The sequence below is a fragment of the Rhodanobacter sp. sgz306013 genome, from assembly GCF_057031145.1.
Genome location: NZ_JBXCIJ010000004.1, coordinates 670784 through 728454 on the forward strand (window position 1 = coordinate 670784; position 57671 = coordinate 728454).

The following is a 57671-nucleotide window of genomic DNA, read 5'->3' on the forward strand; positions in this document are numbered from 1 at the left end:
AGCGACACCATGCCGCCGTGCTCGACCGCCTCGGCATCGAGGTGCAACGCCTGCGCGGCGACGCGGTGGAGGCGATGGAGCCGGCGCTGAAGCCTGGCGTGGCCGGCGGCCTGTTCCATCCCGGCGACGCGCGGCTGCGGCCGGATCGCTACGTAGCCGAGCTGGCGCGGCGCGTGCAGCAGCTGGGCGGCGTGATCGAGAGCGGCGCGCGCGTGGAAGGCTTCGACACCGACGGCCGGCGCATCGCCCGGGTGCGCACCTCGCTTGGAGCCCGGACAGGCGGGCGCGTGCTGCTGGCACTGGGTGCGTGGTCGCCGCTGCAGGCACGCATGCTGGGCCTGCGCCTGCCGATGCAGCCGGGCAAGGGTTATTCGATCACCTACACGCGTCCCGCCCGCGCCCCGCGCCATGCGCTGGTGCTGCGCGAGGCGCAGGTCTGCGTCACCACCTGGGCCAGCGGCTTCCGGCTGGGCAGCACGATGGAGTTTTCCGGATATGCCGAAGGCCTCAACCGTGCGCGCCTCGATGCGCTGCGTCGCGGCGCAGCCGCCGGACTGTACGAACCGGAGGGACCGCGGCAGCTGGAGGAATGGTGGGGCTGGCGGCCGATGAGCGTGGACGAGGTGCCGATCATCGGTCCCAGCACGCGCTGGTCCAACCTGCACCTGGCCACCGCGCACGGCATGCTGGGGGTGAGCATGTCGGCGGCCACCGGCGAACTGGTCGCCGCGCAGCTCGCGGGCGCCGCGCCGGCCCTGGATCCGGCGCCCTATGCACCGGCCCGATTCGGTCTTTGACGGGGGCGTCGACGTCCGTCCGCACCAGCCGCGGGGCACGTGGCGGGAGGCGTCGCACGGCAGGTTTGTTACGCGCATCGTCACCAAGCTGAAGCGCGGATATCCGCGATGATCCGTTTCGGAAAATGCGCGTCTGGTTCAGTCTCGGTACGCCGATGGTGCTGCTATTGTGGAGTCGTCGCGCCACCCGTGATGCCGGGTTCCGGCCGGGTTCGCGATACAACAATTACATCGAGGCGCACCATCATGATCCGTAAGCTTGCCATTGCTTCTCTGCTTGTTGCGGGTGTAGCCATTTCCGGGTCCGTGTTGGCCCAGCAGGCTGCTCCCGCCGCCGCTCCGGCGGCCCCCCAGCAGGCTGCCCCGGCCGCGGCTCCGCAGACCGCGGCACCTGCCGCCGAGCACGCCATGACCCCCGAGCACAAGGCTGCCAGCCACCATAAGTCCAGCAAGCATCACAAGAGCCACAAGAAGGCCAAGAAGTCCAAGGCTGCTTCGGCCTCCAGCGCAGGCTGATCGCCGGGCTTCCGGGGATCACGAGAAACCCGCCGGCGTGCCGGCGGGTTTTTTCATGCGCTTATTGAAAAGTGCGGCCAGGGTTGGCCGCCCGTTTGATTCCCGCGATCAAGGATGATCGCCAAGGCCAATCGCCGCCACGCACTTCAGCTCGATCGCGATCGGCGTGGGCAGCGCGGCGATGCCCAGCGTGGTGCGGCAGGCGTCCACGCCGGCGAAGTGCTCGGCGTACAGCTTGTTGTAGGCGGCGAAGTCGCGCGCCATGTCGGTGAGGAAGACGGTGACGTCGACCAGGTCTTCCCAGCGCGCGCCGCCCGCTTCCAGCACCGCGCGCACGTTGGCGAACACCTGCCGGCACTGCGCCTCGATGTCGTAGGACCGCAGCCGGCCGTCGGCGTCGTACACGTTGCCAGGAATGGCGTTTGTGCCCGGCTGTCGCGGGCCGACGCCGGATAGGAACAGCAGGTTGCCCACGCGACGCGCGTGCGGATAGGCGCCCACCGGCGCCGGCGCCGCTTCGGTGCGCACGCTGCCGTTCATGCAGGCGCCTTCCAGCGCACGGCCAGGCCGGCGAGCGCCGCCTCGTAGGCGTCCGGCAGTTGTTCGTTGTTGCGCACGTCCAGGCCGAGGTCATGGATGTGGCCGTTGTCCAGGCCGTAGATCCAGGCATGCACGGCGAGCGGCTGGCCGCGTTCCCAGGCCTCGCGCACCACCGTGGTGTGGCACACGTTCACCGCCTGCTCGATCGCGTTGAGTTCGCACAGGCGCGCATGGCGCACCGCGAACTCGATGGCGGGGTCAAGCTTTTCGGGGTGCTTCATCGCCACGTCGCCGATATGGCGCAGCCAATTGTCGATCAGGCCCAGCCGCGACTGGTTCAGCACCGCGCCCACGCCGCCGCAGCCGTAGTGGCCCACCACCAGGATGTGCTTCACCTTGAGCACGTCCACAGAGAACTGGATGGTGCTCAGCGCGTTGAGGTCGGTGTGCACCACCACGTTGGCCACATTGCGGTGGACGAAGATCTCGCCGGGCGGCAGGTCGACGATCTGGGTGGCCGGCACGCGCGAATCGGAGCAGCCGATCCACAGGTATTTCGGCGACTGCTGGCTTGCGAGCTTCTCGAAGAAGTCCGGCTCCTTGGCAGTCGTTTCGGCGGCCCAGCGCCGGTTGTTGGCCAGCAGGTCTTTGATCGAGTTCATCGGTATCCTTCAGTAGCGTATGCAGATGTTTTTCGGCTCGGTGAAGAAGCGCAGCGCCTCCGCGCCGCCTTCGCGACCGAGGCCCGAGTGTTTTGTCCCGCCGAACGGGGTGCGCAGGTCGCGCAGCATCCAGCAGTTGACCCACACGATGCCGAAATCCAGCAGCGCGGCGAGCCGGTGGGCGCGCGACAGGTCGCGCGTCCACAGCGATGCGGCGAGGCCGTAGCCGGTGCCGTTGGCGATGGCCAGCGCCTCGGCCTCGTCCTCGAACGGGATCAGCGTCACCACCGGGCCGAAGATTTCCTGCTGGTTGGTGACTGCCTCGTTCGGCAAGCCTTCGATTACGGTGGGCGCCACGAACCAGCCGTGTTCGCAGCGACCCGGCAGGGCGACCGCTTCGCCGCCGCAGAGCACCTGACCGCCTTCGGCACGCGCCTGGGCGAGGCAGGCCAGCACCTTGTCGCGATGCGCCTTGGAGACCAGGGCGCCGAGATCGCTGGCATCGTCGTTCGGGTCGCCCACGCGCAGCGCCCGCACGCGCGCGAGGTAGCGCTCGCGGAAGGCTGCGTAGATGGGACGCTGCACCAGCAGGCGCGAACCGCACAGACAGATCTCACCCTGGTTGGCGAAGCCCGAGTGCACCAGGGTGTCGAGGTTCTCGTCGGAGAGGTCGGCGTCGGCGAACACGATCGCCGGGTTCTTGCCGCCCATCTCCAGCGACACCTTCTTGAATTGCGCGGCGGCGGCTGCGGCGATGCGCGCGCCGGTGGAGGTGCTGCCGGTGAAGGACACCGCCTTTACCGCGGGATGCTCGACGATGGCCTGGCCCACCGCGGGCCCGAGGCCGTGCACGATGTTCAGTACGCCGGGCGGCAGGCCGGCCTCGATCGCCAGTTCGCCGAGCAGGGCGGCGGTGCAGGGCGTGACTTCCGAGGGCTTGGCCACCACCGCGTTGCCTGCGGCCAGGGCGGGCGCGATCTTCCAGGTGAACAGGTACAGCGGCAGGTTCCACGGGCTGATGCAGCCCGCCACGCCCAGCGGTTGGCGCAAGGTGTAGTTGATCGCGCCAGCCTCCATCGCGTGCGACTCGCTGCTCCACGCCATCGCGGCGGCGGCGAAGAAGCGCAGGTTGCTTGAAGCGCGCGGGATGTCCACGCGGCGCGCCAGCGCCACCGGCTTGCCGCTGTCGCGCGATTCCAGCGCGGCGAATTCGTCGAGCCGGGCTTCGACCAGGTCGGCGAGGCGCTGCAGCAGGCGCGCGCGCTGCTCGACCGGCGTGGCGGCCCAGTCCGGCGCGGCGCGTTGCGCTGCATCGACAGCGGCGGCGACGTCGGCGGCATCCGAGGCGGGGCATTCGGCGAAGATTTCGCCGGTAGCGGGTTCGAACACGTCGAGCCATCGATCGGCAGCTGGCGGCGCGAGGCGGCCATCGATCAGGTTGGCGAGGCGCATGATGGGCATCCGTGCAAGCTTACGCCGTGAGCAAGGCCATTGCACCGGACGCGAAAGTATGTGGCAGGGCCGGAATCCGCTGATCGCGACAGCGGCAAGCTCGCCATGCACGGGTTGTCCCGTCCCGAATCCCGCCGCTCAAAGCGACCGCATCCGGCCGCCGTCCACCGGCAGGCTCACGCCGGTGATGTAGGCGGCGGCGGGCGAGACGAGAAAGGCCACTGCGGCGGCGATTTCCGCCGGCTCCGCAAAGCGGCGCATGGGCACCTCGGCCTCCATCGCCTGCCGCACTTCGGCCGGCGTCCTGCCGCTCTTCTGCGCGCGCGCGGCGACGATCTGCTCAATGCGCGGCGTGCGGGTGGAACCAGGCAGCACGTTGTTGACGGTGATGCCCAGTGGGGCGAGTTCGCCGGCAAGCGTCTTGGCCCAGCTGGCCACCGCGCCGCGCGTGGTGTTGGAGACGCCGATGCCGGGGATGGGCTCGCGCACCGAGGTGGAGATCACGTTGACGATGCGGCCCCAGCCGGCCGCGCGCATGCCTGGCACCACGGCCTGCGCCAGCGTGTGGCAGGCCAGCAGGTGCTGGCGCCAGGCGGCGAGGAAATCCTCGGCTGCGGCGTCGAGCACGCTGCCGGGCGGCGGGCCGCCGCTGTTGTTGACCAGGATGTGCACCGGCGACGCCGCGACCAGCGCCCCGGCCCTCGCACCCAGCGCAGCAGTGTCGCCCATGTCGACGGCGAGGCAGTCGTGGCGTTGCCCTGCGCGGGTGCAGGGCAGCTCCTGCACCAGCGCCTCCAGCGCGTCGGCGCGGCGCGCCAGCACGGTGACGCTGGCGCCCAGCGCGGCCAGTTCGATCGCGCTGGCGCGGCCGATGCCTTGCGAGGCACCGCAGACCAGGGCGTGGCGGCCGTCGAGTTGCAGTTGCATGGGCATGCTCCGGGTCGAATGGGGGCAGCTCAGCCCCAGCGCAGGCGCATCGCCAGCGCGGCCAGCCAGCACAGCCAGCCCAGCCACTGGCTGTAGCGCCAGACGCCGCGCCAGCGGTTGATGCCGCGATCCTCCAGCAGGGGCAGGGCGGGCGAACGCAACACGTATTGCATGCGTACCCAGGTACGCAGCACGCCGAGCTTGCCGCCGGCGGATTCCGTCACTACCTGCCAGTGTTGCGGGTGACGCTGGCGCATCAGCGCGGCCACCCGGAACGGCGCCACGTAGGAGAGCACGAACAGCACGACGCCGGCGGCCAGCAGGCCCAGGTAGATCGCCAGCACGTCAGCTTCCCTTGGCCTTCGCCTTGGTCGCGCCGCCGGCGGCGCTGGTGCTGTCGCTGGTGCTGCCCCACGGCAATGGGATCGCCGTGCGCAAGGTGTTCAGCACACCGTCGCCCTCCTGCGGCTTCTTGCAGATCGCGTTGTCCACCGCCTTGGCGTAGGTGTTGTCCATCATGCCTACCCAGATCGTGCCGTCCGGCCCGTGCGGCACGCTGAAGCTGCCGCTGGAGTTCATGTCCAGCGTGGCCTTGCTGTTGAATGCCGCCGGCGACTGTTCCCAGTAGGTCTTGCCCGTCTGTTGCGCAGCCGAACTGTAGACCAGCAGATAGCGCGCCTGCGGATTGTCGACGGTGTAGCTGCCGAACGCGCCGGAGGCCGCGTCGCTCCAGCCCATGTGTTCGCACAGCGCGATGTCGGTGCTGGAGCCGATCGGCTGGAAGCCGCTGTCCAGCATCACCACGGTGGGCGCGAACAGGTAGCTGGACTTCAGCCAGCGGCCGTTCAATTCGGACTTGAAAGCCACCCGGTAGGGCAGCTTGGCCGCCGCGGGCAGGCGGAAGGCGAGAAAATAGCTGTGCGTGCCGGCGAGGTTGGCCACGCTGCTGCCGCTGCCCAGGGTGAACGGCTGCGGCTGCCACGGCAGCAGGTTCTGGTAGGAGAAGTCGGCGAAGCTGGTGCAGCAGGGCGTGGCGTCCAGCAGGCGCTGCTGTGCCTGCTTCAGCGGGTCGTCGGTGTTTTCCGGCGCGCGCAGGTTCGGCGGCACCAGGCTCGTCGGCACCAGGTCCTTCACGGTGTGGCAGCCGGCCAGCAGCAAGCCGGCGGCGAGGGCGAGCAACAGGGCGGGGAGCCGGTGGGTCATGGCTTGGGGGTACTCAGAATTCGGCCGTCCCCGCCGCACGCGGATAGGGGATGGCATCGCGGATGTTGGAGAGGCCGCAGACGTAGACCAGCAGGCGCTCGAAACCGAGGCCGAAGCCTGCGTGCGGCACGGTGCCGTAACGGCGAAGGTCACGGTACCAGCCATACGTGGCAGGATCGAGTCCGAATTTGGCCATCCGGGCGTCCAAATGATCCAGGCGCTCCTCGCGCTGGCTGCCGCCGATGATCTCGCCGATGCCCGGCGCCAGCACGTCCATCGCCGCCACGGTCTTTTCGTCGTCGTTGAGGCGCATGTAGAACGCCTTGATCGCCTCGGGGTAGTTCATTACGACCACGGGGCGGCCGATATGTTTCTCGGCGAGATAGCGCTCGTGCTCGGTCTGCAGGTCGATGCCCCAGGCCACCGGGTATTCGAACTTCTGCCCGGATTTCCGCAGGATGTCCACCGCCTCGGTGTAGTCGATGCGCTCGAACGGCTGGGCGATGAAGGCCTCCAGCCGGCTGACGGCTTCCGGCAACACCCGTTCGGCGAAGAACGCCATGTCGTCGGGGCGCTCCTCCAGCACCGCCTTGAAGATCGCCTTGAGGAACGCCTCGGCGCAGTCGGCATCGGCGGCAAGGTCGGCGAAGGCGATCTCCGGCTCCACCATCCAGAACTCGGCGAGGTGGCGCGGGGTGTTGGAGTTCTCGGCGCGGAAGGTGGGGCCGAAGGTATAAACCTTACTCATCGCCAGGCAGTAGGCCTCCACGTTGAGCTGGCCGGACACGGTGAGGAAGGCCTCGCGGCCGAAGAAGTCCTTGCGGAAATCGATCCTGCCGTCCTCAGTGCGCGGCAGGTTGGCCAGGTCCAGCGTGGACAGGCGGAACATGTCGCCGGCGCCCTCGGCGTCCGAGGTGGTGATGATCGGCGTGTTGATCCAGAAGAAGCCCTGTTCGGTGAGGTGGCGGTGGATCGCCGTCATCATGGTGTGGCGTACGCGGGTCACCGCGCCGAACAGGTTGGTGCGCGGGCGCAGGTGGGCCACCTCGCGCAGGAACTCCATCGAATGCTGCTTGGGCTGGATCGGGTAGGTTTCCGGGTCGTCGACGAATCCGGTGACCTCGACCGCATCGGCCTGGATCTCGAATGCCTGGCCCTTGCCCTGCGAGGGGACAAGCGTGCCCGACACGATCACGCCGGCGCCGGCGGTGAGGTGCCTCACCTCGGCCTCGTAGTTGGCCAGGGTGGCCGGCACCACGGCCTGGATCGGGTCGAAGCAGGAGCCGTCGCTGACGGCCACGAAGGAGAGCCCCGCCTTGGAATCGCGGCGCGTGCGCACCCAGCCGCGCACGGTCACCGGGCTGCCTGCGGCCAGCTTGCCGGAAAGTGCCTGCTTCACACTGCATGCCGTGGGGCGGACCGCCGTCATCGATTGAAACTCCCGTGGGTGCACCGCATCTTGGTGCATGGATCGCTGGAACGCGCGGCCTGCGGCCCGCGTGGACAAACCGGCATGATAATGTAGGCCTTGCCCGCGTCGCGACCTTTCCGGCGTGCGCCATTTCCGCTTTTTTCCTGAATGCCCCGCTAGCCATGACCATCACCATCACCCCCGCCGCCAGCGAACGCATGCGTCAGTTCCTCGCGCAGACGCCCGGCGCCGCCGGCGTGCGCTTCGGCGTGAAGCGCACCGGCTGTTCCGGCTTCGGCTACGTGGTGGACCTGGCCCAGTCAGTGGGTGAGGGTGACCGGTTGGTCAGCATCGACGGCGTGCCGCTCGTGGTGGACGACAAGAGCCTGCCGCTGGTGGACGGCACGGTGATTGACTTCCGGCGCCAGGGGCTCAACGCCAGCTTCGTGTTCCACAACCCCAACGCCACCGGCGAGTGCGGTTGCGGCGAGAGCTTCACGGTGGGCTGAGCGGGCCGGGACTTGCGCGCGTCCCTTGGCACGAGGTCAAACGGCGGCCATCCCCGGCCGCACTCCCCAGAAAATTCAGTCGCTTGCGGTCGATCCCGCGTTCCACGTACAATTCCGCTTCTGTCCACCCCGGAAGGGGCGCGACGGACACTTGCCTCACCGCACCTGCGGGAGGCTGCGAGGCCATTCCGGCCGCATCCACAAGGAGTCGAACCACGATGTCCCTGCGACATTACGAAGTCGTGTTTCTGGTCCACCCTGACCAGAGCGAGCAGGTCCCGGCGATGATCGAGCGCTACAAGGCGCTGATCGAGGCCGACGGCGGCAAGATCCACCGTCTGGAAGACTGGGGCCGCCGCCAGCTGGCCTATCCGATCGTCAACCTGGCCAAGGCGCACTACGTGCTGTTGAACATCGAAGTCGGCCAGAACGCGCTGAGCGAGCTGGAGTCGGGCTTCCGCTTCAACGACGCCGTGCTGCGCCACCTGGTCATCAAGCGCGACGCCGCCGACACCGAGCCGTCCTTCATCCTGAAGAGCAAGGAAAAGGATGATGCCCGTTCGTCGCGCCGCCGTGACGACGACGGCGACAGTCGCGACAACGACAGCGACAGCGAAGACTGAGAGGAATCACGACCATGTCCAAGTTTTTCCGCCGCCGCAAGTTCTGTCGCTTCACCGCGGAGAAGGTGAAGGAGATCGACTACAAGGATCTCAACACCCTGCGCCAGTACGTCACCGAGAACGGCAAGATCGTGCCGAGCCGCATCACCGGCACCAAGGCGCGCTACCAGCGCCAGCTGGCGACCGCGATCAAGCGCGCGCGCTTCCTCTCGCTGCTGCCGTACACCGACAACCACGACGTCTGATGCCCCGGCGCCCTCCTTCGACGGGAGGGCGCCGGAAGCACGACCTTCGGACAACCGTCCACGGCTGCGCCGGCCATCCCGGCGCTAACGAAAAGGAATACCCATGGAACTCATCCTTCTGCAGAAAGTGCGCAACCTCGGCGACCTTGGGGACAAGGTCAGCGTGAAGCCGGGCTACGGCCGCAACTTCCTGATCCCGCAGGGCAAGGCCGTGCGCGTGAACGCCGCCAACCTGGCCGCGTTCGAGCAGCGCCGTGCCGAGTACGAGGCACGTGCCACGAACGCGCTGAGCGAGGCCGAGGCCCGCAAGGCGAAGCTGGCCGATGTGTCGGTGACGATCGAGGCGCACGCCAGCCCCGAGGGCAAGCTGTACGGCTCGGTGGGTCCCCGCGACATCGCCGAGGCGCTGCATGCGATCGGCCACGAGGTCCACAAGGGCGAGGTCATCCTGGGCGAAGGCCCGCTGCGCAATACCGGCGAGTTCGAGGTGGCCATCCACCTGCACGCCGACGTGCAGACCAGCGTCAAGGTGATCGTGGTCGGCGAGAAGAAGTAACGCCGCCACTGCAGTCCTGCGAACGGGCGCCCTCGGGCGCCCGTTTGTTTTGGCCGGGTGGAAACGACGGCGGGGGAACAACCGGTTATCCCCAACTTTCCCCAGCTTTTCCACAGCTTTCCATCTCGACCCATGAGACGCTGCCGCGCATCATGTGGGTCTTGTCCGCCACCGTGCGTCGGCGCCTGCCGCGACCGCGGCCGGTTCGTCTTCCCCGAGGTAGCCCGATGTCCTTCGTGCCCGATCGCAAGCCTTCGTCGCCGGCTATCGAGGCGCTGCGCGTGCCGCCGCATTCCATCGACGCCGAGCAGGCTGTGCTGGGTGGCCTGATGCTGGCGCCGGACGCGCTGGACAAGGTGGCCGACCGCCTCGGCGAGGAGGATTTCTACCGCCGCGACCACCGCCTGATCTGGCGCGCGATCAACGAGCTGGCGAACAAGGGCATGCCTTGCGACGCGGTGACCCTGGGCGACTGGTTCGAGGCGAACGGCCTGGCCGAGATGGTGGGCGGCGCCAGCTACCTCATCGAACTTGCCAACGGCACGCCGAGTGCGGCGAACATAGCTGCGTATGCGGAGATCGTGCGCGAGAAGTCGGTGTTGCGCCAGTTGATCGACGCCGGCACCTCGATCACCGAGGACGGCTACCGCCCGGAGGGGAAGAGCGTGCACGAGGTGCTGGAAAGCGCCGAGCAGCGCGTGTTCCACATTGCAGAGTCCGGCGCGCGCGGCAAGAAGGATTCCGTCTCGATGCGCGAGGCGGTGAAGGACGCTTTCCGCCTGCTCACCGAACGCTACGAGAACCGCGGCCAGCTCACCGGCATCACCAGCGGCTTCAGCGATCTCGACAACCTCACTTCCGGCCTGCAGCCCTCCGACCTCATCATCGTGGCCGCGCGCCCCTCGATGGGCAAGACCGCGTTCGCGCTGAACATCGCCGAGAGCGCCGCGTTGCGGGCGAAGAAGGCGGTGGCGGTGTTCTCGATGGAAATGTCCGCCTCGCAGCTGGCGTTCCGCCTGATCTCCTCGGTGGGCCGGATCCACCAGCAGCACCTGCGCAACGGCGACCTGGCCGAGGAGGACTGGCCGCGCGTCTCCAACGCCATCGCGATCCTGTCCGAGGCGAAGATCTTCATCGACGACACGCCCGGCCTGTCGCCGGTGGAACTGCGCTCGCGGGCGCGCCGCCTGCACCGCGAACACGGTGGCCTGGGCCTGATCGTGATCGATTACCTGCAGCTGATGCAGGTGCCCGGAAACAAGGAGAACCGCGCCACCGAGATTTCAGAAATCTCGCGTTCACTGAAAGGGCTCGCCAAGGAACTCAACGTGCCGGTGATCGCCCTCTCGCAGTTGAACCGCTCGCTGGAACAGCGCGCCGACAAGCGGCCGATGATGTCCGACCTGCGCGAATCCGGCGCCATCGAGCAGGACGCCGACGTGATCATGTTCATCTACCGCGACGAGTACTACAACAAGGAATCGGCGGACAAGGGGCTGGCCGAGATCATCATCGGCAAGCAGCGCAACGGTCCCACCGACACGGTCAAGCTGACCTTCCTCGGCCACTACACCAAGTTCGAGAACTACGCCGCCGACTCGTTCGTGGGCGGCTTCGAGTGATCGCCCGGGACGCATGAGCCGCACCACCGTCGCCACCATCCATCTCGGCGCGCTGCGGCACAACCTCGCCCGCATCCAGGCGATGGCCGCGCCGGCGAGGGTGATGGCCGTGGTCAAGGCCGATGCCTACGGCCACGGCCTCGAGCGCGTGGCGCGCGCGCTGGACGCGGATGCCGAATGCTTTGCGGTGGCCGCGCTGGGCGACGGCCTGCGCCTGCGTGCGGCGGGGTATCGCCAGCGCATCGTGGTGCTGTCCGGCCCCGACCAGGCCGGCGACATCGCCGAGATGCAGCGGCTGGGACTGGAAGCGGCGGTGCATCACGAGTCGCAGCTGGCGTGGCTGTCCGAGGCCAGCGCCGCGCGCGGCCGCCTGCGCACATGGCTGAAGATAGACAGCGGCATGCACCGGCTGGGCTTCGCGCCCGAGCGAGTGGCCGCGGTGCACGCGCGGCTCGCCGCGCTGCCCGGCGTCGATCCGGAGATCGGCCTGCTCACGCACTTCGCCGAATCGGAGGTGTTCGAGGGCGATGTCACGCGGGCGCAGATCGCGCGCTTCAACCAAGCGACCCGCGGCCTGGACGGGCCGCGCTCGCTGTCCAACTCGGCCGCCGTGCTGGGCTGGCCGGAGGCCCGCGCCGACTGGGTGCGCACCGGCGGGCTGCTGTACGGACTTTCCGTGGTGGAGGGCAGGGGCGGTGGCGACTTCGGTTTCCGTCCCGCGATGACGCTCGCCACCCGGCTGATCGCGATCCACCGCATCGGCAAGGGTGAGCGCATCGGCTACAACGGCACCTGGACCTGCCCCGAGGACATGCCGGTGGGCGTGGCCGCGATCGGCTACGGCGATGGCTACCCGCGCAGCGCGGTAAGCGGCACGCCGGTGCTGGTGGGCGACCGGCGCGTGTCGCTGGTCGGCCGCGTGTCGATGGACCTGGTGACGCTGGATCTGCGCGAGGCGCCCCAGGCAAAGGTGGGCGACCGCGTCACCCTGTGGGGCGAGGGCCTGCCGGTGGAAGCCGTGGCGGCCAGTGCCGGCACGATCAGCTACGACCTCACCTGCGGCATGACACGGCGCGTGCTGTTCGTGGAGGACGAAGGCTGACGCTCCGCGGCGGCGACGCCGTCTCGTCCATTGCGATGGACGCCGGGTAGTCTTGGCTGCATCGTCTTTGCGCTCGCCCCATGAGCGTGGAGATCGGGAAGCGGTCATCCATCGCCGCACTGGTCATCAGCTTTTTGCGCTCGTCCCTGGGTGCGAAGATCAAGAAGCGGCTATCCATGGCCGCACTGTCCGTCACTTTTTGTGCTCGTCCGTGAGCGCAAAGATCAAGAAGCGGCCATCCATGGCCGCACTGTCCAATCGGGAGCTTTCGCATGGCCAAGGCCAAGACCGCCTACGTGTGCACCGACTGTGGCGCCGAGCATCCGAAGTGGCAGGGTTCCTGCGTGGAGTGCGGCGCATGGAACACGCTGTCCGAAATCGTGCTGCAGCCGGCGGTGAAGTCGGCGGGTGCGGCGCGCGGCGGCTACGCGGGCAAGGTGGCGGGCGCGCCGAAGGTGACCCCGCTCACCGAGGTGATGGCGACCGCCGAAGTGCGTTCGCAGACCGGCATCGGTGAGTTGGACCGCGTGCTGGGCGGCGGCCTGGTCGAAGGCTCGGTGGTGCTGGTGGGCGGCGACCCCGGCATCGGCAAGTCCACCCTGCTGCTGCAGATGCTGGGTACGCTGGGCGCCGAACTGCCCAGCGTCTACGTCACCGGCGAGGAATCGCTGGCCCAGGTGGCGGCGCGTGCACAGCGCCTCGGCCTGCCGCTGGCGCCGCTGCAGGCGCTGGCCGAGACCTGTATCGAGCGCATCCTGGAACAGGCCGTGGCGGCGCGGCCGCGCGTGCTGGTGATCGATTCGATCCAGACGATCTGGACCGAGCTGCTCACCGCGGCGCCGGGTTCGGTGTCGCAGGTGCGCGAATCGGCGGCCAAGCTCACCCGTTACGCCAAGGAAACCGGCACCAGCGTGTTCCTGGTCGGCCACGTCACCAAGGAGGGCGGCATCGCCGGTCCGCGCGTGCTGGAGCACATGGTGGACGCGGTGCTGTATTTCGAGGGCGAATCCGGCTCGCGCTTCCGCGTGCTGCGCGCGTTCAAGAACCGCTTCGGCGCGGTCAACGAGCTCGGCGTGTTCGCGATGGGCGACAAGGGCCTGCGCGAAGTGCCCAATCCCTCGGCGATCTTCCTCTCCGCGCATGCCGGCCCCACCCCGGGCAGCGCGGTGATGGTGACCCGCGAGGGCACCCGGCCGCTGCTGGTCGAGGTGCAGGCACTGGTGGACCAGTCCAGCCTGGGCAATCCGCGCCGCGTGGCGCTGGGCCTGGAGCAGAACCGCCTCGCGATGCTGCTGGCCGTGCTGCACCGGCATGGCGGCGTGGCCGCCTACGACCAGGACGTGTTCATCAACGTGGTGGGCGGCATCCGCGTTCAGGAGACCGCGGTGGATCTGCCGGCGCTGCTGGCGGTGCTGTCCTCGCTGCGCGACCGCCCGCTGCCGGAAAAAACCGTGGCCTTCGGCGAAGTGGGCCTGTCCGGCGAGATCCGCCCGGTGCCGAACGGCGAGGAACGCCTGAAGGAAGCCGCGCACCACGGCTTCCGCCGTGCCATCGTGCCCAAGGCGAACGCGCCGAAGTCCGGCCGCGTGGGCGAGCTGGAAGTGGTGGGGGTGGAACGGCTGGCGCAGGCGATCGACGCCTGCCGCTGAGCGCCGCGCGTCGACGGGAACGGGGTAGGAGCGCACCCTGTGCGCGAATGCTTTTGCTCTGACCGGTACCGGGCCATCGCGCACAGGGTGCGCTCCTGCAATCAACTCAAGGCAGGCTGGAAGGTGCGCACGAAAAAAAGCCGGCCAAGGCCGGCTTTTTCGTGACGCGCGGTGCGAGCGGCTTACGCCAGTTCGCGGATCTTCGCGTTCAGGCGGCTCTTGTGGCGGGCGGCCTTGTTCTTGTGGATCAGGCCGCGCGAGGCGTACCGGTCCATCACGGGCTGGGCGGCGGCGAAGGCTTCGACGGCGGCAGCCTTGTCCTTGGCCTCGATGGCCTTGACGACCTTCTTCAGCGCGGTGCGCACCATGGAACGGGCGCTGATGTTGCGCAGGCGGCGCTGCTCGGACTGGCGCGCGCGCTTCTTCGCGGACTTGATGTTGGCCAAGGTAGAACTCCCGAATCGCGGGTTGCAGGTTGGAGAAAGAACGAAATTATGCGGGTGATTCGCCCATGCGTCAAGCATTTAGATGGTTGCGGACAGGGCCTCGCCCGCGTTCGGCCACGATCCGGCGGTGATCTTGCCCGCGCCGGCTGGCAGACTGTGCGCCCATTGCCCGCCCGATGTCAGGATTCCCCACCGGATGAAGTCCCCCAGCATGTTCCGCGGGCTGCTCTCGTTCAGCAGCATGACGATGGTGTCGCGCGTGCTCGGGCTGGCCCGGGATGTGGCGATGAGCCATGTGTTCGGCGCCTCGGCCGCCACCGACGCCTTTGTCATCGCGTTCCGCATCCCCAATTTCATGCGGCGGCTGTTTGCCGAGGGCTCGTTCTCCACTGCCTTCGTGCCGGTGTTCACCGAGATCAAGGAGACCCGCGACCATGCCGAGCTGAAGGAGCTGACTGCGCGCGTGGCCGGCACCCTCGGTGGCGTACTGCTGCTGGTGGTGGCGCTGGGCATGCTGTTCTCGCCGCAACTCGCCATGGTGTTCGCGCCCGGCGCCGTGCACGAGCCGCACAAGTTCGCGCTGATCGTGGACCTCCTGCGGCTGACGTTCCCGTATCTGCTGTTCGTCTCGCTGACCGCCCTGGCGGGCGGCGCGCTGAACAGCTTCCACCGCTTCGGCCTGCCGGCGATGGCGCCGGTGATCCTCAACGTGTGCATGATCATGGGCGCGTTGTGGCTCGCGCCGCGGCTCGAAGTGCCGATCATGTCGCTGGGCTGGGCGGTGCTCGTGGCGGGCGTGCTGCAGCTGCTGTTCCTGCTGCCGGCGGTGCGCGGGCTGGATCTGCTGGCGCTGCCGCGCTGGGGCTGGCGGCATCCTGCGGTGCGGCGGATCATGAAGCTGATGATGCCGACCCTGTTCGGTGCCTCGGTGGGGCAGATCAACCTGTTGCTGGACACCATCCTGATCACCTTGCTGGTGACCGGTTCGCAGACCTGGATGTACCAGTCCACCCGCTTCCTGGAGCTGCCGCTGGGGGTGTTCGGCGTGGCGCTGGGCACGGTGATCCTGCCGGCGCTGTCGCGCCACCACGTGGGCACCGACCGCGCCGGCTTCTCGCGGGCACTGGACTGGGGCGTGCGCACCACGCTGCTGATCGCGGTGCCGGCGATGTGCGCGCTGTTGCTGCTGGCCGAACCGATGGTCAGCGCGTTCTTCCAGAACGGCCAGTACACCGTGTTCGACACGCGCATGACCACGCTCTCGACCATGGCGCTGAGTTGCGGCGTGCCGGCCTATGCGCTGGTGAAGGTGCTGCTGCCGGCGTTCTACTCGCGCCAGGACACCCGCACGCCGGTGCGCGCGGCAGTGGTGTCGCTGGTCAGCAACATGGTCTTCAACGTGCTGCTGGTAGCCCTGCTGTACCGGCTTTGGGCCACGCCGGCACAGCGTCAGGCCGGTTGGCTGGAAGGCATCGCCGATATTCCCGGGCTGCACGTGGGACTGGCGGCGGCGAGCGTGCTGTCCAACTACCTGCAGTTCGCCCAGCTCTGGTACTGGCTGAAGCGTGCCGGCGTGTACGACCCGCAGCCAGGCTGGCTGCGCCACTGGCTGCGGCTGGCGTTCGCCTGCGCGGTGATGGTGGCGGTACTGCTGGCCGGGCTGTGGCTGTGGCCGCACTGGACGGTAGTGCCGGTGCACACCCGTCTCTGGCACCTGGCGGTACTGGTGGTCGCGGGCGCCGCCGCCTATGCCGGCGGCCTGTTCGCCACCGGCTTTCGCTTGCGTGACCTGCGTGGAAGTTGATGCCGGCCCGATATACTGGCGCGATGACGAAACTTTCCCGCGATATCGCCGGCCCATGCCTGGCGCCCAACGGCAGCGTGGTGGCCGTGGGCGCGTTCGATGGCCTGCACCGGGGGCACCAGGCCTTGTTTGCGCAGGTGCTGCGCCGTGCACGGTCCCTGGGGAGCGTGCCGGCGGTGGTGACGTTCGAGCCGCTGCCGCGGACCTATTTCTCGTCCGCGCCGTTGCCCCGCCTTTCCAGCGTGCGCGAAAAGCTGCTCGGCTTTGCGGCGGCGGGTTTCGAGCAGGTGCACATGTTGCGCTTCAACGCCGGGCTGGCGGCGATGTCCGCCCCTGACTTCGTGCAGCGCGTACTGGTCGAGCGCCTGGCGGCCAGGGAGGTGTGGGTAGGCGCGGATTTCCGCTTCGGCCACAACCGCGGCGGCGATGTGGCGTTGCTGCGCGAGCTGGGCGAAAAGGCCGGCTTCGCCGGCTGCGTGATGCCGGCGATCCTGCTGGATGGCGCACGCGTCTCCGCCAGCCGCGTGCGCCAGTTGCTGGCGGCCGGCGAGTTCGCCGGCGCCGCCGGGTTGCTCGGCCGTCCCTTCGTGATCGAGGGCAAGGTGGAATACGGCAACCAGCTCGGCCGCACGCTGGGGTTCCCCACCGCCAACATCCACCTACGCGACCGGGTGAGCCCGGTGCAAGGCGTCTTCGCGGTGCGCGTGGGCCTGGGCGAGGGCGAATGCAGCTGGCCGGGCGTGGCCAGCCTGGGCGTGCGGCCCACGGTGAACCAGGTCAGCCAGCCCTTGCTGGAGGCGCACCTGTTCGATTTCGAGGGCAACCTCTACGGCCGGCGCATGGCGGTGGAGTTCGTCGCCAAGCTGCGCGAGGAGCAGAAATTCCACGACCTGGATGCACTAAAGGCGCAGATGGATCATGATGCGCGCTCGGCCCGGGAGATCCTGGGCATGAATCCGGTACTGGCCCGCGCATGAATTTCCGCGACACCGCCAACCTGCAACACCTGCCACGCTGCCGCGCGAACGCGACCGCGGCAATCATTATTATTTGAAGTCTCCGCCCGCAGCGCGTGCGCCTGCCGCCGCGCGCGGCGGGCGGCGGAATGGCGCCCCGGGCTCAGCCGGGCATCGGGGCGCGAAACGGCAAGGCCGCCGCAGGCGACCCCCACTGCAAGGCACCCGAACCGATGAGCAAGGATTACAAGAGCACCATCAACCTGCCGCAGACGGACTTCCCGATGCGCGGCGACCTGCCCAAGCGCGAGCCGGGCTGGCTGGCCGAGTGGGAGCAGGTGGGGCGCTACGCGCGGATCCAGGCGAAGACCGCCGGTCGCGACAAGGCTTTCGTGCTGCATGACGGGCCGCCCTACGCGAACGGTGCGATCCATATCGGCCACGCGGTCAACAAGATCCTCAAGGACATGGTGGTGCGCTCGAAGCTGCTGGCCGGCCATCGGGCACCCTATGTGCCGGGCTGGGATTGCCACGGCCTGCCGATCGAGATCGCGGTGGAAAAGCAGCACGGCAAGCCGGGCGAGAAGCTCGACGCCCGTGCGTTCCGCCAGAAGTGCCGCGAATACGCAGCCGAGCAGATCGACACCCAGCGCGCCGGCTTCAAGCGACTGGGCGTGCTGGGCGACTGGGAGAATCCCTACCGCACGATGGACTTCAAGTACGAGGCCGACATGGTGCGGGCGCTGTCGCGCATCGTCGCCAACGGCCACGTGGTGCGCGGCGCCAAGCCGGTGTACTGGTGCTTCGACTGCGGCTCGGCGCTGGCGGAGGCGGAGATCGAATACGGCGACAAGGTCTCGCCCGCGGTGGACGTAGCCTACGACGCAGTCGATGGCAAGGCGCTGGCGGCGACGTTCGGCGTCGATGCAGGCGACGCCATTGTCGCCGTGCCGATCTGGACCACCACGCCGTGGACGCTGCCGGAAAGCCAGGCGGTGTCGCTGGGCGCCGAACTCGAATACGCCCTGGCCGAAGGCCCGGCGCGCAACGGCAGGCGCGTGCTGCTGGTGATCGCCGCTGCGCTGGTGCAGAAGGCGCTGGCGCGCTACGGCATCGAGTCGGCCAAGGTGCTCGGCCACGCCACCGGCGCCATGCTCAATGGCGTGAAGCTGCGCCATCCGTTCTACGACCGCGTAGTGCCGGTGATCCTCGGCGAGCACGTCAGCGCCGAGGACGGCACCGGCGCGGTGCATACCTCGCCCGACCACGGCGTGGAGGACTTCGTGGTCGGCCGCGAAAACGGCATCGGCCTGCTCAACTACATCGGCGCGCGCGGCACCTACCGCGACGACACGCCCAAGGCGGGTCAGCTTGATGCCGGCGAGCTCGACCTGGCCGGCATGCACGTGTGGAAGGCCAACGACGCCATCGTCGAACTGCTGCGCGGGCGCGGCGTGCTGCTGGCCTACGCGAAGATCGAGCACAGCTACCCGAACTGCTGGCGCCACAAGACGCCGGTGATCTTCCGCGCCACGCCGCAGTGGTTCATCGGCATGGAACAGGCGGGCCTGCGCGCCACCGCGCTGAAGTCGATCAAGGACGTGCGCTGGGTGCCGGGCTGGGGCGAGGAGCGCATCGCCGGCATGGTGGCCGGCCGGCCGGACTGGTGCATCAGCCGCCAGCGCACCTGGGGCGTGCCGATCGCGCTGTTCGTGCACAAGGCCACGCAGGAGCCGCATCCCGATTCCGTCGCGCTGATGGAGCGGGTCGCGCAGCGCATGGAGCAGGGCGGCATCGACGCGTGGTATGACCTCGATCCCGCCGACCTGCTGGGCGACCAGGCCAGGGACTACGACAAGGTCACCGACGTGCTGGACGTGTGGTTCGATTCCGGCGTCACCCACTTCGGCGTGATCGGCCAGCGACCCGAGCTGCAGCAGGGCGACGCGCGCGAATACAAGGTGATGTACCTGGAAGGTTCGGACCAGCACCGCGGCTGGTTCCAGTCCTCGCTGCTCACCTCGGCGGCGATCCACGGCCGCGCGCCCTACGACGACGTGCTCACCCACGGCTTCACCGTGGACGCCTCCGGCCGCAAGATGTCCAAGTCGCTGGGCAACGTGGTGGCGCCGCAGAAGGTGATGGACACGCTGGGCGCCGACGTGCTGCGCCTGTGGGTGGCCTCGGCCGACTACCGCAACGAGATGAGCGTCTCCGACGAGATCCTGAAGCGCGTGTCGGACGGCTACCGCCGGCTGCGCAACACCGCGCGCTTCCTGCTCGGCAACCTCGACGGCTTCGACCCCGCGAAACACCTGGTCAAGGTGGAGGACAGCCCGCTGCTCGACCAGTGGGCGGTGCAGCAGGCGTTTGACGTGCAGCAGGCGGTGGTGGCCGCCTACGAGCGCTACGACTTCCCCGAGGTGGTGGCGCGCGTGCAGAACTTCTGCACCAACGAGATGGGCGCGCTGTACCTGGACATCACCAAGGACCGCCTCTACACCATGCCCACCGACAGCCACGGCCGGCGCAGCGCGCAGAGCGCGATGTACCGCATCGCCGAGGCGCTGGTGCGCTGGCTGGCGCCGATCCTGGCCTTCACCGCCGAGGAGATCTGGCAGGCGCTGCCGGGCCAGCGCGGCGAGAGCGTGCTGCTGGAAACCTGGTACGACGGCCTGGCCGCCACGCAGGCGTCACCCGGGCAGCGGCGCTGGTGGAGCGACCTGCTGGCGATCCGCGATACCGCCGCGCGCGTGCTCGAAGGCATGCGCAAGGCCGAGAAGATCGGCGCCGCGCTGGAGGCGAAGCTGGCGATCCACGCCGACGAAGCCACGGTGGCGCGCTACGCGCCGGCGATGGAGGAGCTGCGCTTCTTCTTCATCACCTCCGACGTGCGCCTGGACAAGGCCGGCGGCCAGCCGGACGACGCCGTGCTCACCGAGCTGGAAGGCGCCGACGTCTGGATCTCGGCCACGGTCAGCGAGGCCGCCAAGTGCGTGCGCTGCTGGCACCGCCGCGACGACGTGGGCAGCCATGCCGACCATCCGGAGCTGTGCGGGCGTTGCGTCGGCAACGTGGAAGGGCCGGGCGAGACACGGCGCTGGTTCTAACCTGAAACATCCCGTTCGCCCTGAGCGTAGGCCCGCAGGGCCGAAGTCGAAGGGGTATGGCGCGTGGCCCTTCGACTTCGCTGCGCTACGCTCAGGGTGAACGGCAATGAGCGGATGACCTTGGCTGAACTCATGACCACCAAACCCAACGCACTCCCCTGGCTGCTCCTCTCCGCCTTCGTCATCGTCCTCGATCAGCTCAGCAAATGGTGGGCGCTGGCGGCGCTGCAGCCTGCCGGCCTGCCGCATCCGGTGATCCCGGGCTTCCTCAACTGGACGTTGGCCTACAATCCCGGCGCCGCCTTCAGCTTCCTCGCCTGGGGCGACGGCTGGCAGCGCTGGTTCTTCGTGGCGCTGGCGCTGGTCATCGGCGCGGTGCTGGTTGCCTGGCTGGCGCGCACCGCGCGGCGCGACTGGCGCACCGCGCTGCCGCTTTCGCTGGTCATCGGCGGCGCGATCGGCAACTTGATCGACCGCCTGCACGCGGCCCAGGTCACCGACTTCATCGACGTGTACTTCCGCGACTGGCACTACCCCGTATTCAACCTCGCCGACTGCGGCATCACGGTGGGCGCGGTGCTGCTGGTGGCGTTTGGCCTGTTCGGCGGCAAGGGGCAAGGGGGCGTGCGATAATCACCGCTCGCCTGTAGGAGCGCAGCCTGTGCGCGAGTGTTCTGGCGTTTGATCGAACCCGAAACCATCGCGCACAAGGTGCGCTCCTACGCCGATCTTTTTTATCGGTGCATTCATGGATATCCTGCTCGCCAATCCCCGCGGTTTCTGCGCCGGTGTCGACCGCGCCATCGCCATCGTCGAACGGGCGCTGGAGTCGTACGGTGCGCCGATCTATGTGCGGCACGAGGTGGTGCACAACCGCTACGTGGTGGACAAGCTGCGCCACGACGGCGCGGTGTTCGTCGAGGAGCTGCACGAAGTGCCCGACGGCGCCACGGTGATCTTCAGCGCGCACGGTGTCTCGAAGGCCGTACGCGAAGAGGCCGAACAGCGTGATCTCAAGGTGTTCGACGCCACTTGCCCGCTGGTCACCAAGGTGCACATGGAAGTGGCGCGGCTGGGCCGCATCGGCCGCAGCGTGGTGCTGATCGGCCATGCCGGCCACCCCGAGGTGGAGGGCACCATGGGGCAGTGGAACCCCGCCAACCGTGGCGAGATCCTGCTGGTGGAATCGGTGGACGACGTGGCGGCGCTGGCGCCGAAGTTCCCGCACCTGCTGTCCTACGTCACCCAGACCACGCTGTCGGTGGACGACACCAAGGCGATCATCGCCGCGCTGCGCGGGAAGTTCACCGACATCGAGGGGCCGCGCAAGGACGACATCTGCTACGCCACGCAGAACCGCCAGGACGCCGTGCGCCGGCTCGCCGACGCGGTGGACCTGATGCTGGTGGTGGGCTCGGTCAACAGCTCCAACTCCAACCGCCTGCGCGAGCTGGCCGAGAAGCAGGGCGTGCGCTCGTTCCTGATCGACGGCGCCGAACACATCGAGCGCGCCTGGCTGGACGGCGTGGATCGCATCGGCCTCACCGCGGGCGCTTCCGCGCCCGAGAAACTGGTGCGCGACGTGATCGCCCGCCTGCAATCCTGGGGCGCCGGCGCGGTGCGCGAGCTGGACGGCGAAGCGGAAACCATCACCTTCGCCCTGCCGAAGGAACTGCGCGTGCTGGACGGCAGCCAGCCGGCCACCTGACGCGGCGCGCCTGACGGTGACAGGATTCGCCCAACCACCCCACCCAAACGCGGTCACCGGATCGTCGCGCCCGGGCCGCTGGCGCTGCCCATGCATTACGATGGCGCGGGCCCGCCCTGCCGGATTCTGGACTGCATGTTCGCCAAATTGATCGGCCTGATCGCGGGCTTCGTGATTGCAGTGATCTCGCGGCTGCAGTACGCGGGCATCGTATTGCTGATGGGCATCGAGAGCGCCTGCATCCCGCTGCCCTCCGAAGTCATCATGCCGTTCTCCGGCTACCTGGTTTACAAGGGCACGCTGGTGTTGTGGCTGGTGGCGGTGGCGGGCGCCGTCGGCTGCGTGCTGGGCTCCTGGGTGGCCTACGCCGTGGGCGCGTGGGGTGGGCGGCCGCTGATCGAGCGTTACGGCAAATACGTGCTGATCTCCCACCACGACCTCGACCTGGCCGATCGCTGGTTCAGCCGCCACGGCGAGATCACCATCTTCGTCGGCCGCCTGCTGCCGGTCATCCGCACCTTCATCGCCTTCCCGGCCGGCGTCGCGCGGATGCCGCTGTGGCGGTTCAGCCTCTACACCTTCCTCGGCTCGCTGATCTGGTGCTGGGCCCTGGCCTGGATCGGCCTGCGGCTGGGCGAGGACTGGGACACGCTGGGCGTGTATTTCCACCGCTTCGACACCGCGATCGGCATCGCCGTGCTGCTGTTCGTCGGCTGGTACGTGTGGCGCCACCTGCGCAACCTGCGGCGAGGCTGACCGCGTTGCGCCGATAGCCTCGGCGTAGCGTGCCCATCGGTACGCGCCATTGTGCGCCAGTCCCGGACGACTCGAGCGCTAGACACGCAGGCTCGGCCTGCCGTTCTCGCTAACGGACAAGCAAAAAAGGCCGGACGCCACGATTTCGCTGGGCTTGCCGACCTTCTTTGGATGCCGTTGGACGGCTTGATGGTGCCGGAAACAGGAGTCGAACCTGCGACCTACGCATTACGAATGCGCCGCTCTACCAACTGAGCTATTCCGGCGACGGTGAGCCGCGAAGTTTACGGGGCAGCAGGATGAGGCGCAAGCCACGGTGCCGTGGCGCGGTCGCATGACCGAGGGCTCGCCCGGGGCTCATGGTGCCCACTTCGCCCTGCGGTAGAGGCTGTCCCTGCGCTCGACGGGGCGCGCTGCATCCGGCAGGGCCTTCTGGAGGGAAGAGGCGTCGCCACGGCGCGATATGCATGATTTTGCGATGCTGGCCGGCACTCTCTTGCATGCCGGTGACACTGCGGGCGAGGCGGATGGATAGCTGGAAACCGTTGCCATGTCAGGGCCTATCCGTGATCCGATGCGGGTTTCGCGATGCCGATTCGCCGTTCGTCGGCAAATTCTTGCCGCCCGTAACCGCAAATACTTGACGAATTAATTTGCGAAGCCAACCATGCGAGGCCACGGAGTCAGGGGAGTGGCCATGCGAGTCCTGTCGCGACAGCGAGGCGTCACGTTGATCGAGCTGACCATCACGGTGGCCGTTGCCGCCGTGCTGCTGCTGATCGCCGTGCCGGGCTTCCGGAACATCACGCTTTCCAACCGGCTCAACACCGCCGCCAACGACCTGGTCAATGCAATCAGCGTCGCACGCATGGAGGCGGTCAAGCGGAACGCCAGCACCCAGTTCTGCAGCAATTCGGCCAGCGCCAACACCAGCGAAACGCTGGGTGATGCCTGCGGCACGGCAACCGGCGCGGTCTGGGCCATGCGCGGCGGCGTACCGAGCCCGGTGCTCGCCGGCGTGGCCAGCCTGGCCGGTCCGGTCCGGATCAACGGGGATGTGGCCGCGCTGCAATTCACCGCGCAGGGGCAGGCCCGCAAGGCGGGAAGCAGTTCGCCCTTCAATGACACCGTAGTGGACATCTGCACCAGCCAGATGAGTGGCGAAAACCACCGCGTGATCACCATGACGGCGGGCTCGATCCTCGCCACCACGACCGCCAGCGGAGACTGCCCCTCGCCATGAAGCGCACGACTCTTACCCCGCGGCGTCCGTCGCGCCGGCCTCCCCGCCAGGCCGGCGTCGGCCTGATCGAGGTACTGGTGGCCGTGCTTGTGCTCTCCATCGCCTTCCTCGGCGTGGCCGCTTTGCAGGCTCGCTCGCTCGCCACCAACAACAGCGCGATGGCGCGCAGCCTGGCCACCATCGCCAGCTACTCGATCCTCGACGCCATGCGGGCGGACGTCGGCAGCGCCCGGGCAGGCAGCTACAACCGCACCGGCAGCTCGGCGCTTGCGGCCAATGCCTGCCCGGATGCGAACGGCGCACTGGCCGATGTGCAACTCGGCCAGTGGTGCGCGCAGCTCGCCGAGGGCCTGGGCGCGGTGGAAAGCACCACCGGCCAGGTGTCCTGCACGGATGCCGGCACCACCGCCGACTGCACCGTCACCATCACCTTCGACGACAGCCGCGCCGGCACGGGCGGCAGCAACGTCCAGACCGTCGCCACCAGGGCCATGCTATGAAGCGCCGTCGGCTTGCCGGCTTCACCCTGATCGAACTGATGGTGGCGATGCTGCTGGGCTTGGTGGTGATCGCCGGCGTCACCAGCGTGTTCCTCGCCAACCAGCGTGCGCACCGCACCAACCTCGCGCTGGGTGATGTGCAGGACAACACGCGCATCGCCTTCGAGATGATGGCGCGCGACATCCGCGATGCCGGCCTCACCGGCTGCAGCAACGACGGCCGGGTCGCGAACGTCCTCAACAACGGGCCGGCCGCCGGCGGCAGCGCCTGGTGGGCGAACTGGAACAACGCAGTGATGGGCTACGGCGGCGGCCAGGCCGATCCGGCCGTGGCCACCGGCGCGGCGGAACGCAACCGGGTGAGCGGCACCGATTCGCTGCTGCTGCTGGGCGGCGAGGGCGTGGGCGCAAGCGTGAAGGCGGACGCCGAGCCGGCTGCCACCTTCACGCTCAACGAAGCGGGTTCCGACCTGAAGGCTGGCGATGTGGTCGTCATGTGCGATCCCGACCACGCCACCCTGGTGCAGATCAGCAGCCTGGGCGGCGGCACGCTTCACCACGCCAGTGCCACCGGTTCGCCGGGCAACTGCACCACCGACCTGAACTACCCCACGGTCTGCAGCAGCAGTGCCAGCTACGTGTTCGCGCCCAATGCTCAGGTCACCCGGTTGCGCGCGTCCGACTGGTACGTGGGCAACAACCCGGACAAGGGCCGGTCGCTGTACCGCGTCAGCCTGGCCAACGTCGCCGGCGTACCCACGCCCACCGCCGAGGAAATGGTGCGCGGCGTCACCAACATGAGCATCGCCTACCACCAAGCAGGAAATGCCGGTTTCGTGGCGGCCAGCGGCGTGGGCAACTGGGCGCAGGTCGATGCCGTGCAGGTACGGCTGTGGCTGGAGAGCGCCGACCAGCACGCCGGCACCGATGCCAAGCCCCTGCAGCGCAACTTCACTGCCACCACCACCGTTCGCAACCGGGTGAATTGATATGCCCACCATCGCCGTTCCTCCATCCCGTCGTCGATCGATGCCTTCGCGCGCGGGACAGCGTGGCGTGGCCCTGGTGGTGGCATTGCTGTTGCTGGTCGTGGTCACTCTGGTCGGATTGGCGGCGGTGCGCGGCACGATCATGCAGCAGCGGATGGCCGCCAACCATTTCGACCGCCAGGTCGCCTTCCAGAGCGCCGAGGCGGCGATGCGCGCCGCCTCGGCGCGCATCGCGAGCAACCCAGGCGACGTTGCGCGCAACTGCCAGGCCGGCGGCGTGTACTGCCAGGGCAATCCGTTCGATGACCCGAACCTTCCAGCCGGCAAGATCATCACCGTGAGTTCGGGTACCGGCACGGGCCAGTTCGATGCCGGAACGCTCGCGGCCAGCCAGCCGCAGTACGTCATCGAGAACATGGGCAACTGGTACAACCCCAGCACCAGCACCGGTTACGGCCAGAGCGCCAACTCCCAAAACTACGGCGCCCAAGGCACCTCCACCACGGCCGTCTACTACCGCGTGACCGCCCGCAGCGGCGATCCCGCCCTGGTGGGCGATCGCGCCGTGGTGGTGCTGCAGGCGATGGTCAAGCAGGGCTGACCCCGCATGTCTTCCACGAGTCCGACCGGGCGCATGGGCCGTTCCATGCCGCGCCATTCCGAAGAGCGAGCCGCCATGAACATCGTGTTCCGTCTGCGCAGCAAGGTTGCCCGCTTCCTGGCCCACCTGCTGGCCACCGGCCTGCTGGTGGGCGCCGCAGGTATGGCACCCGCCATGGCGGCGGCCGTCAGCGTCGACCAGTCGCCGCTGATCATCCAGCGTTCCTTGCCGCCCAACCTCGTGCTGATGCTGGACGATTCGGGATCGATGGCCTGGGACTACATGCCGGACTGGGGGTATCTGAGCAGCACCAGCAACGACGCCGTGCGCAATGCCGGCATCAACGGCACCTATTACAACCCCGGCGTGACCTATGCGCCGCCGACCAAGGCCGACGGCACGTCTTATCCGAATTCTCCGGGTCTGACCAACGCCTACAAGGACGGTTTTCTCGATACCGGCACGACGGACGTCACCCGCTATTCGAGCCCCTACCAGAGCAGATTCCCGTATTACACGCAGTTCACGATTCTCAGCAATTATGCGGCGACGGCAGCCACCACCTATTCGTGTCCGTCCGGCTATGTTCCATATGGCGTCAATCAATGCCAGAAAACCACCACCCCCAACAAGGGTGCGATCGTCGACGCCACTCCCTCGACGACTTACAGCTGCAACAGCGGCGATGTCAGGAGTGGCAGCCAGTGCACGAATACGACGTACAAGTACTATTTCACCTATACGACCGGCGCCGGCAATGCCCAGAACTATGTTGGCGTGACGGGAAGTTGCGCCAGCCTGCCGGATGCCCAGCGGGCGGTCTGCGACGACAGCGCCTCGGCCCAGCAGAACGTGGCCAACTGGTTCTCGTACTACCGCACGCGCATCCTGATGGCCAAAAGCGGCCTGATGAATTCATTCTCAACCCTGGATACGACCTTCCGTGTCGGCTTTGGCTCGATCGACGGCGGCGGCAACGGCAACAAGAACTACACCAATCTTCCGGCGGCAAGGTACAGCTACTCGGACAGCTACAACGGTGGCACGAACTATATTGCGCAGATCCAGCCTTTTGGTGACGGGTCGGATTCCGGCAGCCAGAAAAGCCAGTTCTGGAACTGGGCGGCCAAGGCCACGGCCAATGGCGGCACGCCGCTGCGCCAGGCGCTCGATGCGGTCGGTTCCTACTACCAGACCGCACAGCCGTGGAAGGGGATGAGTTCCGATCCCGACTACACCACCGCGGCGGCCGACACCCAGCTTGCCTGCCGCCAGTCCTACACGATCCTGACGACGGACGGTTTCTGGAACGAGAATTTCTCGGGTGCGGGAGATGTGGATGGCAATGCCGGCAGCACGGTCTCCGGGTCCAATGGCCAGAGCTATGCCTACACGCCGGCGCTCCCCTACACCGATTCGGCGGTGAGCACTTTTACCAGCACGTCCACGCCATCCTGCCCAAGCAGATACAGCCTCACCAAGGTCGGCAACGTCTACCAGTGCACGCGCTCGGGCAATGCCAACCAGGCTCCGACCTGCCCGGCCGGGAGCACGCTCAGCGCCGACCAGCACACCTGCCAGAAGTCCGTGACCGCGCCCAACCCGAGTTACGCCGATACGCTGGCCGACGTGGCGATGAAGTACTGGATCACCGATCTGCAGCCAAGCCTGGCCAACGAGGTGCCGACCAACGCCGAGGATCCGGCGTTCTGGCAGCACATGACGACGTTCACGCTTGGACTGGGCTTTACGCCGCAGTATGCGGACGGAACCAAGATACCGATGGACCAGGTATTTGCATGGGCCGCCGGTGATGCCACCAAGGCCATCGGCAATTTCAGTTGGCCCGCACCCAAGGGTGACTCGATCAACAACATTGCCGACCTGGCCCATGCCGCGGTCAACGGCCATGGCGGCTTCTTCTCGGCCAAGGATCCCGAAAGCTTCGCCCAAGGCATCAAGGAAGCATTGAAGCGTGCCGCGGAGCGCGTGGGCACCGGTGCCAGCCTGGCGGCGAACTCCACCCAGCTGCAAGCCGGCACGGTGGCCTACCAGGCCAATTACTGGACGGCCAAATGGAAGGGCGACCTGAAGTCACTGGCCGTGGATTCGGCCACGGGCGCGATCGCCACCAGCCCCACCTGGACGGCATCGACCAAGCTGCCGACGGCGGCCAGCCGCAACATCCGGACATACAACAAGGACGCCGCGGCGGGCAGCCAGTTCGTGGCGTTCAAGCTGGGTGCGGGCAATGCGCTGCCGGCGCTTTCCAACGCCCAACACATGGCGCTGGGTTCGGTGGCGGGCACGGCGACCAGCGAGGCCGACCTCATCAACTACCTGCGCGGCGACGCCTCGAAGGAACAGTCCAACGGCGGTGGCTACCGCAACCGCGACACCCCGGTGGGCGACATCGTCAATTCGCAGCCCGTCTACGTGGGCGCACCGAACGCGAACCAGTTCTATACCGAGAGCTTCACCGGCTCGTCGGTGTTCGCCAAGTATGCGAGCGACCAGAGCGGTCGGGCCGGCACGGTCTACGTGGCGGCCAACGACGGCATGCTGCACGGCGTTGGCGCAGGCACGGGCGCGGAGACGTTCGCTTATCTGCCGGGCGCGGTGATCACCGCGGGCCTGAGCGCGCTGGCCAGCCCGGATTACGGCGCCGCCGTGGCGCACGGCTTCTTCAACGATGGCGAGCTCACCGTGGCCGATGTCTACGTGGGCAGCCCGGCGGGCTGGAAGACCGTCCTGGTGGGCACGACCGGGCGCGGCGTGGCCAAGGCCGTGTATGCGCTGGACGTCACCGACCCGGGCAGCGTGAGGTTCCTGTGGGAGCGTTCGGCAGGCGACGGGCTCACGAACAGCGATTACATCGGCCAGATGTCCGGCAAGCCGGTGATCGCCCAGACTGCGAATGGCAGCTGGTCGGTGTTGATGGGCAATGGCTACAACAGTGCGGCCGGCAAGTCGGCGCTGCTGCAATTCGAGCTTGCGGATGGCACCTTGCACGCGCACGCCACCGCCGATTCCAGTGGCCTGGCCGCGCCGGCGGTGTGGATGGACCCGTCGGGCAACGGCATCGGCACGGTGGCCTACGCGGGCGACGCGAACGGCAACGTGTGGTCGTTTCCGCTCAACGACTCCAGCGGCACCGGCGCCACGGCCACGCCGGACAGCGACGGCGTGAAGATCTTCGCAGCGAAAGACGCCGGCAACAAGGCGCAGCCGATCACCGCAGGCATGCTGGTCGGCAAGGATCCCGCCACCGGCAACACGTGGCTGTTCTTCGGCACCGGCCGCTACCTGAGCACGACGGACCTCACCGATACCAGCGTGCAGAGCTGGTACGGCCTGATCGTGCAGTCGGGCACCCGCGGGCTGGCGGTGACTTCCGGCATGACGCGCAGCGCCGACCTCGTACAACGCTCCATCACCGCCGAAGCGGGCAACGCGCGTGCCGTCACCACGCTCGGCGAGGCGGCCGCCGCGAATGCGTCGACCACCGGCAAGTCCGGCTGGTACATCGACCTGAAGTCGCCCGTCGCCGGAGCCGAGGGCGAGCGCATGGTCACGCCCAACCAGTTCCAGGGCAACCTGCTGCTGGGCACCACGCGCATCCCCAAGGCCAGCGACCCCTGCAATCCGTCGGGCCGCGGCTGGATCCTGGCGCTCGATCCGTTCACCGGCACCAGTCCTTCGCTGCCGTTCTTCGATCTGAACGGCGACGGCACGGTGGATTCCAACGACACGATAGCCGGCAAGCCGGCCGCGGGCCTCGGCTTCAGTTCGCTGCCGAACAATCCGATCTTCGTCGGCAGCGCCATGCTGACCAGTTTCGACAACGGCAGCACCTCCAGTACCCAGACCGCGAGTTCGGCGGGCGCGTTGCAGCGCGTGTCCTGGCGCGAGCTGATCGTCCATTGAGGAACGAACGATGAAGAGTCTCACGTCCATGGGCGGGCGGGTCGCCGATCGCCGGAAGGCGGCGCGCCATACCGGCTTCACCCTGCTCGAACTGATGATCGTGGTGGCGATCATCGCGATCCTGGCGGCCGTCGCGTTGCCTTCGTACACGCGTCACGTCGTGAAGACCAAGCGCGTGGCGGCACAGGCCTGCCTGTCGGAGTACGCGAACTACATGGAGCGCTACTACACCACCAACCTGCGCTATGACCAGGACGCCAGCAGCACTCCGGCGGCCAACCCGCTGTCCACCACGCCGCCCACGCTCACGCTGGATTGCGCCAGCGCCCAGCGCACCGGCACCGACTACGTCTATGCGCTGCCCGCAGCGTCGCTGACGGCATCGACCTACAGCCTCACCGCCACGCCGCAGGGGGCGCAAGCAACGCGCGATGCGGGCTGCGGCACGCTGTCGCTCGACCAGACCGGCGCGCGCGGGCCGGCCACGGCCGGCTGCTGGTAGGCCGGCTTCAACCGCCCTGCAGCCGTGCCGCCAGCCCCGAGTGGCGCTGCGTGCGCCGGGCGATGGCCTGTTCGATGATCGCCGCGCTGCCGACCAGGCTGAAGCAGCGGCGGGCGCGGGTGATGCCGGTGTAGAGCAGTTCGCGCGTCAGCACGGCGTTCGGCTCGGGCGGAAGCAGCAGGGCGGTGTGCTCGAACTCCGAGCCCTGCGACTTGTGCACGGTGAGCGCCCAGGCGGTCTCCACGTCGCTCAGTCGTGACGGCGCGACGAAGCGCAGCCGCGTGCCGCCCGCGCGATCCGCGGCGGCGGCGAGGAAAGCCACGGCCAGTCGCGTGCCGCCGCTGCCGTCGCCGGCGGGCAGGCGCAGGCACAGGCCGATGTCGCCGTTCATCAGGCCCAGGCCGTAATCGTTGCGGGTGAGCAGCACCGGGCGCCCTTCGTACCAGCCCTGGCCGTCGAGGGCAGGGCCGCCCTCGATCAGCCCGCGCGCGTGCAGCGCCGCGGCGAGTTGCCGGTTCAGGCCTTCCACGCCGTGCGGGCCGCGACGCAGCGCGCACAGCAGCTGGAAACGGTTGAAGGCTTGCAGCGCCCCGTGCGCCCACTCGGCATGCGCCGCCTCGCCGGCGCCGGGGGCAGGGCGATGGGCGCGCAGCCATCCCAGGTAGTACCCGTAGCCACAGGGAGCTGCCGGCCCGCCGCCCGGTTCCGGCGCGCCCCGGAGCGGCGGTGTCTGCGTGCCATCGATCGCCAGGGCCGCCAAGGTGTCGGCATCCGCTTCCTGCAGCCAGGCCAGATCCCCCGGAGGAGCGGCCAGCAAGGCCCGGGCGGCAACGGCGTCGCCCGCGTTCACCACCAAGGCCAGCCGGCCGATGCCGCTGGCCGCATCGAAGCGGTGGCTCGCGCGCAGCATCGCGATGTGCTGGTCCAGCGGCTGGGCGTCGGGCAGCACGAAGGCGGCAAGGTCGTCGCCGGTGGTGGCTTCGATCCATTGCGCGGTGGCGGCGTCGTAGTGGCCTGCCTCGGCGCGGCGGCACAGGTCGCCCAACACCGCGCCGGCCTCCACCGAAGAGAGCTGGTCCTTGTCGCCGAGCAGGACCAGGCGTGCCGATGGCGGCAGCGCCTCGAGCACGGCCGCCATCATCTCCAAGTCGATCATCGAGGCTTCGTCGACCACCAGCACGTCCAGCTGCAGCGGATTGCGTGCGTCGTGGCGGAAGCGGCGCGTATCCGGCCGCGCACCCAGCAGGCGGTGCAGCGTGGTCACGTCGGCGGGAATCGCCGCGCGCACCGCGTCGTCCACCTCCAGTTGCCTGAGCTGCTCCGTGATCGAGGCATTGAGCCGCGCCGCCGCCTTGCCGGTGGGCGCCGCAAGGCGGATGCGCAGCGGCTGCGCGTGCTGGCGCAGCTGCAGTGTCTGCAGCAGGCCGAGCAGGCGCACTACGGTGGTGGTCTTGCCGGTGCCGGGGCCGCCGGTGATCACGCCGAAGGCACCGCGCGCGGCCAGCGCGCAGGCGACGCGCGGCCAGTCGAGGCGGCCGGCGTCCGGGAACAGGCGTGCGAGTTCGGCGCCCAGGTGGGCGGCGGCCGGCTCCGCGCGCGCCACCCGGGCGAGGATGCCCTGCGCCACGTCGCATTCGTGGCTCCAGTAGCGGCGCAGGTACAGCCGCGTGCCGTCGAGCACCAGCGGTGCGTTGCCGGGTTCGCCGCTGCCGCTTGCGGTGAGCAAGGGCGATACGGGCAGGCCGTCCGTGCGCAACGTGTCGGCCAGCGCGCGCCACTCCGCGGGCCAGTCCTGTTCCTCGGCCAATGCGGGGAGCAAGTCGAGGTCGAGGCACAGATGGCCGTCGGCCAGCTGCCGGCTTAGCACGGCGGCGAGCCACAGCAGGGCCGGCGGCATGTTTGCGTCGCGTTCGGCGAGGAAGCGCGCGAAGGCCACGTCCAGTGGGCGCAGGCGCTGCTGTTCCAGCGCGCGGTCGAGCAGGGCTTCAAGCGGCATGGCCGATGCCTCCCGTGGCGAACAGCCCGTCCATCGCATCGACCAGCGCGAACGGCAGGCGGTCGGCGTGCACGCCGTGGCCGTCGCCGTCCACGCCACGCAGGTAGAGGTAGAGCACGCCGCCCATGTGGCGTGCGTAGTCGTAGCCGGGCAGGCGGGCCTGGAGCTGGCGGTGCAGGGCCAGCGTGTAGATCGCGTACTGCAGGTCGTAGCGGTTCTGCAGCACCGAGTCGCGCATCGCCGCGGCGGTGTAGGCGCCGGCGTCGCGGCCCAGCCAGTTCGACTTGTAGTCGGCCACGTACCAGCGCCCCTCGTGCTCAAACACGAGGTCGACGAAACCCTTGAGCATGCCGTTGACGAAGTTCGGCGCCAGCGCCGGACGCGCCGCGCCATCCAGGGTGTGCCTGCTGACCAGTCGGTCCAGCGCCTGCGCGTCGACGCGGTTCGCCTCGAACCAGAACTCCAGCTCGGCGCGATAGCGCGTGGCATCGACCAGCGCGGCCAGCGGCATCGCCCCGCCGCCGGGCAAGGGCAGCGGCGTGCGCAGCAGCATGGGCAGCCACGCGGTGAGCGGGTCGATCCAGCGCTTCCAGCCACGCGCCTGGCAGCGGCGGGCGATCGTGTCGCGCAGCAGCGGCGAGGGCGCAGCGGCGCGGGCGAAGCCTTCTTCCGCGCAGTGCTCCAGCAGCTCATGCAGGAAGGTGCCGGGTGCGGCGCCGCGGTCGAAGCCGTGGATGCCCGGTGCGGAGGTCGGGGCTCCGGCGCCGGCCTCCGCCTGCGCGGTTTCGGCCAGCGTGGCTTGGCTGGCGGTTTCCGGCGCGGCGGATGGTGCGGCGTCGTCGTGCCGGGCCAGCGCGCTGTAGCTGGCGATCCACCATGGCGCGTGCGCAGGCAGGGTGCACCGGCGTGCGGGACGCGGCGTGCCGGAGTTGTCGTGGGGCTGGTAGCGCCGGGTGTCGGCGGTTTCGGCCAGCTTGACGAGTTGGATGGCTGATTGATCTTTGGCAAGGGCGCCGAGTTTCGTCATCAGCTCGGCGGGTTCGATCGGCTTGCCGCCGGAAAGCACGTAACCGAAGGCGGACTTGTGCAGGCCGGATTCGCTCTTCGATCCGTCCCTGAGGCAGGCCACGCCCAGCCAGCACAGGTGGCGGGCGCGGGTGAGCGCCACGTAGAGCAGGCGCAGGTCCTCCTGCAGGCGTTCGTCCTCGGCGGCTTGCCAGGCGTCGATGCCGGGGCGCAGGTCGAAGTGCGCGGCGCCCTGTCCGTCGTGCCAGAGCAGCGGCTTCTTGTCGCCGGTTTCCTTGTAGCCGCAGACGAAGGGCAGCAGCACCACCGGGTATTCCAGGCCCTTGGATTTGTGGATGGTCACCACCTTGATCAGCGCGGCCTCGCTTTCCAGCCGCACGACCTGTTCCTCGGCGGCCTCGCCGCTGTCGGGGTTGGCGATCTGCGCGGCGAGGTGGCGGATCAGCGCGTGCTCGCCGTCCAGTCCGGTGGCCGCCTGCTGCAGCAGTTCGGCCAACTGCAGCAGGTTGGTGAGCGCGCGCTCGCCGCCGGTGTGGTCCAGCAGCCGCGCGGGCACGCCGAAGCGGTGCAAAAGCTCGTGCAGCATCGCCAGCACGCCGTGGCGTTGCCACAGCGCATGCAGCTGGCGGAAATGCTCGCCGCAGGCTTCCAAGTACGCCTCGTCGGTGTTCAGGCGATCCAGCTCGGCGAGGCTCTGGCCCATCATCGGCGTGGCCAGCGCGGCGCGCATGGCGCGGTCGTTGCCGGGGTTGGCGCAGGCGGCGAGCCAGCACTGCAACTCGATCGCTTCGGCGCTTTCGTAGACTGACTGCTTGTCCGAGAGGTACACGTGGGCGAGGCCGCGCGCGTGCAGCACCGCGCGCATCGCGGCGGCGTCGTTTTTGTCGCGCACCAGGATGGCGATATCGCCGGGCTTGAGCGGAGTGAAGCAGCCGTCTTCACCCGCGAAGCCGCACCGCCCGGCCTGCGCGGCGCCCAGCCAGTCCACCAGTTGCGCGGCGGCGTGGGCGGCCAGCGTCCCGCGGTACTCGCCTGCGCCAACGGCGGCGGCAGACGTATGGACGGCCATCTGCATCGCCGGCAGGTCGGCGCCGTCGAGCTGGAGGCGTTCCTTGCGGCCCTTGGCATTCACCGCGATGAAGGGGAGTTCCGTGCCGAAGCCGAAGGCGCCGCTGATGCGCTCGCCCTTGCCGTGCTTGTCCGCGAACTCGAAAACGAGATTGACGGCCTTGACCAGCGCATCGGTGGAACGGTGGTTGGTGCCCAGGGTCCATTGCGGTCGCGCGGCGTCCTTGCGCGCGCTGAAGTAGGCCTGGATGTCCGCGCCGCGGAAGCCGTAGATGGCCTGCTTGGGGTCGCCGATCAGCAGCAGCGCCTTGCCTTCGATGCCGTGGTAGATCCGGTGGAGGATGCGCCATTGCAGCGGGTCGGTGTCCTGGAACTCGTCCACCAGCGCCACCGGGTATTGCGTGGCGATCAGGCGCGCCAGGGTGTCGCCGGTGGCGCCAAGCAGAGCGGCATCCAGGCGTTTCAGCATGTCGTCGTAGCCGAGCAGGGCCAACTGGCGCCGGGCCTCGTCCACGCGTTTCGCCACCCAGGGGGCGGCATGGGCCAGCAGCAGCGGGGTCTGCGCCTTGGCCTGCGCCGCGGCGGCCTGCCAGGCTTCGATGGCGACGAAGAATGCGTGCTGCGGTGTGCGGCCGTTCTTGTTGGTGGCACTGGTGAGCTTGATGGGCGTATGGCGCTCCAGCGCCTTGGCGTCGGGCGCATCGCCACCAGCGGCCCAAGCGTCGAAGGCGGCGTGGTCGCTGGCCAGCGTGGCGGGCTTGTAGCTGGCCTTGCTGAGGCTGTTGTTGCCCAACGCGTCGAACAGGATGCCGACGATGGCATCGCGTTCCGCCCGCCACAGCTTGCAGGCACGTTCGGTAGCGGCATGCAGCGCCTTGGCCCGCGCTTCCAGCAGATCGCCAGGTTCGCGCAGGGCGTGCAGCGGCTGGCCGTCCAGCTGCAGGCGCCCGACGTGGGGAAGCAGCGGTTTCAGCGCGGCCTGCAGCGCGGCGGGCGTGCCCCATGACTGCGCATACAGCGCGGCGGCTTCGCGATCCAGCGTGAACACATGGCCGCGCCAGTAGTCGCGCACGGCTTCGGCGAGCAGCTCGGCGTCGTCGGCCACGGCATCCGCGCTGGCCGCCTCGCCGCTGGCGAAGGCGTGCTGGGTGAGCATGCGCTGGCACCAGCCGTGGATGGTGAACACCGCGGCCTCGTCCATCCACTGCGCGGCCAGTTCGAGCTGGCGCGCGGCGCGGGCGCGTTGTTCGGGGTCCGGGTATTCGGCGATTAGGTCGCGCAGGAAATCGTCGGCGGCGCACCGGTCGCGGAAGGCTTCGGCGGCTTCGGCGAGGCGCGTGCGGATGCGTTCGCGCAGCTCGGCGGTGGCGGCCCGGGTAAAGGTCATCACCAGGATCTGCGCGGGCAACAGCGGCGCCGCGCCGCCGTGGCCCAGCACCAGGCGCAGGTACAGCGCGGCGATGGTCCAGGTCTTGCCGGTGCCGGCGCTGGCCTCGATGAGTTGGGTGCCGGTCAGCGGCAGGCGCAGCGGAGCCAGGGCTTGGGTGGCGCTCATGCGGCGTCGTCCAGGACGCGCGCAGCGTCGAGCAGGGGGCGGTACAAGTGCAACCAGCGCTCGAAGCCGGCGCCGTGCAAGGCGGCGAAATCGGGCCAGGTACGGGCGAGGGCGGGTTCCTCGTCCACCTCGCCATGGCCGTGTTCGCCCTCGTCGTGGTCGTAGCGCTTGCGCGCGTTGGCGTAGGGGTTCTTCTGTTTCTCCGGGGGCAGCCCCTGGTTCGCGGCTTCGGTCAGCAGCCAGGCGAAGGCAGTCTTGCGTGCGATGGGCAGCGGCGCGCGCATGCCTTCGGCGAACGCGGCCAGCAGTGCGTCGAGATGGTGCTTCGCCTCGGCGGCATCGAGCGGGCGCAATTGCACCAGCGCGTCCGGTGCCACGATGCAGGTGGTGGCGGCCACCGCGTTGGCGTTGACCAGCAGATGTGCGACCCAGTAGGCGAGCAGTTTGTCGTGGCGGAGTTTCTTGTCGCTGGTGATCGTGCTGGCGGTGGCCATGAGGCGGATACGCTGGCCGCCGTCGCCTTCGCGCAGGTCATCCAGCGTGTCCTCGACGGCGAGGCCGTGCGCCGCAGCGTGCAGCCCCCGGCTTTCGCCGGTGAGCGGATAGTGCGCATCCAGCGCGCGCCAGCGCGTGGCGGCGCGCCCGGCGGCGGCTTCCAGCGGCGCCAGCACCAGCTCGCCGAAGCTGCCCGGCGGCAGCGCGCCCTGTTCGTGCAGCCGTTGCCTGGCCGGCGCCAGCGCGCCGTGGCCATCGTGGATGGCGGTGCGCAGCAAGCCGTCGGTGATCTGGTGGTGCGCCAGGGGATCGAGGGCGAAGGGCTCGTTGTCCGTGTCGGCCTCCTCGTCGCCGGCGAAGTGCACGGCGAGGCGTTCCGCGTAGAACGCCCTGGCGGGTGCCTTGAGGAAACGCTGCAGCAGGGCAAGCCCCAGCGGCGTTTCGCGTTGCCACGGCGGGAGCGGAGCGGCGTCGCCTGCCGGCGCGAGCTCGCGCGCACGCTGCCATTCCGCGGCATAGGTGAACAGGCGTGCGTCGCTGGCGGCGTCGAAATAGCTGGGGCTGAAGGCTTGCAGGGGGTAGTCGGTGGTGAGCGCGGCCAGCGGCGCGTCCCAGCCCGCGGCGAGGTAGTCGCGCAGCTGCCCCACCAGCACCGAGGGCGGCAGCTCGCTGTTGTCGCGCGCGCTCTTGCCCACCCAGCTCACGTACAGCGTGTCGCGGGCGGCGAGCAGCGCTTCCAGGAACAGGTAACGGTCGTCCTCGCGGCGCGAACGGTCACCGGGGCGTTGCTGGCCGGGCAGGGCCATCAGGTCGAAATCCGGTGCGTCCGTGCGGCGCGGGTAGGCCCCGTCGTTCATGCCCAGCAGGCACACCACGCGGAACGGGATGGCGCGCATCGGCATGAGGGTGGCAAAGCTCACCGCGCCGCCGAGGAAGCGCTGCGAGAGGCGGCTTTCGTCCACGGCGGCCAGCCAGTGTTCGCGTACCACGGCCAGCGGCACCGCGTCGGCAAAACCGGCTTCCTCGCAGGCCCGCTCCCAGGTCTCCAGCGCGTCGTGCAGGCCTTGCAGCAGCACGGCGTCGGCGTCATCGCGGCCGGCATCGAAGCAGGCCGCGAGCAGGCCGCGCAGGCGCCCGCCCCAGGCGGCGGGCGTGGCCGGCCTGGCGAACAGCCTGCCGTACTGGTCGAGCTGGTCCAGCAGCAGGGCCAGCGGCCCGACCAGGGCGGCGTCGAGGCCGCCCACTTCGGCGTAGGGCGCGATGCCGTCCAGCGATTCGCCGTCACCCACGGCGTAGCCCAGCAGCATGCGGCGCAGGCCGAAGCGCCAGCTGTTCTGCTCCTCGGAGGGCAGGCCCAGGCTGGCCTTCTGCGCGCCGGAGAGCCCCCAGCGGATGCCGGCGCCCTCGATCCAGCGGCGCAGCACGGGCAGCGCGGTTTCGGCCAGGCCGAAGCGGCGGCGCAGCGCGGGCGCGTCGAGCAGGTCGAGGATGTCGCCCGCGGCGAAGCGCGACTCGGGCAGGCGCAGCAGCTGTTCCAGCGCCACCAGCAGCGGTGCGGCGCCCCGCGCTGGGCGGTCGGCGATGCTGCCGGGGAGAAAGCGCGGATCGTCGGGCGGAATGCGGCCGAATACTGCCTGGATGTGCGGCGCGTAGGCCTGGATGTCCGGCACCATCACCATCACGTCGCGCGGCGCCAGCGGCCTGCCGTCGCGCGCGGCCTGCTCGAACAGCGCGAGCAGGTTGTCGTGCAGGATCTCCACCTCGCGCTGTGGGTTGTGCGAGACGTGGAAGCGCAGCGAGTCGTCGCCGGGAATCAGCGGCGGACGCTGCGCGGGATCGGCAGGCAGCGGTTCGAGGTCGAGGATGGCCTGCTGCACCTGGTGCAGCAGGCTGTCGCGGCCGGGATCGACGAACCAGTCGATGTCGCGGCCCAGCGCGGCGAAACGCGCGCGGTAGGCGTCGGGGCGATCGAAGCTGTCGAGCAGGCGGATGTAGTCGCGACCCTGCTTGCCCCAGGCGGCGAGCAGCGGATTCGCATGCAGGTGCAGCTCCTCGAAGCGCGGCTCGGCGGGCAGGCCGGGTTTGCCCGCCTGGCGGCGCTGGGCGGCCTTGAGCAGCTCGCGATCCTCGATGATGTCGGCCCAGTAGTGCCGGCAGGGATTGGTCACCAGCAGCAGCACCTGGCAGTGGCGACCCAACGCGGTGAGCGCGTCCAGCGTCTGCTGCGGCAGCGAGGAGATCCCGAACACCACGACCCGCCGCGGCAGCGCGGCGGGTCGCGTCTCCAGCGCGGCGACGCGCTCCATGAAGGCGCGATGCACCGCGGCGCGATGACGGTTGCGCTGCGCGCCGCCCACGTCGTCCAGCAGTGCGCGCCACAGGCGGGCCTGCCAGCGCTGGTTGCCGGGCAGCGGCGCCGCCGGTCCGCGCAGCTCGTCGCGCAGCTCGTCGCGGCCGTGCTCCCAGTCGTCCAGCCAGTCGGCGCGATAGACCTGGTACTGGTCGAACAGGTCGGCGACCTCGCACGCCAGCTGGAAAAGCTTGACTGGATCGGGCTTGCCCGGGTCGGCCCGGTCTCCGCCGAGGAAGTGGCGCAGCGGCGCGAAGTCGGCGTGGCCGAGTTGCGCGGGCAGCAGGCGCATCAGGCGCCAGGCCAGGCGCGACTTGTCGAACGGCGAATCGGCGGGCACCGCCTCGCGGCCCAGCACCGCACGATAGGCCTGCCACAGGAAGCGGCCGGGCAGCTGCATCTCCACCGCCGCGCTGATGCCCATGCCGCCGGCTTCGCGCGGACGCGCCAGCGCCAGCTTCAGCCACTGCGCGATGCCGTTGCTCTGCACCAGCATCAGCTCGTCTTCCAGCGGTGCCAGCGGCGTGCGCGCCAGCCAGGCGACCAGCAGGTCGCGCAAGTCCTCCAGCCGGTTGCCGTGCACCACCATCAGGCCGGGCTGGATAGTGTCGGATTCGGTAGCGACTGTCGGCACGGGCATCCTGGCGGGTATTCGCTGCCGGGATTGTCACCGACCGCGGGCTGGAAGTCGCCTCACTGTCGCATCGCACCGTCTCGTTGCATGCGACGCCAAAAGAAACGGCCCGGAATGCCCGGGCCGTTTCCTTGAGCAGTGCGGCCAGCGGTGGCTGCCCGCTTGGCCTTCGCGATCGAGGACGATCGCGAAAGCACACCCTCAGCCGTTCACCCACACGCCCACGTGGAAGTGCCAGCCGTCGTCGCGGCGTTCCCAGTGCGGGTGCACGTAGTGGTAGCCGGGCCGCGCCTCGCGCCAATGGCCGGCGACGGCAACGTAGCGGCGGCCATCCCAGCGCCAGTAGCCGTGCACCCAGATGAAACCGGGGCGCGGCGGCGGCACCATTTCCACGATGCGCGGCGGCGGCGGCTGCGGCGCGATCACTTCCACCACCTCGGGCGGTGGTGGCGCCCGGCGTTCAACGATCACTTCGCGCTGCACCGGGCGCGGGCGGTAGACCGGGCGCTCCTCGACGCAACCGGCCGCCACCGCTGCGGCGGCGGAGACGATCAATAGGCCTGCAAGACGTGACGACATGGATTCCCCTCGTTGGGTGTGATGGAACTTCGCCGCACGGCGTCGCCGCGCCGTGGAAGTGGAGGCAGTCTATAGGCGGCCCCCGCGGCGCGAACCGGTGCGGCGACGCGGTTCCCGGCGCAGGTTGTTGCGTGGTCAGCGAGCCCAGTAGCCGGCGTTGAAATGCCAGTGGCCGCGCGGTCCCTGCCGCCAGCGCGCCGGCACGTAGTGGTAGCCCCGACGCACGCGCATCCAGCGGCCGCCCGTCCACACGTGGCGATGCAGGCGCGGGCTCCACACCCAGTAGCCGGGCGCCCACACGTAACCGGCACGCGGCGGCGGCATCCGCTCGAAACGCGGCGGCGGGGGCGCCACGCCGATACCCACGCCTACGCCGACCGACACCTGTGGCGCAGCCTGTGCCGCGGGCACCGCGACGAAGCCCGCGCCGGCCAGCGCCAGCGCGGCGGACAGGATCAGGGCGGAAGACTTGCGATTCATCGTGCTCTCCGTGATCGCCGCGCAAGGCGGCATGCGGTACGGGAAACGCCGGTTTGCCGGCCGGTGTTGACGTCGGGCCGGCGGCGCATTCAGGCAGCGGTGGGGCTCGCTGCCGCCGCGGCCGCGCCGCCGCGCGGCGGGGCATTTCCAAAGAACGAACGATCGTGCTATTTTTCGAGCCCATGGAAACCGCAACTCCTTCCGGCAAGCGCGCCGCCACGCGCGACACCATCCTCGACCACGCCTACGTGCTGGCCCGCGGCGACGGGCTGGAAGGCCTGTCCATCGGCGCGCTGGCGGCCGACGTGGGCATGTCCAAGAGCGGCGTGTTCGCGCATTTCGGCTCGCGCGAGGAGCTGCAACTGGCCGTGCTCGACCTGGGCGCGCAGCGCTTCATGAAGAACGTGCTGCTGCCCGCGCTGAAGCAGCCGCGCGGCCTGCCGCGCCTGCGCGCCATCGTGGCGCACTGGTTCGCCTGGGCGCGCAGGCACCAGAGCGGCTGCGTGCTGCTCTCCGCCGCCAGCGAATACGACGGCCGCGACGGCGCGCTGCACGACGCCGTGGTGGCGCAGCAAGCCGGCTGGCGCCGCGAGCTGCAGAAGGCGATCGCGCAGGCGGTGGCCGAAGGCCATCTGCGCGCCGACACCGATACCGCCCAGCTCGCCTTCGAGATCTACGCGCTGTTGCTCGCCCTGCACCACGACGGCGGCCTGTTCGGCTACGGCGAAGCCGAACGTCACACCGCCGCCGCGTTCGAGCGCCTGTGGCGCAGCTGGCAACCCTGACCCCTACCTGCACGAGGCGCTCCCCATGTCCCCGCATGCCGCTTCCGTTTCCACCCGTCTCCGCCTCGGTGCGCTGCGCGCCGGTTTCGCGCTCGGCGGCCGGGTGGCGCCGAAACGCACCGCCGACCGTGCCGCGCAGCTGTTCGCCACGCCCTTCGCCAGCAGCCGCAGCCGCGCGCTGGCGGCGCCGGAGGACGCCGCGGTGTGGCGCGGCGAACTGCAGATTGCCGGCGAGCGCATCGCCACCTACGTCTGGGGCGACCCTGCCACCCAGCCCTACGCGCTGCTGGCGCACGGCTGGTCCAGCTTCGGCCTGCGCTTCCTGCCCTGGGTGGAAGGCCTGCGCGCGCTGGGCTACGCGGTGGTGACGTTCGACCAGCCCGGCCACGGCCGCAGCGGCGGCAAGCTGTGCACGCTGCCCGAGTTCACCGCCACGATCCGTGCGGTGGGCCGCCACTACGGCGAGGCCGCGCTGGCGGTGGGGCATTCGCTGGGCGGCGCCGCGCTGGCACTGGCGCAGGACGAGGACTGGCATGCGCGGCGCCTGGTGCTGGTGGCGCCCGCCGCCGACATGGCCGACGCGGCCAGCCGCTACTTCCGCCTGGTACGCCTGGGCGAGCACCTACGCCAGGCCTTCTACGACTGGCTGCTGCGTCGTACCGGCATCAGCGTGGAGCAGCTTGAGGTGCATCGCCACCTTCCCGCGCTGGGCCAACCCGCGCTGATCGTGCACGACCTCGACGACGCCGACGTGCCGTGGAGCGAAGGCGAGCGCTACGCCCGCTACTGGCCCGGCGCGCGCCTGCTCAGCACGCAGGGGCTGGGCCATCGCCGCGTGCTGGACTCACCCGCGGTGATCGCTGCGTCGATGGCCTTCGTGCGCGGCGAGCCGGTGGGCGAGCGGGTGATCGGCACCAGCGCCTTGCCCTTTGGCGTGGCCTGACCGGGAACTCCCCTTTGATACCCGCGGTCAGCCCAGGGCGTACCGAGCGTGGACGCGCTTCGAAGGGGATGCGATGAGAAGGCAGGCGAGCAAGGCGATGCTGGTTGCCGCGGGTTTGCTGGTTGCGGCGCACGCCTCCGGGGCGAACGCGGTCACCTCATCTCACGAGGATCAGGATGAGACGGCGCTGCGCGCCTTGTGGAACGGCTATCAGCACGCCGTGGCAAACAAGGACGCCGCGGCATTGCTGGCCATGTATGTAAGTGCGGATGTGCCGGTGCGCGGCGGCTTTGCCCCCAGGTCCTATGCGCTGGTGACCGCAGCCAACAAGCAGCCCGTGCCGCGCACCCTCCTGACGACCGCCAGGGAAGACGTCGCCGGCGAAGTGAAACTCCCGCCCGACCAGATCGAAAACCTCGAGATTCATTCCGACGGCGAGGTGGGTTCGGTCTCCTTCGACTACCGGGCGAAGGTGGGGCACGGGCGCATCATCTGGACAACGGTCCTGACCAACAGCGGATGGAAAATCGCCTCCGTCGTCTATTCGATCAACCTGCCGGCGGCAGACAGCGCGCGAACCCCTGGCTGAAGCAGGCCATGATCCGATACGGCCCGCTTTCGGCGGGCTTCGGCCAGTCGATCGGAGGCCTTGGCCGGTCGCAGCGAAGGCCAGGCCGATCGATCGCAACCCTTCACTTGCCATAACCGCGCCGGCGCCCGCAGGCCCGGCGATGCCCAGGCCCCGGTTCGCCAGGGCACCGGACGCCTGCCGCCCGGGAGCGGCGCGCCGCCGCCTTCCTACAAGCAGCGGCGCAGCCGGCGCACGCCTTCCTCGATGGCGTGTTCGTCCACGCTGCCGTAGCCCAGGATCAGGCCGCTGCGCTTCACTTCGCCGCGATAGCAGGGCGACAGCGGCCGCACCGACACGCCGGCCTGTGCCGCCCGCCGCGACAGCGCGACGTCGTCCGTTCCCTCGGGCAGCAGGGCGGTCAGCTGCATGCCCGCCTCGGCGCCTACCACCTGCAGCGCATTGGGCAGGTGCCGCCGGATCGCCGCCTGCAGCGCCGCGCGCCGCGCCGCGTACAGCATGCGCATGCGGCGGATGTGCCGCGCGAAGTGGCCTTCGCGGATAAAGTCGTGCAGCGCCCGCTGCGGCAGCATCGGCGAACAGGTGTCCAGCGCGTCGCGGGCGACGCGGAAGGCCGGCAGCAGGTCCCTCGGCACCACCAGGTAGCCCAGCCGCAAGCCGGGGAACATCACCTTGCTGAAGGTGCCCACGTAGATCACCCGCGCGTCGGCGTCCAGCCCCTGCAGCGCGGCGATCGGCCGGCTGCCGTAGCGGTATTCGCTGTCGTAGTCGTCCTCGACGATCCAGCCGCCGGTGCGCGCCGCCCACTGCAGCAGCTCGATGCGCCGCGCCGCGCTCAGCGTGGCGCCCAGCGGAAACTGGTGCGAGGGCGTGACGTAGGCCAGCCGTGCGGTCGGCGCGCGGCGGATGCCCGCGGCCACGTCCAGTCCCTCCGCATCCACCGGCACCAGCACGGGCAGGGCGCCCACGGTGCCCAGCGCCTGGTGCGCGCCGGGGTAGCCGGGCTCCTCCACCCAGGCGCGGTCGCCGGGATCGAGCAGGGCGTGCGCGCAGATCTGCAGGCCGTGCTGCGCGCCACTGGTGACCAGGATCTGCCCGGCGTCGGCATGCACCGCGCGCACCGTCGCCAGGTATTCGGCGATGGCCTCGCGCAGCGGCGCATGGCCCAGGGTGTCGCCGTAGACCAGGGCGTCGGCGCCGACGTGGCGCGCGTGACGGCTCAGCAGGCGCGACCACACGCCGTGCGGGAAGTGGTCCAGCGCGGGCACGCCCACGCGGAACGCCCCCTGGCTTTCCAGCCAGGACTGCGGCGGCGCCGCCATTGCCGCCACCCGCGCGGCGACCCGGCGTGGCGCCGCCGCGGCGGGTGCGACCGCGGCGCGCGGTGGCCGTCGCAGCGGCGCGCCCGCGCCCTCGTGCGGAATCGCCGCGGCCACGCAGGTGCCGGCGCCGGTGAAGCTTTCCAGATAACCCTCGGCATGCAGCTGCTCGTAGGCGCCCAGCACCGGCAGGCGCGAGACGCCCAGCTCGCCGGCCAGGGCACGGGTGGAGGGCACGCGCTGGCCCGGCTGTAGCCGGCCCTCGGCGATGGCGCGGCGGAACCATTCCGCCAGTTGCTGGTAGATCGGGCCGCCGCCTTCGAGCGCGATCGCCGGCACCAGGCCGGTAGGCACACGCTTCGCCGCGCTTTGCCGAGTGGTCATGTCATGTTCTCGCTTGGTGGCTATTTGCTCGTACCACTTGCCTGCCTAGTCTGCCCCCCACGGGCGAACGGCGGAGGTGTCGGTGGTCATGCGGGGGCAAGGAAAAAGGCTACGGCGGTCGGTGCGCTGCCTCGCGGCGCTGTGTGCCGGGCTGCTGGGCATGGGCGCAGCCACGGCGCAGGACGCCGGCCCGCCGCGGCAGGCGCTGGACGACGCCTGGTGGACCGGCCCGATGCTGGCGAATTCCGCCGAGACGCTGCCGCGCGGGCACGTGCTGGTCGAGCCCTACTTCTACGACGTCGCCTCGAAGGGCACGGACGCGTTCGGCTCGCGCGCCTACGTGCTGTACGGCCTCACCGACCGGCTCACCGTGGGCATGATCCCCATCGTCGGCTACAACCGCGTCAGCCACGGGCCGAACAGCTCGGGCATCGGCCTCGGCGACCAGATCCTGCAGGCGCAGTACCGGCTCACCCGCTTCCACGAAGGCAGCTGGCTGCCCACCCTCGCCGTGCAGCTGCAGGAAACCGTGCCCACCGGCCGCTACGACCGCCTGGCGCGGGCCAGCGACGGCATGGGCGGCGGCGCCTGGTCCACCACGCTGGGCCTCAACGCGCAGAGCTATTTCTGGATGCCGAACGGCCGCCTGCTGCGCGTGCGGCTCAACCTCACCCGCACCTTCAACGGCCACGCCGACGTGACGGGCGCCAGCGTCTACGGCACCGGCCCCGGCTTCCGCGGCACGGCGCGGCCGGGCGACGCGTTCTACATCGGCACCTCGTTCGAATACAGCCTCACCCGCCGCTGGGTGCTGGCGCTGGACCTGTTCCGCAGCCACGGCGCCGCCACCCGCGTCGACGGCAGCGCCGACCCGGCCGACGCCTTGCCCGTGCCGGTGCACCTGCGGGCCGGCTCCAGCGACGCCTACGGCTACGCGCCCGCGGTCGAATACAACGTCAGCGCGAACCTCGGCGTGCTGCTGGGCGCGCGCGTGATCGTGGGCGGGCACAACGCCACGCGCTCGCTCACCCCGGCCATCGCGATCAACTACGTCCATTGATGTCGGCACCCATTCCCTGCGGAAGGACCAACCCCATGCGCGCAACGACGATCTGGCGGACCTGCCTGCTTGCCCTGGCCACGACGGTGGCCTGCCCGGCGCCATCGGCCGCGGAGGCGGCAAAAGGTGTCGACCAGCAGCACGCCTTCGACTTCCACTTCGGTACCTGGCGCACCCACATCGAGAGCCGCGACGTCACCGCGTCGGGCGTCGGCGCATGGACCGAATTCAACGGCACCGTGATCGACCAGCCCCTGTGGAACGGGCGCGCCAACATCGAGAAGATCGAGGCCTCCGGTTCCGGCGGCCACTTCCAGGGCGTGACGCTGTTCCTCTACAACCCGAAGTCCGGGCAATGGAGCGAGCAGTTCGCCGGCAGCGGCAGCGGCACCTTGCAGGAGCCCTCCTACGGCGAGTTCAAGAACGGGGTCGGCGTGTTCCATGCCTGGACCGAGGTCGACGGCAAAAAGGTCTTGCAGCGCGACATCTGGTCGAACATCACGGCGGATTCCTACCACTACGAGATCGCCACATCCCCCGACGGCGGCAAGACCTGGGTCACCGGCTTCGTCGCGCAGCTTACCCGGCTGAAGAAGGCGCCCGACTACGACGTGCACCACGTGCAGGGCAGCGGGCCCGAGCACGGCTTCGACTTCAACATGGGGGAGTGGACGACGCGGATTCGGGCGGTGACGAAGCCGCTGTCCTCGCCCGGCGCGTGGAGCGACCTCGGCGGCACGCATACGGTGTATCGCCTGTGGGAGGACTGGGCCAATATCGGGCAGCTCGAAGTCGACGGTCCCGGTGGTCATGTCGAGGACCTGGCGCTGCGCCTGTACGACCGCAAGACGCAGCAATGGCGGGTCTACTTCGCCAACAGCAGGACCGGCACGCTGGACCTGCCGATGGTCGGCGGGTTCAAGGACGGCGTGGGCACCTTCGTCGGCATGGACGAGGTCGAGGGCAAGACCGTGCTGACCCGCAACGTCTGGTCGGGCATCGCGGCGAAATCCTGCCGGCAGGACTGGGCCATCTCGACGGACGGCGGCACGACCTGGGTGCCCACCTGGACCTCCGTCGACACGCGGGGCGGGTGATCCCGGCGATCGCGTTCGACGTCGTGCACCCGACCGTCGCCGCCGCTTGACGGCCGCTTTATCCCGCATCCCCCAAGCTGGCAGCCCCTCCCTGCGGAGCGCCGTCATGCCTTACCAGACCCTCAGCGAACTGCCCGATGCGGTGCGCGACCACCTGCCGAAGCATGCCCAGGAGATCTACAAGGAAGCCTTCAACCATGCCTGGGAGGAATACGCCGACCCGGACAAGCGCCGCGGCGACGAATCGCGCGAGGAAGTGGCGCGCAAGGTCGCCTGGTCGGCGGTGAAGCAGGGCTACGCCAAGGGCGAGGACGACCGCTGGCACGCGAAATAGGCCCGCTGGCGCGAGCGCATATGGGGATGTACCCCAGCCAATCGGGGGCACACGTCAGCCGTGGTTATCGGATGCAGGGAGCAGGGTCGGGCCCGCGCCATCCGTCTGCAGGCCGCCGTCGGCAAGGGCGTCCGCTGCATTTACATCCGGTTTGCCGACCCACGGGGCCGGTGTGTACGGCCCAGGAACGTAGGCTTGCCACACGGGTTGAGAATGGCTTCTGCCCAAGTGATAGGTAACCGGTATACGGCCGGTCCAGCTGTCCTCTTTGGCCAGCTTTCCCGTGCTGGGCGGCAGGAAGGTCCACCCGCGAATCGCCAAGAGGGCCGATCGCGCCAAAACCTCGCGGTAATGGCGGAGTACGCCTTCCGGGCCTCGCCCGTCAATGTCGACCTGTTCGGCGACGGCCTGGGCCACATGGCCGCTGCGATCCACACGGAATGCCAAGTAAACCGTGCCCTGCACGCGGCTTACTACCGCCTCCAGCGGATAGGACGGAGTAATCATTTTGCCCTCGCGCAGCGCACTGGTGTCGTTCGGGTCGTAGTCGCCGAACGAGACCCCCTTGATCTGCGCGACGTAGTTGCCATCGGGTTTCTGCGTGAGCACCACGCGGGCATGCATGCTGGCCTTGGCCACCACGGGCTGGCCGCCGCGCAGCACCGGCTTGAAGCGCCACTGCAGTGCGGCCTTCTGCACGAAGTCCGCGATGGGCTGGCCGTACTTGGCCGGGTTGTCAATGACCGCAGTCTGCACCGCACCGTCCTTGGCCAGCACGACGGTGCCATTGACGATCGCAGAGGTTTCGACGACCTGGTCGGTCGCGGCCTGGGCGGCCATCGCCGCCACGGTGAGCAGTGCGCCCAGCATTGCCTTCTTCATGCGATTTCCCCCGGGTTGCGTTTGATGGGCGCACGCATCGCGCCCCGCTGCCGGCGCCCAGTATGCCGGCAAACCGTGATCCGGTGACATCGGCCGCGGCGGCGTCGACGAGGGGCCGGCCAGCGCCCCATACGCCCCGGTACATGCGCTGCAGCAAGCCCTTCACGGCGATCCCCACTAGAATTGGCCGGTTCAAGCACACGATGTCGGAGTCGCCATGAGTTCCCCCGCCAAGCACGTCCCCGCCGGCGCCCCCCAGGCCGAGACCACCCCGCTGCGCTTCGTCACCGCGGCCAGCCTGTTCGACGGCCACGATGCGGCCATCAACATCATGCGCCGCATCATCCAGAGCCAGGGCGCCGAGGTGATCCACCTGGGCCACAACCGCTCGGTGGAGGACGTGGTGCGCGCCGCGCTGCAGGAGGACGCCGACGCCATCGCGCTGTCGTCCTACCAGGGCGGCCACGTCGAGTACTTCAAGTACATGGTGGACATGCTCAAGGAGAAGGGCGCCGCGCACATCCGCGTGTTCGGTGGCGGCGGCGGCACCATCACGCCGGAGGAGATCAGGGAACTGCAGGCCTATGGCGTGGAGCGCATCTACCACCCCAACGACGGCATGAAGCTCGGCCTCACCGAGATGATCGAGGACGTGATGCAGCGCGCCGGCCGCGCCGCCGCGCAGCGCGCGCCCGACACCGCCGCATCGAAAGTCAGCGTGGACGACGAGATCTCCATCGGCCACATGCTCAGCGCCATCGAAGAGGGCAAGCTCGCCGCCACCGACCTCGACCACCTGCGCAAGCAGTGGAAGCTGGCCGGCAAGGCCACGCCCGTGCTGGGCCTCACCGGCACCGGCGGCGCGGGCAAGTCCAGCGTGGTGGACGAGCTGCTGCTGCGCTTCCTGCACGCCTTCCCGCAGATGCGCATCGCCGTGCTCGCCATCGACCCCACCCGCCGCCGCTCCGGCGGTGCGCTGCTGGGCGACCGCATCCGCATGAACGCCCTGCGCAGCCACCGCGTCTACATGCGCTCCATGGCCACCCGCCGCCAGCACGCCGCCACCAACGAAGTGCTGCACGACTGCATCGACTTCCTCAAGGCGCAGCCCTATGACCTGGTGATCGTGGAAACCGCCGGCATCGGCCAGAGCGATTCCGAGATCGTCGACCTGGTCGATTTCCCGGTCTACGTGATGACCAGCGACTACGGCGCGGCCAGCCAGCTGGAGAAGATCGACATGATCGACTTCGCCGAACTCGTCGTGCTCAACAAGTTCGACAAGCGCGGCGCCGAGGACGCCCTGCGCGACGTGCGCAAGCAGTGGAAGCGCAACCGCACCGCCTTCGCCGTCAAGGACGAAGACGTGCCGGTGTACCCCTCCATCGCCAGCCAGTTCAACGACCCCGGCGTCACCTGGATGTTCGCCAACCTGTGCCGGCTGATGCGCGACAAGCTGCACCTGCCCGCGGAAAAGTGGACGCCGCAGATCGACACCACGCTCAAGGAGCCGCGCGCCACCGTGCTGATCCCCGGCAGCCGCGTGCGCTACCTCGCCGAGATCGCCGAGCAGGGGCGTGGCATCAATGCCTCCATCGCGCACCAGTCGGAAGCAGCCAGCAAGGCGCAGCACTACTACGAGTCGTTGAAGGAGCTGGGCGACGCCAAGCTGCCCAAGCCGCTGGAGCTGTACCCCAGCGAGGATTTGCATCCTGCTTTGCCTCCCTCTCCCCCCGGGAGAGGGACTGGGGGTGAGGGTTCGGTTCTCGCCGGAAACTCAACGCAAGCCTTGAACCCTCACCCCCAGCCCCTCTCCCGGGGGGAGAGGGGAGAAGTCGACCGCACCCTGCTGCTGCTCCGCCAGCGCTACAACGCCGCGCTGAAGGAGCTCAGCCACGAGTCCATCTACCTGCTGCGCGACTGGCCGGCGCTGCGCGAGTCGGTGACCAAGGACGTCAACGAATACAAGGTGCGCGACAAGACCATCCGCGTCGAGAACTACCGCGAGTCGCTCAGCCACCAGAAGATTCCGAAAGTCGCGCCGCCCAAGACCGAGAGCTGGGGCGACCAGCTGCTGTTCCTCGGCAAGGAAAACCTGCCGGGCCACTACCCGTACACCGGCGGCGTCTACCCCTACCGCCGCAGCGGCGAAGATCCCACCCGCATGTTCGCGGGCGAGGGCACGCCCGAGCGCACCAACCGCCGCTTCCACTACCTGAGCCAGGGCGGCGCGGCCACGCGCCTCTCCACCGCGTTCGACTCCGTCACCCTGTACGGCGAAGACCCGGCGCCGCGCCCCGACATCTACGGCAAGATCGGCAACTCCGGCGTCAACATCGCCACGCTGGACGACATGAAGAAGCTGTACTCCGGCTTCGACCTCAGCGCGCCCACCAGCTCCGTGTCGATGACCATCAACGGCCCCGCGCCCATCATCCTCGCGATGTTCATGAACACCGCGATCGACCAGAACGTGGAGAAGTACCTCAAGGCCGATCCCGCGCGCTGGGCCGCGGCCGAGAAGACCATCGCCGCGATGTATCCCCACGGCCGCCCGCAGTACTCGGGTGACTTGCCCAAGGGCAACGAAGGCCTGGGACTGGGCCTGCTCGGCGTCACCGGCGACCAGCTGGTGGACGCGGAGACCTACGCCAAGATCAAGGCCGAAACCCTCGGCAGCGTGCGCGGCACCGTGCAGGCCGACATCCTCAAGGAGGACCAGGCGCAGAACACCTGCATCTTCTCCACCGAGTTCGCGCTGCGCATGATGGGCGACATCCAGCAGTACTTCGTGGAGCACAAGGTCCGCAACTTCTACTCCGTCTCCATCTCCGGCTACCACATCGCCGAGGCCGGCGCGAACCCGATCAGCCAGCTCGCCTTCACCCTCAGCAACGGCTTCACCATCGTGGAGTACTACCTCGCGCGCGGCATGAAGATCGACGACTTCGCGCCCAACCTGTCGTTCTTCTTCTCCAACGGCATGGACCCGGAGTACACCGTGATCGGCCGCGTGGCTCGCCGCATCTGGGCCCGCGCCATGCGCGAGCGCTACGGCGCCAGCGCGCGCAGCCAGATGATGAAGTACCACATCCAGACCTCCGGCCGCTCCCTGCACGCGCAGGAGATCCAGTTCAACGACATCCGCACCACGCTGCAGGCCCTGTACGCCCTGTTCGACAACTGCAACAGCCTGCACACCAACGCCTACGACGAAGCCATCACCACGCCCACCGAAGAAAGCGTGCGCCGCGCCGTGGCCATCCAGATGATCATCAACAAGGAACTGGGCCTCAACTTCAACGAAAACCCCTGGCAGGGCAGCTACATCGTCGAAGAGCTCACCGACCTGGTGGAAGAGGCCGTGTACAAGGAGTTCGAAGCCATCAGCGAGCGCGGCGGCGTGCTCGGCGCCATGGACACCATGTACCAGCGCGGCAAGATCCAGGAAGAGAGCCTGTACTACGAGCACAAGAAGCACGACGGCAGCCTGCCGCTGATCGGCGTCAACACCTTCCTGCCCAAGGACCACGGCGGCGAGATCGCCACCGAGATCGAGCTGATACGCTCGACGGAGGAGGAGAAGGGGCAGCAGATCGCCAACGTGCAGGCGTTCCAGAAGGCGCGGAATGCGCTGGCGCCGGCGGGTGAGACGTCACATGCGCATGCCAGCGATTCCACCGACGCGCCCATGCCGCAGGTGCACGACAAGCACGGCCTGGCCTATCTGCAGAACACTGCACGCGATCGCAAGAACGTCTTTGCTGCACTGATGGAGGCGGTGAAGACGCACTCGCTGGGGCAGATCAGCCATGCGCTGTATGACGTGGGTGGGGAGTATCGGCGCAACATGTAACGCGCCAAACCCTCGGGTCGCGCCGCGTCGCCGGGCAGTACAACACCCTCTCCCGGCTGCGCCGGGGGAGAGGGTTGGGGTGAGGGGGAAGCCCTTGCTTGGTATCGTCTATCCAGTGGCGATCGACCCCAACGCCCATTTCATGGAAACACGCTCATGTCCCGCCTAGCCGAGCAGATCAAGCAGGCCCTCGCCGCCTTTGCCGGTTGCAAGACGCCGCCTGCCTTGATCGGAGGCCTGGCACTGGCCGCGCATCAGGTGGTGCGCGCTACCCGCGACGTGGATTTTCTTGCCGATGCGTACGATGCGGATCGCCTGCATGGCATCCTGCTCGGCCTGGGCTACCACTGCGTGCATCGCAGCGAAGACGCCGCCAATTACCTACGTGACGATGAAGGCCTGGACCTGCTCTACGCCCACCGACCCGTTGCACGGCGGCTGCTGAGCGAGGCCACCGAGCGCGAAACCGCCATGGGGCCATTGCGCGTGATCAGCGCCGAAGGCTTGATCGGCTTCAAGCTGCAGGCCTTCGTCAACAATCCTTCCCGCTCGCGTGACGTTGAGGACATCAGGGCGCTGTTGCGCGCGCAGCGCGGCCGGCTCAACATGGCCGAGGTGCAAGGATACTTCGCGATGTTCGATCGCACGGAGATGCTGGATGGACTACTCGATGAAATCCCCGACGAAAAGCGTTGAGGGCGCACGCGAGCCATTGGCCGGCGGGCGAGTGCCGGATGCCGTCCAGGCAGCGAAGGGCGATTTGTCGGACTGGTTGGAGTTGATGGAGGTCGTGGAGGCGCTTTGCCCTGTGTGGCCGGCCGCCCCGGTCGAGATGCATGGCAAAGACAGGCTTTGAAGGAGCTGCGCAGCCAGACGAATTCGAGCTGCCCCGATTTCGGACCATGAACACCCTGTCCAACATCCATCCCGGCGAAGTGCTGCTCAAGGAGTTCCTTGCGCCCATGGATATCAGCCAGAACGCGCTGGCGCGCGCCGCGGGCGTACCGCCGCGTATCAACGAGATCGTGCCCGGCAAGTGCGGCGTCACGGCGGATACGGCCGTACGCCTGGCCGCCGCCCTGGGCACCAGCGAGCGATTCTGGCCTGGCCTGCAGGCGGACTACGATCTGGAAGATGCATGCCGCACGTTAGGCAAGGCCATCGAAAAGATCGAGCGGATTGCCGCGTAGGCAATGGATCGAAGCGGCGCGCGGCTCGCTGGGTCGGGTCGGCCATGCGTTGTGCGCCGTGGGTGGGGAATACCGGCGGAACATGTAAAACCGCCCGACCACCGGACGCCCGCACTTCGCGGGCGTTTTTTTGTAATGTGTGGTCCGGGGCTCGTGGCATCAGGGGGATGCATGATGTGGCGCTATTGGCTGGCGGGGTGGCTGGTTTCAGTGTCGTTCGCCTGTGCCGCGGGCAGTGGTCCGGCGACCATGGACCTGCTGCGGCGTGCCGAATACGAGCGCGTGGCGATCTCGCCGGATGGGGCCTTGCTGGCCATTGCCCATCGTGAGGACGACGACACGACGGTCACGATCCTGCGGCGCTCGGATCTTCATCAGGTCGCGCAGATCAGCACGGGCGGCCACGGAGAGTTCGGGAGACTGTCGTGGATGGGGTCCGACCACCTGCTGATCGCCGCGAACCGCGACACGGGGCCGTATCACGCGCCCATCTTCGATCCCATTCTTTATTTGGTGGACATCCACAAGAAGCACCCGCTGCCCATGCCGGCGAACTTCTTCGGCACCATCCACGGCGATGATCACCACTTCCTGATCCGGGAATGCAAGGATTTCAGCAAGGATCACGAGTGCCGCTTCAGCTTGTGGCGCGAGGACATCGATCATTGGCTGGACAAGGGGCAGGAGCTGGCCGTGGCCCCGTTGGGCGACGCCTCGATGATGGTGGACCATGCAGGGGTGGTGCGGTTCGCCTGGGCCTGGAGCAAAACGGCGCGTAGCCAGCTCTACGTGCGCGGCGACAACGGGCAATGGTCCTCGCTCAACGACAGCGACGTGACGCACGTCGACATGGTGCCGGTCGGCATTTCCCGCGACAACAAGACCGCCTTTCTGGAGCGCGAGCGCACCGAAGGCCCCAATGTCATCGAGCGCTACGACTTTGCCAGCGGCAAGCGCACCGAGCTGCTGAGCGACCCGGTATCGGATCCGCTCGGCATCATCTTTTCCATGGACGGCGAGGAACCCATCGGCGCCTGGTTTGGTCCCGGCCGCCCGCAAGCGCGTTACTGGGCGCCGAACAGCGACGACGCCAAATGGCATCGCGCGCTGATGAAGGCCTTTCCCGGCAACATGATCAGCGTACCCAGCAGCACCGCCGACGGTTCCACCATCGTGGTGTTCACCTACAGCGACAAGGACGACGGCTCGTGGTACACGCTGGACCGGACCACGCACAAGGCCGAGCTGCTGTTCCATGCCCGGCCCTGGCTGGACGCCTCGCAGATGGCCGCCATGGAGCCTTTCGAATTCAAGGCGAGGGACGGGCTGACCCTGCATGGATTCCTCACGCGAGCCAGGGGCGTGAGCGGCCCGGCGCCGACGGTGGTGATCGTCCATGGCGGCCCGTACTTCGTCGCGGACGACTGGAATTTCGACCAGGAAACCCAGCTGCTGGCGGCCAACGGCTACAGCGTGCTGCACGTGAACTTCCGCGGTTCGGCGGATTTCGGCCTGCATTTCATGCAGCTCGGCTATCGCCAGTGGGGCATGGCCATGCAGGACGACGTCACCGACGCCACCCGCTGGGCCATCGCGCAGGGCGTGGCGGACCCCAAGAGGATCTGCATCTACGGCGCGAGCTACGGCGGATACGCCGCCCTCATGGGGGCGGCGCGCGAACCGGGGCTCTACCGTTGCGCGATCGGGCTGGCCGGCCCGTATGACCTGAGCAAGCTGTATCGCTGGGGCGACATCCATCGCAGCGACTACGGCATGTACTACCTCAACGTGGTGCTGGGCTCGGACAAGGCCGCCCTGGCCGCCGACTCGCCCATCTCGCGCGCCGCCGCCATCACGGTGCCCGTGCTGCTGGTGCACGGCGAGCTGGATGGCCGCGTACCGATCCAGTACGCATCCGCCATGCGCTCCGCCCTCAAGAAGGCGGGACACCCTCCGGAGTTCGTCGAATACGAATGGGAAGGGCATGGCCTCAGCAACCCCGCAGACATGCAGAATTTCTACAGCCGCATGTTGGCGTTCCTGACCAGCAACCTGGGGCCGGCGCCGGCAAGCGGGAACGAAGGGGTGGCAAGAGCAGGGGACACGAAAGCGAGCGGGGGAAATTGAGCTGCGACGGGACAGCATGAACACTGCAGGATCCTGTCCTGCCGAGCGCATGCTGCTCACCACACATCTCGCGCCATCGGAAATCTTGGAGCAAGATGCCTCGACCTCAGGGGGAAGTTCATGGATGCACTGCAAGGGGAAGGCTGGCCGGAGCGCGCTATCGCCGGCTTCTGGCGCCGTCTGGGCGCCTTCGTGGTCGATTTGATACTCCTGTGTATCGTCGGCTTGATCCTGGGAGCGCTGTTTTTCGACACGTTCGCGCGCATGGGGGCCTATGCGCGGCTGATCGGCTTTGCGATCGCGCTGGCCTACTTCGGCATCTTGAATAGCCGCATAGGTGGCGGGCAGACACTGGGCAAGCGCTGGCTGGGCGTCCGGGTGGTCGACGCCCACGGCCAGTTGCTCACGTTGCCGCGCTCGCTGCTGCGCTACGCGGTGCTGGGCATCCCCTTCTTTGCCAATGGCCTGCCGGTCGATCCGAACCTGGCGATGTCGACGCCACTGGGCTACCTGCTGGCGCTCGTGGTCTTCGGCGGGATGTTCGCCATCATCTATCTGTACCTCTTCAACCGCCGCACGCGGCAGTCCCTGCACGACCTGGCGGTGGGGTCGTACGTGGAGCGCTTCGACCGCGTAGCGCAGCCGGTACCGTTTCCCGTCGTGTGGCGCGGTCACATGGTCGCGCTGGCCGTGATCGCGGTGATTGCCTTGAGCGGGCCGGCCGTGGCGAGTCGGTTTGCGAAGTCCCAGGCCCTCGCAGGCATCCTGCCGCTGTACCGCACCTTGTCCGCCCAGCCCCATGTGATGACGGTGCAGGTCGTGCGCGGCTGGCTGTCCGTCAACGGCACCACCACGCACTCCCTGCAGGCCGCGCTGCAGCTGGATGCGCCGATGACCGACGACAGTGCCATGGCCAGGCGCATCGCACAGCAGATGGCGAAGGGCGACCCCGATATTGCGAACGAGGATGCCGTCGTGGTGATCCTGGTCTACGGCTACGACATGGGCATCGCTTCGGGGTGGAAGAAGCGGGGGTATCGGTTCAAGCCGGACGAGCTGCGGTGATGCGAAACAAGCTAAGGCACCACGGCAGCCTGCCGCTGATCGGCGTCAACACCTTCCTGCCCAAGGACCACGGCGGCGAGATCGCCACCGAGATCGAGCTGATCCGGTCCACGGAAGAAGAGAAGGGACAGCAGATCGCCAACGTGCAGGCATTCCAGAAGGCGCGCAATGCGCTGGCGCCGGCGGGCGAGACGTCACAGGCGCATGGCACCGATTCCACGGATGCGCCTGTGGCGCAGGTGCATGACAAGCATGGGCTGGCCTATCTGCAGAGCACCGCGCGGGATCGCCGCAACGTGTTCAACGCATTAATGGAGGCGGTGAAGACCCACAGCCTTGGCCAGATCAGCCATGCGTTGTACGACGTGGGCGGTGAATATCGGCGGAATATGTGATTGTGAAGGCCCGCTCAGCGGGCCTCCTTCTTTCAGGGAGTGAGGAAACATGCTTGTTATTGCGCATCTGACGGACCTACACATCCATGGCGACTTAGACCCGGTGCTCGGACGGCCCGAGCTTCTCGGAGCAGCTATCGCAAGTCACTTGGCATCTGCAGAAGCAGTAGTACTTTTGGTGACCGGTGATGTTGCTTACGGCGGCGCGTCAGGCGAGTACGATCTTGCAATGACATTCTTCAAGCGCATTGAAGCGCGCATATCAGAAGATTTCGCCGGCACGATCAAGTTCGTGGTTGTTCCCGGGAATCATGACTGCGATTTTTCGCGATCCCAGGATCTAAGGAACCTTGTACTTAAGCAGGTCGCAGAGAGGCCGGCTTCGGAGCTTTCGCCACAGCTCGTTGCGACGTGTGTCGAAGTGCAAGACAATTTTTTCGACTTCCTGGCCCTCCTCACTGGTCAATCCTTAGCGGGTGTGGATAGGCTCCGCTATTCAGAAACAATCCTCGTGTCTGGAAAGAAGGTCACCTTTGACTGCCTAAATGTCGCATGGGTATCACAACTGAGAGAAGACAAGATAACTTTTCCCTCGACTATTCTCCCGGCACATCGAAATTTGGACGGTTGTGTCATAACGGCACTGCATCATCCGTTCAATTGGCTACATCCGTCTGCATACAGGGACTTTAGGCGTAGAGTTCGTGCAAATGCAGATTTCTTATTTTCCGGTCATGAGCATCAATGGAATGTGCTTGAGACCGAGGATCGGGAAGCTGGTAGTTGCGTGCAGTTCGAAGGCAATGTTCTCCAGGAAAGCAAGTCGGATATTTCAGGATTTACCGTCGTTGAGATCAACCTGTGCGAAAAGAAATATCGTGTGCATGGGTATCAATGGGGTGGCGGTACATATGAGCGTCAGGACCTTGGCTCATGGTCGCTCTTTCGTCGCTTCGAACTGGCGGCCCCAGCAGACTCCTGGATCATAACCAAGCAGTTTGATCAAGAGCTGTCTGATCTAGCAGGCTGTTGAGAAGCAGGGTTCCGCACTGCTTTTGATAGACACGATCTATGGCATGGCGGCCACTGCGATAGCGGTGGAGTGC

General features: G+C 68.4%; 48 protein-coding genes, 1 tRNA gene and 1 pseudogene (1 of these 50 cut by a window edge). 34 read left to right on the forward strand and 16 right to left on the reverse strand.

Annotation, left to right across the window (positions count from 1 at the left end; translation table 11 throughout):
- Together AC2EWF_RS16125 and AC2EWF_RS16130 are read left to right on the forward strand one after the other, a co-directional pair.
- Positions 1-797 carry the 3' portion of an NAD(P)/FAD-dependent oxidoreductase gene (locus AC2EWF_RS16125; protein WP_483640385.1) on the forward strand. It extends 463 nt beyond the left edge of the window, so 797 of the gene's 1260 nt are visible here — the last part of the coding sequence; the start codon falls outside the window, past its left edge; its stop codon occupies positions 795-797.
- A 246-nt stretch (positions 798-1043) separates the two neighbouring features.
- Positions 1044-1313: a hypothetical protein gene (locus tag AC2EWF_RS16130; protein ID WP_483640386.1), complete on the forward strand. Its 270-nt coding sequence runs from the start codon at positions 1044-1046 to the stop codon at positions 1311-1313.
- Between the two features lie 108 nt (positions 1314-1421).
- Here the strand turns inward: AC2EWF_RS16130 and AC2EWF_RS16135 are convergent, their stop codons facing one another.
- The 7 genes from AC2EWF_RS16135 to asnS all read right to left on the reverse strand — a co-directional run bounded on the left by AC2EWF_RS16135 (position 1422) and on the right by asnS (position 7526).
- On the reverse strand, positions 1422-1853 hold the full coding sequence (locus AC2EWF_RS16135; protein ID WP_483640387.1) for a RidA family protein: 432 nt from the start codon (positions 1851-1853) through the stop codon (positions 1422-1424).
- The gene (gene can, locus AC2EWF_RS16140) at positions 1850-2515 is read right to left on the reverse strand and encodes a carbonate dehydratase (protein WP_483640388.1); all 666 of its coding nucleotides are present in this window, start codon (positions 2513-2515) and stop codon (positions 1850-1852) included. Before can ends, AC2EWF_RS16135 begins: the two co-directional genes overlap by 4 nt.
- A gap of 9 nt (positions 2516-2524) precedes the next feature.
- Positions 2525-3976, reverse strand: a complete 1452-nt coding sequence (locus tag AC2EWF_RS16145) for an aldehyde dehydrogenase (RefSeq protein ID WP_483640389.1) — start codon at positions 3974-3976, stop codon at positions 2525-2527.
- A 129-nt stretch (positions 3977-4105) separates the two neighbouring features.
- The gene (locus tag AC2EWF_RS16150) at positions 4106-4894 is read right to left on the reverse strand and encodes an SDR family oxidoreductase (protein ID WP_483640390.1); all 789 of its coding nucleotides are present in this window, start codon (positions 4892-4894) and stop codon (positions 4106-4108) included.
- A gap of 29 nt (positions 4895-4923) precedes the next feature.
- Complete coding sequence (locus AC2EWF_RS16155; RefSeq protein WP_483640391.1) at positions 4924-5238, reverse strand: hypothetical protein; 315 nt, start codon at positions 5236-5238, stop codon at positions 4924-4926.
- Position 5239: 1 nt separating this feature from the next.
- The gene (locus AC2EWF_RS16160) at positions 5240-6097 is read right to left on the reverse strand and encodes a MalM family protein (protein ID WP_483640392.1); all 858 of its coding nucleotides are present in this window, start codon (positions 6095-6097) and stop codon (positions 5240-5242) included.
- A gap of 13 nt (positions 6098-6110) precedes the next feature.
- Positions 6111-7526 (reverse strand): asparagine--tRNA ligase, encoded by a 1416-nt coding sequence (gene asnS / locus AC2EWF_RS16165; protein ID WP_483640393.1) that lies wholly within the window; start codon positions 7524-7526, stop codon positions 6111-6113.
- A 164-nt stretch (positions 7527-7690) separates the two neighbouring features.
- Here asnS and AC2EWF_RS16170 point away from each other — a divergent pair, with 164 nt between their 5' ends.
- From AC2EWF_RS16170 to radA, 7 genes are all read left to right on the forward strand, one after another.
- Positions 7691-8017 (forward strand): HesB/IscA family protein, encoded by a 327-nt coding sequence (locus tag AC2EWF_RS16170; protein WP_483640394.1) that lies wholly within the window; start codon positions 7691-7693, stop codon positions 8015-8017.
- 218 nt (positions 8018-8235) lie between these two features.
- Positions 8236-8640: a 30S ribosomal protein S6 gene (gene rpsF / locus AC2EWF_RS16175; protein ID WP_483640395.1), complete on the forward strand. Its 405-nt coding sequence runs from the start codon at positions 8236-8238 to the stop codon at positions 8638-8640.
- A 14-nt stretch (positions 8641-8654) separates the two neighbouring features.
- Positions 8655-8885, forward strand: coding sequence for a 30S ribosomal protein S18 (gene rpsR / locus AC2EWF_RS16180; protein WP_077483437.1), 231 nt, complete (start codon positions 8655-8657; stop codon positions 8883-8885).
- 103 nt (positions 8886-8988) lie between these two features.
- Complete coding sequence (gene rplI / locus AC2EWF_RS16185; protein WP_483640396.1) at positions 8989-9441, forward strand: 50S ribosomal protein L9; 453 nt, start codon at positions 8989-8991, stop codon at positions 9439-9441.
- A gap of 227 nt (positions 9442-9668) precedes the next feature.
- Complete coding sequence (locus AC2EWF_RS16190) at positions 9669-11063, forward strand: replicative DNA helicase (RefSeq protein WP_483640397.1); 1395 nt, start codon at positions 9669-9671, stop codon at positions 11061-11063.
- A 13-nt stretch (positions 11064-11076) separates the two neighbouring features.
- Positions 11077-12165, forward strand: coding sequence for an alanine racemase (gene alr / locus AC2EWF_RS16195; protein ID WP_483640398.1), 1089 nt, complete (start codon positions 11077-11079; stop codon positions 12163-12165).
- Between the two features lie 272 nt (positions 12166-12437).
- Complete coding sequence (gene radA, locus AC2EWF_RS16200; protein ID WP_483640399.1) at positions 12438-13814, forward strand: DNA repair protein RadA; 1377 nt, start codon at positions 12438-12440, stop codon at positions 13812-13814.
- Between the two features lie 182 nt (positions 13815-13996).
- On the opposite strand, the gene rpsT is transcribed toward radA, so the two are convergent.
- Positions 13997-14260 (reverse strand): 30S ribosomal protein S20, encoded by a 264-nt coding sequence (gene rpsT / locus AC2EWF_RS16205; protein ID WP_077483432.1) that lies wholly within the window; start codon positions 14258-14260, stop codon positions 13997-13999.
- Positions 14261-14471: 211 nt separating this feature from the next.
- Here rpsT and murJ point away from each other — a divergent pair, with 211 nt between their 5' ends.
- From murJ to AC2EWF_RS16235, 6 genes are all read left to right on the forward strand, one after another.
- On the forward strand, positions 14472-16064 hold the full coding sequence (gene murJ / locus AC2EWF_RS16210) for a murein biosynthesis integral membrane protein MurJ (RefSeq protein WP_483640456.1): 1593 nt from the start codon (positions 14472-14474) through the stop codon (positions 16062-16064).
- Between the two features lie 23 nt (positions 16065-16087).
- Positions 16088-17041 carry a bifunctional riboflavin kinase/FAD synthetase gene (locus AC2EWF_RS16215; RefSeq protein ID WP_483640400.1) on the forward strand — a complete coding sequence of 318 codons (954 nt, stop codon included), beginning with the start codon at positions 16088-16090 and terminating at the stop codon, positions 17039-17041.
- A 212-nt stretch (positions 17042-17253) separates the two neighbouring features.
- Positions 17254-20130: an isoleucine--tRNA ligase gene (gene ileS / locus AC2EWF_RS16220; protein WP_483640401.1), complete on the forward strand. Its 2877-nt coding sequence runs from the start codon at positions 17254-17256 to the stop codon at positions 20128-20130.
- A gap of 132 nt (positions 20131-20262) precedes the next feature.
- Positions 20263-20763, forward strand: a complete 501-nt coding sequence (gene lspA / locus AC2EWF_RS16225; RefSeq protein WP_483640402.1) for a signal peptidase II — start codon at positions 20263-20265, stop codon at positions 20761-20763.
- Positions 20764-20878: 115 nt separating this feature from the next.
- Positions 20879-21838 (forward strand): 4-hydroxy-3-methylbut-2-enyl diphosphate reductase, encoded by a 960-nt coding sequence (gene ispH, locus AC2EWF_RS16230; RefSeq protein ID WP_483640403.1) that lies wholly within the window; start codon positions 20879-20881, stop codon positions 21836-21838.
- Between the two features lie 135 nt (positions 21839-21973).
- Positions 21974-22594: a DedA family protein gene (locus tag AC2EWF_RS16235; protein ID WP_483640404.1), complete on the forward strand. Its 621-nt coding sequence runs from the start codon at positions 21974-21976 to the stop codon at positions 22592-22594.
- A gap of 190 nt (positions 22595-22784) precedes the next feature.
- Here AC2EWF_RS16235 and AC2EWF_RS16240 read toward each other — a convergent pair.
- Positions 22785-22860 (reverse strand) — tRNA-Thr (locus AC2EWF_RS16240).
- 431 nt (positions 22861-23291) lie between these two features.
- Here AC2EWF_RS16240 and AC2EWF_RS16245 point away from each other — a divergent pair.
- The 6 genes from AC2EWF_RS16245 to AC2EWF_RS16270 all read left to right on the forward strand — a co-directional run bounded on the left by AC2EWF_RS16245 (position 23292) and on the right by AC2EWF_RS16270 (position 30356).
- On the forward strand, positions 23292-23837 hold the full coding sequence (locus AC2EWF_RS16245) for a GspH/FimT family pseudopilin (RefSeq protein WP_483640405.1): 546 nt from the start codon (positions 23292-23294) through the stop codon (positions 23835-23837).
- On the forward strand, positions 23834-24337 hold the full coding sequence (pilV, locus tag AC2EWF_RS16250; RefSeq protein WP_483640406.1) for a type IV pilus modification protein PilV: 504 nt from the start codon (positions 23834-23836) through the stop codon (positions 24335-24337). Before AC2EWF_RS16245 ends, pilV begins: the two co-directional genes overlap by 4 nt.
- Positions 24334-25326: a prepilin-type N-terminal cleavage/methylation domain-containing protein gene (locus tag AC2EWF_RS16255; RefSeq protein ID WP_483640407.1), complete on the forward strand. Its 993-nt coding sequence runs from the start codon at positions 24334-24336 to the stop codon at positions 25324-25326. Before pilV ends, AC2EWF_RS16255 begins: the two co-directional genes overlap by 4 nt.
- A gap of 67 nt (positions 25327-25393) precedes the next feature.
- The gene (locus AC2EWF_RS16260) at positions 25394-25927 is read left to right on the forward strand and encodes a pilus assembly PilX family protein (RefSeq protein ID WP_483640408.1); all 534 of its coding nucleotides are present in this window, start codon (positions 25394-25396) and stop codon (positions 25925-25927) included.
- A gap of 75 nt (positions 25928-26002) precedes the next feature.
- Complete coding sequence (locus AC2EWF_RS16265; protein WP_483640409.1) at positions 26003-29854, forward strand: pilus assembly protein; 3852 nt, start codon at positions 26003-26005, stop codon at positions 29852-29854.
- 10 nt (positions 29855-29864) lie between these two features.
- A complete protein-coding gene (locus AC2EWF_RS16270; RefSeq protein WP_483640410.1) occupies positions 29865-30356 on the forward strand; it encodes a type IV pilin protein in 492 nt (163 codons plus the stop codon).
- 7 nt (positions 30357-30363) lie between these two features.
- Here the strand turns inward: AC2EWF_RS16270 and recD are convergent, their stop codons facing one another.
- The 5 genes from recD to AC2EWF_RS16295 form a co-directional block, all read right to left on the reverse strand.
- Entirely contained in the window at positions 30364-32352 is a 1989-nt protein-coding gene (gene recD / locus AC2EWF_RS16275; RefSeq protein WP_483640411.1) for an exodeoxyribonuclease V subunit alpha, read from the reverse strand.
- Positions 32342-36001, reverse strand: coding sequence for an exodeoxyribonuclease V subunit beta (recB, locus tag AC2EWF_RS16280; protein ID WP_483640412.1), 3660 nt, complete (start codon positions 35999-36001; stop codon positions 32342-32344). The genes recD and recB overlap by 11 nt, the downstream gene beginning before the upstream one ends.
- On the reverse strand, positions 35998-39480 hold the full coding sequence (gene recC, locus AC2EWF_RS16285) for an exodeoxyribonuclease V subunit gamma (protein WP_483640413.1): 3483 nt from the start codon (positions 39478-39480) through the stop codon (positions 35998-36000). Before recC ends, recB begins: the two co-directional genes overlap by 4 nt.
- 201 nt (positions 39481-39681) lie before the next feature.
- Positions 39682-40059: a YXWGXW repeat-containing protein gene (locus AC2EWF_RS16290; RefSeq protein WP_483640414.1), complete on the reverse strand. Its 378-nt coding sequence runs from the start codon at positions 40057-40059 to the stop codon at positions 39682-39684.
- Between the two features lie 135 nt (positions 40060-40194).
- Positions 40195-40539: a YXWGXW repeat-containing protein gene (locus tag AC2EWF_RS16295; protein ID WP_483640415.1), complete on the reverse strand. Its 345-nt coding sequence runs from the start codon at positions 40537-40539 to the stop codon at positions 40195-40197.
- 182 nt (positions 40540-40721) lie between these two features.
- On the opposite strand from AC2EWF_RS16295, the gene AC2EWF_RS16300 reads away from it, so the two are divergent.
- The 3 genes from AC2EWF_RS16300 to AC2EWF_RS16310 all read left to right on the forward strand — a co-directional run bounded on the left by AC2EWF_RS16300 (position 40722) and on the right by AC2EWF_RS16310 (position 42856).
- Positions 40722-41324: a TetR/AcrR family transcriptional regulator gene (locus AC2EWF_RS16300; protein ID WP_483640416.1), complete on the forward strand. Its 603-nt coding sequence runs from the start codon at positions 40722-40724 to the stop codon at positions 41322-41324.
- A 25-nt stretch (positions 41325-41349) separates the two neighbouring features.
- The gene (locus tag AC2EWF_RS16305; RefSeq protein WP_483640417.1) at positions 41350-42267 is read left to right on the forward strand and encodes an alpha/beta fold hydrolase; all 918 of its coding nucleotides are present in this window, start codon (positions 41350-41352) and stop codon (positions 42265-42267) included.
- 97 nt (positions 42268-42364) lie between these two features.
- The gene (locus AC2EWF_RS16310) at positions 42365-42856 is read left to right on the forward strand and encodes a hypothetical protein (RefSeq protein ID WP_483640418.1); all 492 of its coding nucleotides are present in this window, start codon (positions 42365-42367) and stop codon (positions 42854-42856) included.
- Between the two features lie 209 nt (positions 42857-43065).
- Here the strand turns inward: AC2EWF_RS16310 and pdxR are convergent, their stop codons facing one another.
- Positions 43066-44559, reverse strand: coding sequence for a MocR-like pyridoxine biosynthesis transcription factor PdxR (gene pdxR, locus AC2EWF_RS16315; RefSeq protein ID WP_483640419.1), 1494 nt, complete (start codon positions 44557-44559; stop codon positions 43066-43068).
- A gap of 160 nt (positions 44560-44719) precedes the next feature.
- Between pdxR and AC2EWF_RS16320 the strand changes: the two genes are divergently transcribed.
- The 3 genes from AC2EWF_RS16320 to chaB all read left to right on the forward strand — a co-directional run bounded on the left by AC2EWF_RS16320 (position 44720) and on the right by chaB (position 47050).
- Positions 44720-45619, forward strand: a complete 900-nt coding sequence (locus tag AC2EWF_RS16320) for a transporter (RefSeq protein ID WP_483640420.1) — start codon at positions 44720-44722, stop codon at positions 45617-45619.
- Positions 45620-45654: 35 nt separating this feature from the next.
- Entirely contained in the window at positions 45655-46716 is a 1062-nt protein-coding gene (locus tag AC2EWF_RS16325) for a hypothetical protein (RefSeq protein WP_483640421.1), read from the forward strand.
- A gap of 106 nt (positions 46717-46822) precedes the next feature.
- The gene (gene chaB, locus AC2EWF_RS16330; protein WP_483640422.1) at positions 46823-47050 is read left to right on the forward strand and encodes a putative cation transport regulator ChaB; all 228 of its coding nucleotides are present in this window, start codon (positions 46823-46825) and stop codon (positions 47048-47050) included.
- 54 nt (positions 47051-47104) lie between these two features.
- On the opposite strand, the gene AC2EWF_RS16335 is transcribed toward chaB, so the two are convergent.
- Positions 47105-47932: an energy transducer TonB gene (locus AC2EWF_RS16335; RefSeq protein WP_483640423.1), complete on the reverse strand. Its 828-nt coding sequence runs from the start codon at positions 47930-47932 to the stop codon at positions 47105-47107.
- Between the two features lie 217 nt (positions 47933-48149).
- On the opposite strand from AC2EWF_RS16335, the gene AC2EWF_RS16340 reads away from it, so the two are divergent.
- The 7 genes and pseudogenes from AC2EWF_RS16340 (at position 48150) to AC2EWF_RS16370 (ending at position 57598) form a co-directional block, all read left to right on the forward strand.
- Entirely contained in the window at positions 48150-51788 is a 3639-nt protein-coding gene (locus tag AC2EWF_RS16340; RefSeq protein ID WP_483640424.1) for a methylmalonyl-CoA mutase family protein, read from the forward strand.
- Positions 51789-52013: 225 nt separating this feature from the next.
- Complete coding sequence (locus AC2EWF_RS16345; RefSeq protein ID WP_483640425.1) at positions 52014-52484, forward strand: hypothetical protein; 471 nt, start codon at positions 52014-52016, stop codon at positions 52482-52484.
- A gap of 206 nt (positions 52485-52690) precedes the next feature.
- Positions 52691-52978, forward strand: a complete 288-nt coding sequence (locus AC2EWF_RS16350; protein ID WP_483640426.1) for a HigA family addiction module antitoxin — start codon at positions 52691-52693, stop codon at positions 52976-52978.
- Between the two features lie 3 nt (positions 52979-52981).
- Complete coding sequence (locus AC2EWF_RS16355) at positions 52982-55105, forward strand: alpha/beta hydrolase family protein (RefSeq protein WP_483640427.1); 2124 nt, start codon at positions 52982-52984, stop codon at positions 55103-55105.
- A gap of 120 nt (positions 55106-55225) precedes the next feature.
- Entirely contained in the window at positions 55226-56170 is a 945-nt protein-coding gene (locus AC2EWF_RS16360) for an RDD family protein (protein WP_483640428.1), read from the forward strand.
- A gap of 14 nt (positions 56171-56184) precedes the next feature.
- A pseudogene (locus AC2EWF_RS16365) lies at positions 56185-56565 on the forward strand (methylmalonyl-CoA mutase family protein); the annotation flags it as partial.
- Positions 56566-56614: 49 nt separating this feature from the next.
- Positions 56615-57598, forward strand: coding sequence for a metallophosphoesterase family protein (locus AC2EWF_RS16370; protein WP_483640429.1), 984 nt, complete (start codon positions 56615-56617; stop codon positions 57596-57598).
- Positions 57599-57671 lie beyond the last annotated feature (73 nt).

Bases quoted from the DNA above. Each gene is read 5' to 3' on its own strand.
- AC2EWF_RS16300 (WP_483640416.1), top strand. From the start codon at position 40,722: ATGGAAACCGCAACTCCTTCCGGCAAGCGCGCCGCCACGCGCGACACC.
- AC2EWF_RS16290 (WP_483640414.1), bottom strand. From the start codon at position 40,059: ATGTCGTCACGTCTTGCAGGCCTATTGATCGTCTCCGCCGCCGCAGCG.
- asnS (WP_483640393.1), bottom strand. From the start codon at position 7,526: ATGACGGCGGTCCGCCCCACGGCATGCAGTGTGAAGCAGGCACTTTCC.
- rpsF (WP_483640395.1), top strand. From the start codon at position 8,236: ATGTCCCTGCGACATTACGAAGTCGTGTTTCTGGTCCACCCTGACCAG.
- AC2EWF_RS16170 (WP_483640394.1), top strand. From the start codon at position 7,691: ATGACCATCACCATCACCCCCGCCGCCAGCGAACGCATGCGTCAGTTC.
- ileS (WP_483640401.1), top strand. From the start codon at position 17,254: ATGAGCAAGGATTACAAGAGCACCATCAACCTGCCGCAGACGGACTTC.
- can (WP_483640388.1), bottom strand. From the start codon at position 2,515: ATGAACTCGATCAAAGACCTGCTGGCCAACAACCGGCGCTGGGCCGCC.
- AC2EWF_RS16370 (WP_483640429.1), top strand. From the start codon at position 56,615: ATGCTTGTTATTGCGCATCTGACGGACCTACACATCCATGGCGACTTA.
- chaB (WP_483640422.1), top strand. From the start codon at position 46,823: ATGCCTTACCAGACCCTCAGCGAACTGCCCGATGCGGTGCGCGACCAC.
- pilV (WP_483640406.1), top strand. From the start codon at position 23,834: ATGAAGCGCACGACTCTTACCCCGCGGCGTCCGTCGCGCCGGCCTCCC.
- AC2EWF_RS16255 (WP_483640407.1), top strand. From the start codon at position 24,334: ATGAAGCGCCGTCGGCTTGCCGGCTTCACCCTGATCGAACTGATGGTG.
- AC2EWF_RS16355 (WP_483640427.1), top strand. From the start codon at position 52,982: ATGGATCGAAGCGGCGCGCGGCTCGCTGGGTCGGGTCGGCCATGCGTT.
- AC2EWF_RS16160 (WP_483640392.1), bottom strand. From the start codon at position 6,097: ATGACCCACCGGCTCCCCGCCCTGTTGCTCGCCCTCGCCGCCGGCTTG.
- AC2EWF_RS16265 (WP_483640409.1), top strand. From the start codon at position 26,003: ATGAACATCGTGTTCCGTCTGCGCAGCAAGGTTGCCCGCTTCCTGGCC.
- AC2EWF_RS16335 (WP_483640423.1), bottom strand. From the start codon at position 47,932: ATGAAGAAGGCAATGCTGGGCGCACTGCTCACCGTGGCGGCGATGGCC.
- AC2EWF_RS16135 (WP_483640387.1), bottom strand. From the start codon at position 1,853: ATGAACGGCAGCGTGCGCACCGAAGCGGCGCCGGCGCCGGTGGGCGCC.
- pdxR (WP_483640419.1), bottom strand. From the start codon at position 44,559: ATGACCACTCGGCAAAGCGCGGCGAAGCGTGTGCCTACCGGCCTGGTG.
- AC2EWF_RS16270 (WP_483640410.1), top strand. From the start codon at position 29,865: ATGAAGAGTCTCACGTCCATGGGCGGGCGGGTCGCCGATCGCCGGAAG.
- AC2EWF_RS16190 (WP_483640397.1), top strand. From the start codon at position 9,669: ATGTCCTTCGTGCCCGATCGCAAGCCTTCGTCGCCGGCTATCGAGGCG.
- AC2EWF_RS16350 (WP_483640426.1), top strand. From the start codon at position 52,691: ATGAACACCCTGTCCAACATCCATCCCGGCGAAGTGCTGCTCAAGGAG.
- AC2EWF_RS16130 (WP_483640386.1), top strand. From the start codon at position 1,044: ATGATCCGTAAGCTTGCCATTGCTTCTCTGCTTGTTGCGGGTGTAGCC.
- AC2EWF_RS16145 (WP_483640389.1), bottom strand. From the start codon at position 3,976: ATGCCCATCATGCGCCTCGCCAACCTGATCGATGGCCGCCTCGCGCCG.
- AC2EWF_RS16360 (WP_483640428.1), top strand. From the start codon at position 55,226: ATGGATGCACTGCAAGGGGAAGGCTGGCCGGAGCGCGCTATCGCCGGC.
- AC2EWF_RS16150 (WP_483640390.1), bottom strand. From the start codon at position 4,894: ATGCAACTGCAACTCGACGGCCGCCACGCCCTGGTCTGCGGTGCCTCG.
- AC2EWF_RS16245 (WP_483640405.1), top strand. From the start codon at position 23,292: ATGCGAGTCCTGTCGCGACAGCGAGGCGTCACGTTGATCGAGCTGACC.
- alr (WP_483640398.1), top strand. From the start codon at position 11,077: ATGAGCCGCACCACCGTCGCCACCATCCATCTCGGCGCGCTGCGGCAC.
- ispH (WP_483640403.1), top strand. From the start codon at position 20,879: ATGGATATCCTGCTCGCCAATCCCCGCGGTTTCTGCGCCGGTGTCGAC.
- AC2EWF_RS16310 (WP_483640418.1), top strand. From the start codon at position 42,365: ATGCTGGTTGCCGCGGGTTTGCTGGTTGCGGCGCACGCCTCCGGGGCG.
- murJ (WP_483640456.1), top strand. From the start codon at position 14,472: ATGTTCCGCGGGCTGCTCTCGTTCAGCAGCATGACGATGGTGTCGCGC.
- radA (WP_483640399.1), top strand. From the start codon at position 12,438: ATGGCCAAGGCCAAGACCGCCTACGTGTGCACCGACTGTGGCGCCGAG.
- AC2EWF_RS16340 (WP_483640424.1), top strand. From the start codon at position 48,150: ATGAGTTCCCCCGCCAAGCACGTCCCCGCCGGCGCCCCCCAGGCCGAG.
- AC2EWF_RS16295 (WP_483640415.1), bottom strand. From the start codon at position 40,539: ATGAATCGCAAGTCTTCCGCCCTGATCCTGTCCGCCGCGCTGGCGCTG.
- lspA (WP_483640402.1), top strand. From the start codon at position 20,263: ATGACCACCAAACCCAACGCACTCCCCTGGCTGCTCCTCTCCGCCTTC.
- recB (WP_483640412.1), bottom strand. From the start codon at position 36,001: ATGAGCGCCACCCAAGCCCTGGCTCCGCTGCGCCTGCCGCTGACCGGC.
- AC2EWF_RS16320 (WP_483640420.1), top strand. From the start codon at position 44,720: ATGGGCGCAGCCACGGCGCAGGACGCCGGCCCGCCGCGGCAGGCGCTG.
- rpsR (WP_077483437.1), top strand. From the start codon at position 8,655: ATGTCCAAGTTTTTCCGCCGCCGCAAGTTCTGTCGCTTCACCGCGGAG.
- AC2EWF_RS16305 (WP_483640417.1), top strand. From the start codon at position 41,350: ATGTCCCCGCATGCCGCTTCCGTTTCCACCCGTCTCCGCCTCGGTGCG.
- recD (WP_483640411.1), bottom strand. From the start codon at position 32,352: ATGCCGCTTGAAGCCCTGCTCGACCGCGCGCTGGAACAGCAGCGCCTG.
- rplI (WP_483640396.1), top strand. From the start codon at position 8,989: ATGGAACTCATCCTTCTGCAGAAAGTGCGCAACCTCGGCGACCTTGGG.
- AC2EWF_RS16325 (WP_483640421.1), top strand. From the start codon at position 45,655: ATGCGCGCAACGACGATCTGGCGGACCTGCCTGCTTGCCCTGGCCACG.
- AC2EWF_RS16215 (WP_483640400.1), top strand. From the start codon at position 16,088: ATGACGAAACTTTCCCGCGATATCGCCGGCCCATGCCTGGCGCCCAAC.
- AC2EWF_RS16235 (WP_483640404.1), top strand. From the start codon at position 21,974: ATGTTCGCCAAATTGATCGGCCTGATCGCGGGCTTCGTGATTGCAGTG.